Source organism: Marinomonas polaris DSM 16579 (assembly GCF_900129155.1).
Lineage (GTDB): Bacteria > Pseudomonadota > Gammaproteobacteria > Pseudomonadales > Marinomonadaceae > Marinomonas > Marinomonas polaris.
This window is the reverse complement of the sequence record NZ_FQVF01000012.1, coordinates 115,343-162,669: the sequence shown is the minus strand read 5'-3', so window position 1 is coordinate 162,669 and position 47,327 is coordinate 115,343. Positions and strand designations below refer to the sequence as shown.

Here is a 47,327-nt window from a genome sequence, read left to right as displayed (position 1 = left end):
CATCATCCCGAAGAACAACAAGCCAACATAAAGCGAATTGACGTGTTAGACGTTTCGCAAGACTTCAATTTTTTTGATCAACTACATCTCGGTAAAACCGGTCTGCGATGATCTTCTGAAGCCTCCAGCGAGCGCCCACACAAATTATCTGATTATCTATTTTAAAGAGCGTCTGATTCTGCGTTCAACTCCCTTACCTAAGTAAGTCGCAAACTCTTGTTTGCGTCGTTGTCCGTGTCAGTGGAGGCGTATAATACAGCCTAGAAGTTTTAGCGCAAGCTCTTTTTAAAATTTCTTTTAATTAATTTAAATTAAACTCAACAAGCCACAGATAAACAAAAAGACACCGGAGTGTCTTTTTGTTTATCTCAATTACTTAGGCATCGCCCATCAACAGCTACAACACAAACAAGTGATGCTTTTTCTTACCTAATTTAACGAGGAAGTACTTCCCGAAATAGCCATTTGCAGCAGTGAAGATATCAGCAGCTGTCATATTGTCACTCAACCCCTTAGCCACGCCATTTACAAAAACAGAATCTCGCTGAAGAGCATCCTTGACCTGCTTGCCACTAGCAGCCAATCCGGCATCCGCCATTAGACTAGTAAGGGGCGTTTCAACAAGATCAATACCCGCCAAAGAACTGCTCGGCAAACCATCAAGCTGAATTTGCTCAAGATCTTGCTCACTTAATTGATCAGCTTCACCACTAAACAAAGCATTAGTAATACGCTCCGCTGCTTGCAGACCTTCTTCACCATGAACAAGTTTAGTCGCTTCTCGTGCAAGAATAGCTTGCGCCTGAGGCTTGCCACCACTTTCTTTATCTGCATTTTCAATTGCATCAATCTCCGCAAGATCTAAGAAAGTAAAGAATTTCAAAAATTTATAAACATCGGCATCGGCAGTATTCATCCAAAATTGATAAAAAGCGTACTGACTTGTTTTGGAAGAATCCAACCAAACCGCACCAGATTCCGTTTTACCAAATTTGGTTCCATCAGATTTTGTAACCAAAGGAACAGTTAAACCAAATGTTTGAGATTGATTTTGACGACGAGATAGATCGATACCACCTACTATATTCCCCCACTGATCACTGCCACCTATTTGAAGGGTACAATCATAGGCTCTATTCAATTCAGCAAAATCCATTCCTTGCAACAATGCATAAGAAAATTCAGTAAAAGAAATACCAGCGCCTTCTCTGTTAAGGCGCTGCTGAACAGATTCTTTATTGATCATTGCATTAACAGAAAAGTGCTTACCGATATCCCTCAAGAAATCCAGCACACTCATTTCGCCAGCCCAATCGAGGTTATTAACAACTCGAGCAGGATTAGACACATCATCAAATTTTACAAATTGACTTACTTGGCCACGAATTTTTTCTGCCCAACTTGCAACCACATCGGATGTATTCAATTGACGTTCAGCCGCTTTAAAGCTTGGATCTCCTATAAGGCCTGTCGCACCACCAACCAAAGCAATTGGGTTATGCCCAGCATCTTGAAAACGTTTTAGCACAAGAAGAGGAACAAGATGCCCCAAATGCAGACTATCTGCGGTTGGATCAAAACCACAATAAAGAGTACGACTTCCACCATCAAGATGTTTTTTTAGCTCATCTTCTGCCGTCATTTGGGCGATAAGTCCACGAGCTTGCAAGTCATTCAAAAGGTCTTTACTGCTTACAGTCATTATTTTGATCCATATCCTAGTTAGTTTATCGTACTTAAGCATTCAATTATAAAAGTAATGTTGGTAGGATTATAAGGCTTTTATTAAAGATTTTTAGGTACGCATTTTGATCAAGCTATTACCAACAAAGCATTTACTCCTAATTTCAGGGATAAGCGCACTCCTCGCCATAGTACTTATAGCACTCCCTGACGAGGAAACCATCGATAACAATCTAATTTCCCTCGAAGCAAACTTTGAGGTGATAGATCAGTCTCAGCTTATGCTGCAGGACTTGCAAAAACTCACGCCCAAAAGCAGCACAATCCCTTTAACAACCTTTTCGCCCAACAATACAAACTCTACCTACGATATTCCTGCACCTGACGCCTTGGTAAAAAAGAGCAGCCCAGCAACATTTAAAGAACAATCTGTTGAAGTAAAATCTGGCGACTCCCTATCAAAACTATTAGCTAACGAAGGCATATCAGCACAAGACATTTACAAAGTATCTCTGGCTGACAAAAAACAAAAAACCTTGCTGCAAATGAGGCCAGGACAAACAATCAACTTCACAACTAATGAAGCATCTGGAGAACTCACTCAGTTAACACTTATCCTTAACCGCTTAGATAGTGTAACCTTTGAGCGAAATGATGATAAATTCAATAGAACAGAAGCCTCCAGAACACCAGAAGTTGTCCAAGCCTACAAAGAGGCAGAAATCAATAACTCATTATTTGTTGACGGACTAAGATCAGGAATCGATCAACCCTTATTAATTGAGTTAGCAAATATTTTTGGCTGGGATATAGACTTTGCCTTGGACATTCGAAAAGGTGACAGTTTAAGTATGTTATATGAAGAAAAGTATCTTGATGGTGAAAAAATCGGACATGGCAACATTATAGCTGCTCAGTTTATCAACAATGGCCGAACCTATCAGGCAATTCGCTACCAAACAGAAAAAGGAGCAAATTATTATACCCCTGATGGATTGGCAATGCGCAAAGCCTTTATACGAACACCTGTTGATTTCACAAGGATTTCATCAAAATTCAATCCAAACAGATTACACCCTATTTTCAAAACCAGTCGTCCACACAGAGGTGTTGATTATGCAGCCGCAAGCGGAACTCCAGTAAAAGCGGCTGGAGATGGCAAAATATCCTTTGCGGGAAAACAAAACGGTTATGGCAATGTTGTGATTATCGATCACGGTAAAGGTTACCAAACCCTTTACGCTCATTTGAAAGGCTTTTCAAAGGGGACAAAACGTGGCGCCAGAGTTCAGCAGGGCAATATAATTGCCTACGTAGGACAAACAGGCTGGGCGACAGGCCCACACCTTCACTATGAGTTCAGAATAAACGGAACCCATAAAAACCCAGTAACTGTTAAATTACCAAATGACGATCCAATGCCTAAAAACGATTTGAAAAACTATCTACCTTATGCAAAGCAGGTAGTCGCTACATTATCGAATTCACATTCACCATCGTTTGCGCAAAAACTCGCCTCTTTAAAAGAATAACACCACCACTTTATAATTTCACATAGAGCCAGCGTGACTTACACACTGGCTATTTAACCTACTACATTTATCACACACACGAAACCAGCCTCGAATTGCCACCTCCCCACTCTACAGCAGAAGAAGACACCTTACCTATCACCGATTATAAGACAAAGTAAGCACCCACAAAAAAGCCCATCTACAAACACTAGACAGGCTCTTCTACTACGATTAACTTTAACTAAGCGACACCTACACTATAAAGCCTTAGCTTTATATACAATACCTGGGTGGCACTGAACAATCTCAAAATAATCAGATAGACCACTCAATGCTTCAGATCCACCAAGAAATAAATAACCTCCAGGCTTTAAAGAGGCATGCATTCTTTTCAAAATATCCAATTTAAGATCAACGGTAAAATAAATCAGCACATTACGACAGAAGATCACATCAAATTTACCTAGCATCGAAAATGATTCAATAAGATTCAAGTACTTAAATTCAACACGCGCACTCAAGTGCGGCTTAATTTTCCAAGTCAAATCATTCACTTTATCAAAGTACCGACGCTGTAAATCCGCACCAAGTCCACGAGCAATAGCCAAGCTGTCATATTCACCCTGCTTAGCATGCTGCAAAATATTAGTACAAATATCTGTCGCTACTATTTTTTCACCCGCTTTCAAAACGCCAGGCCGAGACGCTTTAAACTCCTCTATAACCATACTTATAGAGTAAGGTTCTTGACCGGTAGAAGATGCAGCTGACCAGATTCTTAGAGGTGCCGCTGTCATTTCAGGCAGCACTTTGTCTTTTAAAATCGTAAACGGGTGCGTATCCCTAAACCAAAGAGTTTCATTTGTCGTCATTGCATTAATGACTTCTTCTTTTAGCTTAGATCCCCCCAACCTCTCCAAAGCATCTACTAACTGCTCAATTTTAGAAAAACCCTCTCTCTCTAAAATTTTTCCCAAGCGACTGGCGACCAAATATTGCTTATTATCACTCAGCGAGATCCCACACACTTTCTGCAAGTAATCTCTAAACCTGATATAACCATTAGGTGTAATTGCATTTGTACTACTGAGCATTAAAACTCCATAAGTGACAGGTTCAATAAATAAAGCCCCATATAAAGGGCCTAAACATTACTCTGATTGCACCTGCACTGTCTCTATAGCCAATCGAGCCAATTCATCTGGTTGGAACTTCGCCAAAAAGCCATCAGCTCCTACTTTTTTAACCATTGCTTCATTAAACACACCACTCAAAGAGGTATGAAGAAGAATAAATAGATCTTGCAACCGACTATCATTACGAATCGCAGTTGTTAATGTATAACCATCCATCTCAGGCATCTCTATGTCAGATATAACCATAGAAAACTCCTTAGTTACATCCTTACCTTCTGCAACCATATTTTGAAGATAAGTAAGCGCTTCACGACCATCACATAAAACTGTCGTAGCAAAACCAACCTGTTCCATACAACGTTTAATCTGCTTACGAGCAACAGAAGAATCATCCACGATAAGAATATGATGCTTTTGTGCATTCTCTGTCACACCAGCATTCACAATACCTTCTGAGATATCCTGACGAGTAGGAGCAACTTCAGAAAGAATCTGCTCAACATCAATAATCTCCACCATTTCTTTGTCAACCTGACAAACGGCTGTCAGGTAATTATCATTCGACAATCCTTTTGGTGGTGGCTGAATATCACTCCAATTCATGTTTACAATGCGCTCTACACCACGCACTAAAAAACCCTGAATTCGACGATTATATTCAGTAATAATCACAAAACATTGACTAATATTTTCGATTGGGCTCGCACCTGTAGCCAGTCCTAAATCTAAAATAGGAATAGTACCGCCACGAATATGAGCAACACCTCTAACCACAGGAGAACTATGAGGCATAGTGGTTAATTTAGGACACTGCAGCACTTCTTTCACTTTAAAAACGTTGATGCCATAAATTTGCTTACCATTTAAGCGAAACAACAGCAATTCAAGTCGATTTTCCCCTACGAGCTGTGTACGTTGGTTAACAGTATCCAGAACTCCAGCCATAAACGCCTCCAAAATGTGTAAACATTATACTGAGGTATCACCTCAAAATTGTTAAAATGTATCATCCAATGATAAAGTGAATTCAAATAATTTACTAACTATCTTATTTATAACGTAATAATAAACAAAGAGAACAAATCATGCGAATCATAAGGCTAAGCATAGCCTTCATTTGTTTCCAAACTGGTTTTACATTTGCCATAACGACTGAAGAACAAATTAACCACTACATAAATCAAGTAGAGATTCCTCGGTTATCAGAAATATACCCTGATGCAGCCATAAGCATCACATTAAACAATCTTGCCGCACTCAACTACTTGCCTGATTGTGAAAACGAATCAATTCAGATCAACAATCAAAGACCAGACGCTACCAAACGCACAAACTATGAAGTCAGCTGTGACTCACCAACTTGGAAGTCCTACGTACCAGTAACTCAGTCCATAATGATTCCAGCAATAAAAACCATCACCCCAATCAACCGAGGCCAAGCCATCAGCAAATCAAACACCGATGTGGGAGAAGTGGACATTTCCAGCCTAAGAGGACATGTTTACACTAAAAAAAACCCACCTTACGGCCTAATTGCTTCACGCAACTTGCGCATAAACACAGTCATCACTGACGATCTAACCAATCAGCCAACCTTAGTTAAAAAAGGCGACTCAGTACTAATAACAGCAAGCAGTGGTACCATTATAGTCCGAATGAACGGTGTTGCTTTAGAAAATGGTGTCAAAGGCCAACAAATTCGAGTCAAAAACACAAGTTCTGAACGAATTATATACGCCAAAGTTGTAACTGACAGTGAGGTTCTTGTAAACTATTGAGTACAGACTGATCGGCAATGAATAAATACTCTTTTCTGGGGCTTTTTATTAAAGTTCTTATAGACCCAGCCGACAACATAGACAGGCAAATCATTAAAGGGCGGAAAACCCAATGGCAATACATTTTACAGGTCTATCAAACCAGAGCACGATCAACAAAAGTGAACGATCGCAAAAAGATGATGCGACAAATAGCGCAACGGACAAACAAAGCTCAGTTCAAAGCGGTGGCACATTGGCAGAAGACACCGTGAAATTAAGTGGCACTGCACAAACTCTTCAAAGTCAGCAGTCTAAAATTAGCAGCTTACCTGATGTTGATATGGATAAAGTGGAACAAATTAAAAACGCTATTGCAGCAGGCGAGTACAAAATAGATACCCAGAAGCTAGCAAATAATATGGCTTCTATGGATTCGCTATTCTAGACTGTAACTCCTATACAGTTTGTAAACGGTTTGTCTTATGATTCCTATCGCACCTATATTTATCAGAAGCAAAGAGATATTAGAAAAACTCTCTTCGCTTCTTGATGAAGAGCGTTTAGCTTATGGGGAACTGAACAGCGAAGTAATCATTAGCCTATCCGAGCAAAAACAAACCCTTCTTGATGAAATGAATCAGCTTAATGAGAAAAGAGTCAACATTCTCATTAAATTTGATATTGTCGACCGAAAAAAACCTACTGAAGTAGAATTCAAAAACTGGTTAAGCCTACAAGACAGCTCAATGGACAACGTTCGCCTATTGATGCAAGAGTGCGAAACATTACTCAAAAAATGTAAAACACAAAACAACACTAACGCTCGAATCCTTAACACCTTACAAAAGCGTAACAAGCATCTTTTCGAATTACTCCAAGGCCATAGCAGCAAAAACAAAGTCTATACAGCCAGAGGCTCTACACGCCCAATAAGCAGTAAACATACATTAGGCCGAGCTTAAAAAACCATAAGAATCAACATCATACTTAGTTGTCATTTGTATTTCGGTCGTAATTAATGTATAAATCTCAACTTGCAGCACGTCCTCATAGGTAAACAGGATATACCGGCCGCCTCCTAAGCAGCTATTCCAGGTTCGAGTCCTGGTGGGGACACCAACACATTAAGCACTGCAAAAAACTAAAAAAAGAGCCTCTTAGCTCTTTTTTTAAATACTTTTATAAAGCAATACCTTATTCCGCCTCAATCACCTCAAAGCTATGAACAATTTTCACACCACCTCTCTCTAACATTAGAGAAGCAGAGCAATACTCTTCTGCAGACAATTTAACTGCTCGAGCAACAACACTTTCCTTCAAGTTACGACCAGTAACGACAAAGTGCACTCGAATTTCAGTAAACACCGCAGGGATAGTATCAGCTCGATCAGCATCAATTTGAGCAACACAAGAAACCACATCTTGACGAGATTTCTTTAAAATCCCAACCACATCATAAGAAGTACAACCACCCAAGCCTGCAAGCAAAAGCTCCATAGGTCTTGGGCCAGCCACTTGATTACCATCGATTTCCACTTTAAAACCAGAACCGGTTTCAGCGGTAAAATGCACATCTTCTTGCCAACTAACATTTGTCTTCATCATTCAACCTTACTTGATTCTGTCATGACTGAAACTATCATCATTACGACTGGAACAACTCAGCCAATTTTTCACCTGGGTCATCGGCGCGCATAAAAGCCTCGCCAACCAAAAACGCATGAATACCTTTTTGCCTCATCAAGGCCACATCATCACGAGTATGAATCCCGCTTTCTGTAACAATCAAGCGGTCGGAAGGCACACTGTCCATCAATTCAAACGTATGATCTAAACTAAGTTCAAAGGTATGAAGATTTCGGTTATTGATACCAAGCAATTCAGTCTGAGTATATTCCAAAGCCAATTCTAACTCTGGGCGATTATGCACTTCTACTAACACATCCATACCAAGGTCACGAGCCATTTGATCTAGCTCTCGCAATTTATCACCACTTAGGCACGCAGCAATCAATAAAATACAGTCTGCACCAATCGCCCTAGCTTCTAGCACCTGATACTCATCGACAATGAAATCCTTGCGAATAACAGGTAACTTACATGCTGCACGAGCCTCAACTAGATAATCTTCATGACCTTTAAAGAAATCACTGTCTGTTAGAACAGACAAACAAGCCGCACCTGATCTTTCGTAGGATCTAGCAATGTCAGTTGGGATAAAAGGCTCGCGCAATACACCTTTACTAGGGGAAGCTTGCTTAATTTCAGCAATAACACCAGATTTACCGATAGCTATTTGATGTCTTAATGCATGAGCAAAACCACGAGGGGCGTTATGAACATTAGCTACAGACGCTGCAACCTCTAAATTTCCATACGGTGTATGAGATTTACGTTCGGTAATTTCTTCATACTTTCGCGCTACAATCTTCTTTAAAATTGTCGGTGTTTCTATTTGCATTAGGTTACTGCTCCTATAATTACAGTGAGTCAGGACTCATAAAACAACGCGTGAAACTAGCTAATTCAGACATCTTGACTTTGGCTGTACCACCGCCAATCACATCTTCCGCAATATTCACACCTTCTGCTAAAGTATCAGCAATACCTGAAACATAAATCGCCGCGCCAGCATTTAAAGCAACAATATCCCTGGCAGGGTTTATTTCCCCCTTACCATCCAGTGCCATTTTTACTAAAGCAAGGCTTTCAGATGCATCAGCAGCTTGAATCGTATCAATAGATTGCAATGGAATGCCAAAATCTTCTGGTGAAATTTTATACTCTAAAATTTCACCATTTTTTAATTCCGCCACATAAGTTGGTGCAGCGATACTAATCTCATCCAAACCGTCTTCAGAGTGAACAACCATAACATGCTCACTACCCAGAGCTTTCAATACTTCAGCAATAGGACGAACCCACTTCTGATGAAAAACCCCCATGACCTGACATTTTGCATTAGCAGGGTTAGTCAATGGACCAAGCAAATTAAAAATGGTTCGAGTAGCCATTTCCTTACGAGGACCAACTGCATATTTCATAGCTGAATGATGATTAGGCGCAAACATAAAACCTAAACCTATCTCTTCAACACATCGACAAACCTGCACAGCATCAAGACCAAGGTAAATACCCGCTTGCTCCAGCACATCTGCACTACCGGATTTCGAAGACACGGAACGCCCGCCGTGTTTAGCAACCTTCCCCCCCGCTGAAGCAACAACAAACGCAGACGCTGTAGATACGTTAAACAAGTTGCCACCATCACCGCCAGTGCCGCATGTATCAACCACATGTTCAAGATCCAAATGTACCTTGCTCGATAACTCTCGCATCACCTGCGCCGCAGCGGTAATTTCTTCGACCGTCTCACCTTTCATTCTTAGGCCAATTAAAAATCCGCCTATCTGTGCTGGCGTGGCTTTTCCCGTCATGATGTCATGCATCACTATTTGCATCTCGTCGCCGCTCAAATCTTGGCGTTCAACAACAGCAGCAATCGCCTTTTGAATATCCACCAGCCTCTCCTATCGTATTAAAACTATCGTGTTAAGAAATTGGCCAATAAAGCATGACCTGCTTCAGTCAGAATCGACTCAGGATGAAATTGCACCCCTTCAACGGCAAGTGTTTTATGTCGAATTCCCATAATTTCCTCTCTATCACCCTCTGCATTTTGACTCCAAGCGGTTACTTCTAGGCAATCAGGCAATGAGTCTGCTGAAACGACCAAGGAATGGTAGCGTGTTGCAGTCTGCGGGTTTGGCAAGCCAGAAAACACAGAGGTATTTTGGTGATAAATTAACGAGGTTTTACCATGCATGACATTTTTAGCACGAATTACCTCTCCACCAAAGACCTGACCAATACTTTGATGGCCTAAGCAAATACCCAATATTGGAATTTTCCCTGCAAATGTCGTGATTGCAGCCAGAGAAATCCCCGCTTCGTTAGGTGTGCAAGGCCCCGGTGAAATCACTAAATGCGATGGAGCAAGGCGCTCAATATCTTTAATGCTAATCTCATCGTTACGATACACCTGTACATCCATCCCTAACTCACGAAAATATTGCACAAGGTTGTAAGTAAAAGAGTCGTAGTTATCAATCATCAATAACATAAAGAAGGGGCGCGCCTATAAAACAATATTGATCTACTAATGTTAGAATCCGCAGAAACTGACACAAAAAACGAAATGCATTGACGAATAATAAAAACATGCATTTTAAAGTGCGCTAAATTCTACACTGTCAGGAACACTCTGTCTCGCCAGACCTTACACTTCATAAGATCCTAACAGTTCAAATAGCATACACTAATCACTAATCTCCCCATCAAATGACACCATAATTTACCATTTTTATTTCAGCGTTTTGGAAGGTTTTAAATAATACCGTGTAAAAACAAAGCCTTGTTTGATATACAAGCAGTTATACCGCACACTAGAAAGCATGTTATCTTTACCGTCATTATTCAGTGTTTTAAGGATGCCCTGTGCATAGCCAAGTCGCCGCCCTCATCGAAACCCTCATACATGACGAGCACTCTCCAGAGTCCATTAACAAGGCCATTTCAGAGTTAACACCGGACGATGTGGCATTAGCGCTTGAATCCATTCCGCTTACCCAACGCCGGCAAGCATGGGCAAATATCAAACAGGCCAACCGACTTGATATTTTGGTTGAAATGCGTGGAGAGTCTCGACAGCTACTATTAAGAGAGCTAGATGACTCAGAAATAGAAGCTTTATTCACTGATGTCGATGCCGAAGACCTACTCGAAATAACGGACTCGCTACCAGACCGCCTTGTAGACATCGCCTTAAAGCAGATGGACAACAAACAACGCGAATATTACCAGCAAGGTATTGTTTACAACGATGATGTTGTTGGCCGTTGGATTGACCACGAATTATTAATCGCCTCTCAATCCATCCGCGCCTCTGAAGCTCTTAGACTGCTAAAAAAGAACACGCCAGATTACACAGATATGGTGTATTTGGTGAACAGAACTGGCCGTTGGGTTGGTTGCGTGAAGTTTGACCGTCTATTCAAGGCTCAAGGCCACGAACCAATTTCAAGTTTGATAGATGAGGATTGCTCCTTTATCCACGCCGATACAGAACTAACAAAAGCTGCAGAGCAACTCGAACGATCGTCGCTATCAGCACTACCTGTGGTGGATGACAATCAAATTCTATTAGGTCGTTTCCACGCAGGACTTGCCATGGAAACATGGCGCTTAGAGCACGAAGCTCAGCAAATGTCGACAGCAGGCCTAAATGAAGAATCTGATTTATTTGCACCAGTAAAACGCAGTGCAGCAACTCGTGGTATTTGGCTTGGCATAAATTTACTGACGGCATTTTTAGCCTCAGCGTTTATCGGGCTATTTGAAGCCACACTTCAACAGGTCGTTGCATTAGCAGTATTAATGCCAGTTGTTGCCTCCATGGGTGGTATCGCAGGCAGTCAAACATTGACGTTAATTGTCCGAGGCTTAGCCCTGGGACAAATAACTCGCAGCAACTTAAAATCTTTATTATCAAAAGAATTAAAAGTAGGCGGATTAAACGGCATATTATGGGCCATTGTAATTGGTGTAGTGACTTTATGGTGGTTCGAAAGCCCAATGCTTGGCATGGTGATCGGCTTAGCTATTATCGTCAACATTATAATGGCTGCCCTGTCTGGCGTTCTAATACCAGTATTACTAGATAAATTACGTATTGATCCAGCGCTCTCTGGATCAGTCATTTTAACCACTGTGACAGATATAGCTGGTTTTGTTGCCTTCTTGGGATTGGGCACTTTATTACTTATTTAAGTAACACAACTAGCATAACCTCTAATCAGAGCCATTCACGAACAAGACAAAGGTATAGAGAAGCATAATGAACTGGGAAACAATGCAAGTATATTTAGGCTTGGGCGACACTAAAATGCACTGGGTTGTCCGAGTATTTTTAGTTGTACTTGGTACACTAATTGTTAATTTTATTGCCACCCGCATTTTAATGCGTATAGACAAACAACTCGAAAAAACCAAAACACCTTGGGACAATGTCTTAATTCATGCAGCACAAAAACCTGTTGGGGTCTTTGTATGGTTGGCTGGTTTGAGCATTGCCGCTGAAATTTCCGGTACAGAAGTTGACCCTAATTTTTCATCACTTATCCATGCAATTCGTGAAGTCGGCGTTATCGTTATACTGACTTGGTTCGTATTGCGCTGTATATCTGAAAGCGAAAGAACGCTTACCAACTCAAGCAAAATAACCACTAACGTTGACTACACAACGGCCAGCGCAATCAGTAAATTATTACGTGCATCCGTTATCATCACCTCAGTTTTAGTTATCTTGCAAACACTAGGTTATAGCATTTCCGGCGTATTGGCATTTGGTGGTATAGGTGGTATTGCCGTAGGCTTCGCAGCTAAAGATTTACTCGCCAACTTCTTCGGTGGTTTGATGGTATATTTAGATCGACCATTTGCTATTGGCGACTGGATTCGCTCACCAGATCAAAACATTGAGGGGACAGTAGAGCATATTGGCTGGCGACAAACACGCATTCGCACTTTCGAAAAACGCCCCCTGTATGTTCCTAATTCCACCTTCTCATTGATTTCGGTTGAAAACCCATCCCGTATGACCCATCGACGTATTAATGAAACCATTGGAGTACGTTATCGCGACTTCAGTCTTCTACCAACCATTTTGGCGGACATAAAAGACATGGTTGCCAACCATGAAGACCTCGATACAAATGAAACTTACATGGTGAATTTCAATCAGTTCGGCCCATCGTCTCTAGATTTTTTTATTTATGCTTATACAAAAACCGTGGACTGGCGAACCTACCATAACGTCAAACAAGACGTGCTGTTCAAAGCTATGCAAATTATTGAATCACATGATGCAGAAGTTGCCTTCCCAACCCATACAGTTCACATGGCTGACGATAGCCAAATGACACTATTATCGGAACAGGTGAACTCATCGGAGCAACCTGTAAAAGAGCAGCTTCAGAAAGAGCAGCTTCAGAAAGAGCAGCTTCAGAAAGAGCCATCGCAGAAGGACAAGAGCTAAAGTAATATATTCAATTTTTAAAAACTTAATAACAAAAAAGGCCAAACTAGAAATAGCCTGGCCTTTTTACACCTCTCACGCCATAAATAAAATCAGACAAGCAACTCAGCTAAATCATCAATTATCGCATCAGCGCCCAGCCCTTTAAGATCAACACCTTGATTGTAACCATAAGTCACCAAGGCACATTTGAAACCAGCGTTATTTGCAGCTTTAAAATCAGTAATTGAATCACCGATCATCAGACAATTTTCAGGCAAGGCTTCAATTGACTCACTGCAATGCAACAAAGGCATAGCAGATGGCTTCTTCTCTTCTAACGTATCACCACCCAGCAACCAACCAAACTGCTCAGTCAGCTCAAAATGATCTAACATAGGTTTCACAAACACACTTGGCTTATTGGTAATCAACGCAACAGGAACACCGTTATGCTTAAAGGCTTTCAGTAAGGCTTTCACATTTGGATAAAGCATCGTGCCGTCGGTCAAATGCGCATGATAGTGCGTCAGAAAAATGCGATATGCTTCTTCCTGTTTAGCAGAATCAATATCTGCCCACGCAAGTGCCTGCTCGATCAATTTAGCCGAACCAAAGCCAACCCAACTACGAACACGCTCTTCACCGGCAAGCGGCGCCCCGAGCTCAGCTAAGAAAGCATCTACCGCTCCAGCAATATCAGGCACACTGTCAACTAAGGTTCCATCCAGATCCAAGCAAACCAGTTCTGGCCAACCATCAAACCACTTTGAAAAATAACTAGGCGTTTTCATTAACGTACACTCGCTAATTCTTTGCGCATCGTATCAATGACAGCTTTGTAGTTATCTTTGCCAAAAATAGCAGAACCAGCTACAAAAGTATCTGCGCCTGCGCGTGCGATTTCAGCAATATTTTTTTCACTCACACCGCCATCGACTTCAAGACGAATGTCATAACCGCTGGCATCAATCAATGCACGAGCTTCGCGTAATTTATCCAGAGTACCAGGTATAAAAGATTGCCCACCAAACCCAGGGTTAACTGACATCAACAACACCATGTCGATCTTATCCATCACATATTTTAAATGCTCGAGAGAGGTTGCTGGATTGAATACCAAACCAGCCTTACAACCGCCGTCTCGAATCATTTGCAAAGAACGATCAATGTGTTCACTGGCTTCTGGGTGAAAAGTAATAATAGAAGCACCCGCTTCAATAAAGTCTCCAATCATGCGATCAACAGGCTTCACCATCAGATGTACATCAATATCCGCTGTCACGCCATGTTTGCGCAATGCTTTACAGACCATAGGTCCAATCGTTAAATTAGGAACATAATGATTATCCATCACATCAAAGTGTATGATGTCGGCTCCGGCCTCCAAGACATTGTCGACCTCTTCACCTAATCGAGCAAAATCGGCAGAAAGGATCGAAGGGGCAATGATAAAATCATTCATATCTGACTCCAGCAGTGACACAATAAAGGTCTCATAGTGAAAATTTAGACCGTATTTTAACAAGGCCTTTAAAAGAAGTATTGAAAACAATGAAGAAATTTACTGCACTGCACCACGCTATCATTGCACTTCTTTCCTTGAGCACAAATACCGCTCTTTTCGCGGAAGAATCACAAGCAGCCCCCGGCAGTACAACTACTCCACAGCAAAATACACCGGCGCAAACAACACCAACACAAAACACTAAAGAATACATTATTCCCAAGCCACAGGTTTCTCGGATTGATGCACTGAAAACTTCGTTAACAATAAGACGTTTAGATCACCAAATTCAAACCTTAGAAGCGAATGCAGAGCCTTTCCTTGCCCTTTATAGACCATCTCTCACCAGCTCAACTCAAGGCTGTGTAATAATGCTGCATTCAGACAACGAACACCCTGATTGGCCAGATGCCATCGCACCATTACGCGATGCCATGCCGGAGCACAGCTGGTGTACTTTATCCCTTGAAGTCCCAGACATTATTAAACGTGCCGAGCCTGTTAAAATAACCGCAGCGACAGCAGAAAACACATCATCACCTAAAGAACTTCCTAACCAAACTCTGGTTTTCGCTCGCATACAGGCAACTATCGATTACGCCAAAGCACAAGGAGTAGAACAATTCACTTTTCTTGGCTACGGTACTGGCGCCAGCTACGCCTTAGCATTCCTAGCCGCCAACAAAGACGCAGGCAAAGCATTAACGCTTATCGATATAGAATCCCCTCCGAATCTATCAGACTACGAAGTGGCACAACAAATTCGTCAAATCGCGCAGCCTATCTTAGATTACTATGTCGACAAGACTGGGAACGACCAATTTTCGGTATGGCGCAAACAAGCAGCCAACCAAAGAACAGATAAAATTGGCGATTTGGTCCAAGTAAACGCCTTGCCAGATAGAGTTACAGGAAAGAACAGCAAACAATTATTGATTCAACGAGTTCGTGGCTTTTTAAAGCAAAACACCAGTCAAATAAACCAACTAAAATCATTACCTAGTGCAAAAAAAGGGCTTTTCTATGAAAGCCCTATAAACAATTAAATAGTCAAGTGAACACCTACTTACGAGCGTTCTTAACCATTTCATAAGCAGATTGAATTTCTTGCGTGCGCTCTTTTGCCAACTCAATCATTTCATCTGGCAACCCCTTTGAGCTCAATTTATCTGGATGATTTTTACTCATCAATCGACGATAGGCCTTCTTAATATCAGCATCGCTCATTTCTGGCGTCACACCTAACGCTTCATATGCTGCCTTTAATAAATCTTTTGATCCCACATTACTAGAAGAATAGTTAGAAGAAGACTGGTAGCCCTGTCTAAAGTGCGCTTGCTGCTTAACTTGGATATGCAAAGCCTCAAATTCAGCAACAGACACCCCTAGATACGCACAAACCTGAGACACAAATGACTTTTCTTCGACACTAAAATGGCCATCCGCATAAGCAGACACCAACAACACTTCCAATAAAGTGCGTGTCAAATCACCAGGACCAACGGTCTGCTTAAAAGTATTAAGGACAGCAGCAAGGTCAAAATTTTCAGATTTACCCTCGTTAAACAACTGCTTCGCTTGCTCTTGAGCAGCAGGTGATAAACGCAGGCGCTGCATAACAGATTGCGCCAATTGAATCTCTGCTTCAGATACCTGACCATCTGATTTGGCCAAACGCCCCATTAAAAGAAATAATGTGCGAAAAAAAGTTTCTTGTTGAAGGCGCATACCCGCACGACCACGAATTCCACTGAAAGCGCCGCCAGTCTGCGCTCTATCAACGACTCCGCCGACGATAAAGCCCAGTAAAGCGCCTAAAAAACCAGCCAAAATATAGCCTAAAATCGCGCAAACAACTTTCCACATAAAGATATTTCTCCAGAATCGGTAGCCCCTATGGGCCTGCTTAGATTATCATTTGTCTTATTACGTGGAACCGCTTATGGGCAGTATCCGATTTAGGACAATAATTATTGGTGGCAAGTATACCCTGCATGGTTAAGCATTTACGCACCTACGCCTTATTTTTTCAAAGTCTTTTCATATTGCCTCTTGCACAAGCGCAAGTTGATCAATGGGACTGGACTCCCAAAGAATCCCTGACGACTGAGCAGCGAGCGCAGCTAAGTCGATATTGTCAGGGTTCATACATTAGCAACTGGAAAGCGACAGATACGAAGGGAACAAATCTCGCTGCTGACCTCATCGTTCGTGACGAGAATGGTGTAATTCATCTTCAAGGAGAGGCGGAGATCATTCAGCCTCAATCTACCTTGTCTGCAGATGACATTGAAGGTATTCCAGACGATTATTATCTCGCTACAGGAAACGTCACATTACGCAGCGAAAATCAGCTAATCCGCAGTTCAACTGGTTACATAGCAAACAGCGGTGATGCACCAACGGTTTTCAAAGATGCAAAATTCCTTAGCCATCAATCAGGTGCTCGCGGCGAAGCCAAATCACTATCACGCAACCAAGATGGTGTGGTTTTTATCGAGGAAGGCTTTTTCACGACCTGCGAACCAAATGAAGAAAGCTGGAAATTATATGGTAGCTCAATAAAACTAGACCCCAAAAATGGATTTGGTACAGCAAAGCATGTACAGATTCGTATTGCAGGCCTAACTGTATTCTATTTTCCTTGGCTACGATTTCCAATAGACGACTCTCGTCAAACTGGCCTTTTATTCCCTAGTTTTAGCTACTCGGGATCAGATGGAGTCAGTTTTTCAGCACCATTTTACTGGAACATTGCGCCAAACTACGACGCAACAATTACACCGCAGTTTATCCAAAAGAAAGGTCAAGGGGTTGACTTAGAATTCCGACATTTAAGCCCTTATGGCGAAACAGTTTACGAACAATCTACTTTTTCTGATAATGATGAAGGCGAGCAGACGCTATTAAAATTAAAATCCACGCAGAAGTTTAATCAATACTTTAACGCTGGTTTTTTATTAGAAGACAACCCAACAAAAGATAAATATCCTGAAGCAAACAGCACGTCAATTGGTGAAAAAGACCACTACGAACGCAGCGCGTATTTTGCCTTTAACAATGGTAATTTTCTTAACAAGCTGACCTACTTAACCTATCAAACACCTAATGACAAAAATGATGAGCCATTTGAATGGCTACCTCGTATAGACAGCTCTTATCGTATAGCAACATCATTTTTAGATTATAAAATTGACGTTCAATATACAGATTTTTATGATCCAGCCGAAGACAATTTCGACGGTCAGCGAACAGTATTTAATCAAAACATAAAATTTGACCTAGGTAACGATTGGGGGAATTTCACCCCAGGATTTCTAACTCAATATAGAGATTATGACCTTCACAGCTATACAACAGACTCAGATAGCAGCACATCTGTAGGACATCTCACTAGCTATGTTGACTCATCACTACTATTTGAGCGAAATTTCTTGAATAATCAGACGGTATGGCGACAAACGATTGAACCCCGTTTAAATTATTTGTATTCACCATTCGAGTCTCAAAACCAGATTCCTGATTTTGATGCTAGCGAACCAACTATGACTTACTCTCAGGCCTTTAGTCATACACGCTTTAACGGTAATGATCGTATTGGTGACACGGAACAAGTAACTCTTGGTTTAGAAAGTCGTCTATATGATGAAAATAATAATGAAAAATGGGCCTTCAAAGCTGGCCAGATCTTCTATTTAGAGGACCGTTATGTTGGTATTGACGGAAGAACCGATAAGAACACAGCCATTGATAACTCAAAACGCAGTGACCTACTGACGTCCGCCAACTATAACGGTAACCGATATAGTCTAACGGGTAATTTGAATTACAACCTAGACGATAGCGAGGTAAACTTAGCTCAGCTTGTCGCTTCTTTAGAGCCTGTTGACGATATAAAAATAAACCTAAGCTATTTGTACTCGATCAATAACACAGATCCAGATGACGATGCTAAACAAGCTAGCATAGGAACTATTTTTCCGATCAATCAAAATTGGTCCATGTTCACACAATATACCTATGATTTCTTAAGAGAGGATGGCACTAAAGAAATTGCAGGGTTAGGCTATGAAAACTGCTGTATCAAGGTTTCGATGAGCTATCAACATTGGCTCAATGATGACAATGAGTTTGATAGAGGCGTCTTTTTACAATTTATTTTACGTAGTTTAAGCAGTGCTGGCCGCGCTAACAACAAAGCCAACAATATTGCTGACAGCTATTGGAACCAAGGAAAAGTTGGATATTAATCATGAAGTTATTTTCTTTTTTCTCTTTAATTCTATTTGCATTAGTACCTCTGCAAACACTGCACGCTGCACCTACAAAAATTGATGGAATTTCAGCGATCGTTGATTCTAGTCCTATTTTAGAAAGTGACATTGTAAGCCGCTTTCAAATCGTTAAGGACCGTGTTCCAGGCGGAGTCATGACTGACAACATTCATCGTCAAATTCAAAACCAAATGATAGATGAAGCATTACAAGTCAATTATGCCCGCAAAGTCGGCATGCGAGCGTCTAGTTCAGAAGTAGACAATGCTATTCTTGGCGTGGCGAAAAACATGAATCTAGACTTACAGGGTTTAAAAAATGTTCTCGCTAGCAAGGGCATTAATTATGAGCGTTATCGCGAGCAAATCGAGCAAGAAATTCTCATTAATAACATAAAGCGAGAAATCGTTAAAAAACGCATTGCCATTTCAGACCAAGAAATTGATGATTACCTCAGTTCAGACACCAGTATCACCAAAGAAAAAGATCAAGTACACCTGCGACATATAATAATTAGAGCAAGTAGCCCAGAAGAAGCTGCTGCAAAAATTAAAACCATTGCAGGAAAAATACACTCAGAGAATGACTTCGTGCAACAAGCGATCGAAAACTCAGACGGTCAATTTGCCATTGAAGGCGGGGACTTGGGCTGGCGTCCATTAAATCAACTACCGCCACTATTTGTACGGGCATTAGAAAGCGAAAAAGGCCCGCTTATAGGTCCATTACAAAGCAATGCCGGCTTCCATTTATTGTGGATGATTGAGAAACGCTCTCCAGATGTAACGCTACAACAGCAAACTAAAACTCGACACATCCTAGTTCGGGCCAATGAAATTCGAAATATGGAGCAAACTAAAGTTCTTGCGGATGAGCTTTATAAAAAACTAGAAAATGGTGCGGACTTCGCACAATTAGCTAAAGAGTACAGTGAAGACCAAGGCTCAACTTTACAAGGCGGCGATTTAGGCTGGGTCACACTAGGAGCCATGGTTCCTGAGTTTGAAGATGTGATGAAGAAAACTAACATTGGCGACATTAGTAAGCCGTTCCGTACACAATTTGGTTGGCACATTCTTCAAGTTGAAGGCCGTCGCGAAGCAGACATCAGCGATAAAGTGAAACGCAGCAATGCTGAACGCGCTTTAACCGCACAAAAGCAAGACATTGTCCTTGGCAACTGGCTCGACGAATTACGTGCTGACGCCTTCATTGATATTAAAAACTAAGGGAAAATAATGGCACATAATCAGGTAGAATCACTTCCCATTATTGCCATTACCTCTGGCGAACCCGCAGGTATCGGTCCAGATATTATCTTAAGCGCATTAAGCGAGCAGACATTTCCTGCTCGCTTAATTATCCTAGCTGATCCTGAGCTACTTCAAGACAGAGCGCAGACTCTAGGCCTAACAGTAAATATTCAAACACTAAATAGTGCACAAGATGTCACTGCACATCAGCAAGGTTCTATTAGTGTTTTGCCGATCCAACTAACGAAAAAGGCCGCTGCCGGCACTCTGGATATTGCGAATTCCCCTTACGTGTTAGAAACACTAAAACAAGCAGGTGAAGGCTGCATTCAAAAAGAGTTCGATGCCATCGTTACGCCACCAGTCCATAAAGGTATTTTATGTGAAACCGGCGCTCACTTTTCTGGACATACTGAGTTTTTTCAAGCTCAATGCCAGTCACCACATGTTGTCATGATGCTCGCGACAGAAGCGATGAAAGTCGCATTAGTAACCACTCACCTACCACTTAAAGATGTGCCTGCTGCAATCACTGAAAAAAATATCAGCCTTGTCGCTAAAGCACTTAATAAAGATCTACAAGAAAAATTTGGTATTGCGCAACCCAAAATCTTAGTCTGTGGATTAAATCCACATGCAGGAGAAGATGGCCATTTGGGCAAAGAAGAAATTGACGTTATTATCCCGACCCTCAATAAACTTCGCCAAGAAGGCTTAAATCTAATTGGCCCACTGCCAGCGGATACCCTGTTTACACCAAAATACCTAAATGATGCCGACTGCGCCTTGGCTATGTATCACGATCAAGGTTTACCTGTGTTAAAATATTCAGGTTTTGGTAATGCCGTAAATATTACATTAGGCTTGCCTATTATTCGGACATCCGTCGACCACGGCACAGCCATTGATTTGGCTGGCACAGGCAAAGCAAATAACGGCAGCCTTAAAGTGGCCATTCAACATGCTATTAACATGGCAAATAACGCGAAAAAGTTTTCTAAATGAGCAAACCACAACCCCATAAAGCCAGAAAAAGATTCGGCCAAAATTTCCTTCATGACCACGGCGTTATTCGACGCATTGTAGCGTGCATTGGTCCTAAAAAAGGACAACGTATAGTTGAAATTGGACCAGGTAAAGGCGCATTAACGGAAGGTATTATCAGTGTCACTGAGCGCATGGATGTTGTTGAGCTTGACCGTGACCTTATTCCTATATTAAAAGTGAATCTGTTCCGCTTCCCTGAGCTAACCGTTCATGAAGCTGATGCAATGAAATTTGATTTCACGTCATTAAGTACTCCAGAACAAGCCATTCGAGTTGTAGGTAACCTACCTTATAACATTTCGACACCGCTTATTTTTCACCTATTAAGCCAAGCCGATGCAATTGAAGACATGCACTTCATGCTGCAAAAAGAAGTCGTTGATCGTTTGGCTGCGCGTCCAGGTGACAGCCTATATGGACGATTAAGTGTTATGGCGCAGTATTACTGCTCTGTCGAATCACTGTTTATTGTTGGGCCTGAATCATTCGATCCAGCACCGAAAGTTGATTCCGCTATTGTTAGAATGACACCTCACAAAACGCTGCCTCATCCTGTCAATAACATCAAAATGTTAGAAGACATGGTAAGAATCGGCTTCCAGCAACGTCGAAAAACCCTACGTAATAACTACAAAGGCGTGTTAGACAATGATGATTTCACTGCTCTAAACATTGACCCAACACTACGCCCAGAAAGATTAGACGTAGAAGACTTTGTTCGAATTACCAACTACGTCCTCAAAAAGGAAGGGTAAATGCAAAAATATGACGTCGTGGTTTCCGTTCGTACAGAATACCTAGCAGGACAATCAACACCAACAGAGTCGCGCTACGTGTTTGCTTACCATATTTCTATTACCAACTGCGGAACTGAATCGGCCAAACTTCAAACCCGCCATTGGATAATTACTGATGGTAACGAACAAGTTCAAGAAGTAAAAGGCAGCGGCGTCATTGGTGAATACCCGTATTTGGGCCCAGGCGAATCATTCCATTACACCAGCGGAACAGTAATGGAAACGGTTGTTGGTAGTATGCAAGGCAGCTACCAGTTTCTGGCAGATGATGGAACTGAATTCAAAGCCCCTATCAGACCATTCACCTTGTCAGTTCCAAATCAGGTTCACTGAGGCTAATTATGGCAACCTATGTTATTGGTGATTTACAAGGCTGTCTCACGCCTCTCGTACAGCTTTTAGAGCAAATAAATTATCATCCAGAACAAGATAAGCTCTGGTTTGCAGGCGACCTAATCAACCGTGGAGAAGAGTCTCTAGAAACACTACGTTTCATCAAATCACTAGGTAGCAATGCGACTGTTGTTTTAGGTAATCATGATCTACATTTACTCGCAGTCTCTCATGGTTATGGCAAGTTAAAGCGTGGCGACACACTAACAGAAATACTCACGGCTGGTGACCGTGACGACCTAATGGATTGGTTACGCCATCAACCTCTATTTCACTATGATGAGCAACTCAATACCGTCATGACTCATGCAGGTATTCCACCTTGCTGGGACTTAAAACAAACACAAGCACTTGCTCAAGAAGTAGAAGGCAAACTGAAATCTGACAGTGTTGATGAATTTTTTGCCACCATGTATGGTAATAAGCCAGATCAATGGAGCGAGAAATTAACAGGCCTAGATCGACTTCGAGTTATTACTAACTATTTAACTCGAATGCGGTTTTGTGATGAGAACAGTAAGCTCGATCTAGAGTCTAAAGAAGGTATAAACACAGCAACCAAAGGTTACGCACCTTGGTTCAATTACCCAGCAAAAGTACCTGAAAATTGCCATATTGTTTTTGGACACTGGGCCGCTTTAGAAGGCAAAACCCAAAAAGAACGCATTCATGCGCTAGACACAGGTTGTGTCTGGGGCGGAAGCCTAACAGCTTTACGCCTCGAGGATAAACAACGCTTCAGTACACCTTGCACAATTAATCGGAAGAACTCATGACTTACACTTGTATCGATATATCAGACGCTCTCCCAATCATTGAAAATAATGCGGCTATTGTAGATATTCGCGATTTGGTTAGTTTTCAAAACAGCCACATGACAAACGCGATTAGCCTTACCAATGACAATGTACAAAATTTTATTGATAGCACAGAGAAAAGCCAGCCTGTCATTGTTTGCTGCTACCACGGCAACAGCAGCAAAGGTGCTGCTGAATACCTTGCATCACAAGGATTTAAAGAGGTTTACTCTTTGAATGGCGGCTTTAGTCAATGGAGCGCAATGTTCCCAGAACAATGCGAGACAGGTAACTAGGTAAATATGACAATCCCTTATCAAGTTTATCTAGTAGGCGGCGCCGTTAGAGATGCTTTACTTGAACTCCCAGTTATCGACCATGACTGGGTCGTCACAGGCGCTACACCTGAACAACTTGAACAAAAAGGGTTTCAACAAGTCGGTAAACAATTCCCTGTTTTCCTTCACCCCAAAAGCAAAGAAGAACACGCCCTTGCCCGCAAAGAAAAAAAGCAAGGTGAAGGCTACACTGGGTTTATCTGTGACTTTTCACCAGACATCACTTTAGAAGAAGACTTAGAACGCCGCGATCTAACCATAAACGCCATTGCACAAGATGAAAACGGTACTTTGATCGATCCATATAATGGTCAACAAGATTTGCTCGACCGAGTATTTCGTCATGTCTCTGATGCCTTTATAGAAGATCCGCTACGCGTATTGCGAGTTGCTCGTTTTGCCGCCCGCTTTCATCATTTTGGCTTTACTATCGCACCTGAAACCATGTCTTTGATGCAAGAGATTAGCGCATCAGGAGAACTATCCACACTGAGCGCAGAACGCATTTGGAAAGAGCTAGAAAAAGCCCTTAACACGTGCCATGCCAATGTTTTCTTTTCAGTATTAAAAGACGCTAACGCGCTAGACAAACTATTTCCAGAATTTATTTTGGAAGACAACCAAACGCTTACTGATATATTGAACCAAGTTGGGCTAACACCTGCTCAGCGCTGGGCCATTCTCTGCAAAAACACTCCGCTTGCAGAACTCACTCAACTTCATCAGCGTATTCGTAGCCCAAATCAGTTCAAGATTCTCGCCGAGCAAACTCGCTCATTCCTAGAGAACCAACACATTCCAATGGACTCCACTACGTGGGAAAACTGGTTGATTTCCGTCAATGCCATAAAAAAACCTCAACCATTTATCTTACTGATTGAGATTCTAAGTCGCTTAACCAATAGCAAAGTTGAGGACTGGCAGAAGCTACGGGATACTATTGCAGTGATCAATGCCGCATCTTTAATCAAACAAGGCTTTAGTGGTGCAGAATTGGGTCAAGCGCTTAAAAAAGTACGTGCTGAGGCTCTCGACAAAACACTTTCACCACTGATTAGCTAACTTGTAATAGCTATCAAACTATAACAAGCAAAACGCTGTCACTTATGTCTTAATAAATAACAGCACTTTCTCAATAAGTCACAGCAGATTTTCTGTGAATTTTCACGCCAACGGCTTGAGCAGACGGAACAGCGCCAGGCTTACGCAAAGTTAACGTGACAGCGTTCAGCTTAAATTTTCCGATCAATTCTCCCACCAAATGCTCCGCTAACGTTTCGATTAATTCAAACTGACGCTCGGTACAAAATGCCAAAATATAATTCGAGATAGCTTCGTAATCTAGCGTCTTAGCTAGATCGTCCGTCTCGGCTGGAACACGATTATCATGCTCCATTTCCAAATCAAACACTAAATCTTGCTGAATCTTTTTTTCCCACTCATATACACCAATCACAGCTTGAGTTTTTAGACCTTCAATAAATACTAAGTCTTTCATATTAAGATTCCTTCAAAGGTGGCAATTCAGACAAGGGCCAACGAGCACGTATCGACAAGCTTAATTCAGAAGATTGACCATTAACCAAACGCTGAGCACCAGCATAAGCAATCATGGCACCATTATCAGTACAAAATTCTGGTCGGGCATAAAACACGTTAGCTCTGATTTTTTTCAACTGACTTTCAAGCTGTTCACGTAAACGCTGATTAGCACTCACGCCGCCAGCGATAATAAGTTGTTTTAAGCCTTCAGCCTCCAAGGCACGACGACACTTAATAACTAAGGTATCCACTACTGCGGTTTCAAACGCCAATGCCGCGTCAGCTTTAAACTGCTCATCACAACGATCATGGTCTAGTGCATCATGGACTGCCGTCAAAAACGCTGTTTTCAGGCCACTAAAACTAAAATCTAACCCCGGGCGATCTGTCATAGGACGAGGGAATTTCAATCCAGACTTAGAATTACCTTGTTTTGCTAACGCAGCAATTTGCGGTCCACCAGGATAAGGTAAGCCAATCATCTTTGCAGCTTTATCAAATGCTTCACCGGCGGCGTCATCAAGGGATTGACCTAGAAGACGATATTCACCAATGCCATCTACACGAACCAACTGCGTGTGACCACCAGAAACCAGCAAAGCAATAAAAGGCATTTCTGGTTGAGATTCTTCTAGCATTGGTGCTAAAAGATGACCTTCCATATGATGTACGCCTAATGCAGGAATTCCCAAAGCATAAGCCAGAGAACGCCCAATTGTTGCGCCAGCCATTAAGGCACCAACCAAGCCTGGGCCACTTGTATAAGCAATCGCATCTAATTCCGACTTTTTCATGCCCGCTTCTTGCAACACTTCATCAATAAGCGGCAAGGTTTTACGAACATGATCACGAGAAGCCAATTCTGGAACTACACCGCCGTATTCGGCATGCTGCGCAATTTGAGAATAAATTTTGTGAGCCAAAAGACCATTTTCAGTATCGTAAATCGCGATACCCGTCTCATCACAAGAGGTTTCTAATCCCAATACTTTCATCAGAATAATCTCATCAATAATTTGAGCGCATTGTACCCTATCTATCTCCACCGTTGCAGAGGAAAGAGCCACTTCCTTGAAAGACAGCTCAAATGAAATTAGACATGGCAAGGCAAAAGCATTATAATGCGCGCGTTTTAAATGTTTAAATTAAAAGGCAGGTGATTTTTCTAGTTTGGCACATAGCTTCTGAAGTAAGCGCTTCTTATATCAGTTAAATGGCGATCCAAACACCCTCTTAAAGAATGAATACAGTTACAGACGCGACATATAGTCTGTTCAGGGTTGGGCTTTTTTAGCCTAGAAAAATCGATCCGTACTGGATCACACTCTGTTCAACAAAAGCGCGCTTTGAAAGCCCATTAAATACGGGTATGATTCACGCCGTTTTTGTGAATGCTTAAACTTTAGAAAAATATTATTAAAGGTAATTACATGCCAGCAGTAAAAGTAAAAGATAACGAACCATTTGACATCGCTCTACGTCGCTTCAAACGCTCTTGTGAAAAAGCAGGCGTTTTGGCTGAAGTTCGTCGTCGTGAATGCTACGAAAAACCAACTACTCTTCGCAAACGTGCCGCAGCAGCCGCTGTTAAACGTCACGCTAAGAAAGTTTCTCGTGAGCAGAAGAAATTCCAACGTTTGTACTAGGCCAATCTGCCGTTTGGCAATTTGCTAAAAAACAAATGTTTGCCTAGACGTTTCTAACATTTAGGCTTATAAAAAACGGCTAGTTAACCAACTAGCCGTTTTTTTTGCTTCCAAAGAGACCCCAGTACGACGTTACGGGTAACTGTCTCAATGAATTAAAGCTCCATGAATTAAAAGAGGATTCCATGTCAGAATTAAAAAAATTCATCTCCGAAACCCTAAAAACCGCGATGCGCGCTAAAGAAAAACAGCGTGTTACCGTCATTCGCACCATCCTATCCGAATGCAAAAAAATCGAAGTAGACGAACGAATTGAACTAGATGACGCTCGCGTATTGGCCGTTCTAGATAAAATGAACAAACAACGCAAAGATTCCAATCAACAATTCATCGATGGCGGCCGTGAAGATCTAGCAGCAATCGAACAAGAAGAGATGGTAATTATTAGCGAGTTTTTGCCAACACCATTGACTGACGATGAAGTCGGTGAGATTGTCAAAGCAGCAATTGCAGAAACTGGTGCAACTTCCATGCAGCAAATGGGCGCCGTCATGGCCATTGTAAAACCACAGGTACAAGGCCGTGCTGATATGGCACAAATCAGTAAACAAGTTAAAGCACAACTAGGCTAATATAATGGCGGGGCGCATTCCTGATCAATTTATTGACGAGCTATTGGCTCGAACCGACCTAACCGATGTGGTTGCGTCTCGCATTAGCCTAAAAAAAACCGGGCAAAATTACAGTGCTCTTTGCCCTTTTCATAATGAAAAAAGCCCCTCTTTTAGCTTAAATCCAAATAAGCAATTTTATTACTGCTTCGGTTGCGGTGCTGGCGGCAATGCCATTTCATTTGTTATGGAACATGACCATGTAGATTTTGTCGATGCGATTGAAACACTCGCCAAAGACGCAGGCATGGAAGTTCCCAGAGAACAAGGTGCACCAGATAGATACGAGCAAAATGCAGAGCTACTAAAACGTTTATCTGAAAGCTCGCAATTTTATCAGCAACAATTAACTCAACATCCTGACAAGAAAAAAGCCACAGACTATTTATCCAAAGATCGTGGATTATCCGGTCAAATCGCCAAAGTATTTGGTCTGGGCTACGCACCGTCAGGATGGGACAATCTTCTCAAAAAAATCGGTACCCGTGCAGAAAGCCAAGAACAGCTACTACTTGGCGGCATGTTAATTGAGAAAAAAGATCAGCCAGGCCACTATTACGACCGCTTTCGCGATCGCATTATTTTTCCTATACGTGATTCACGAGGTCGAGTTATTGCCTTTGGCGGACGTGCATTTGGGGACGAAAAACCCAAATATCTAAACTCTCCAGAAACACCTGTCTTTCAAAAAAGCCAAGAACTCTATGGCTTATTTGAAGCAAAGCAAAACACCCCAATACTCGATCAAATCATTGTGGTCGAAGGCTACATGGACGTCATAGTACTAGCGCAACATGGCATTACCAATGCAGTCGCTACACTGGGCACTTCAGTAAACAGCCAACATATACGCAAATTATTTAAACTGGTAAGCAAAGTTGTACTCTGCTTTGATGGCGACAAAGCTGGCCGCGCAGCCGCAATACGCGGCTTAGAAGCCTCCCTTCCCGTCATGCAAGACGAAAAACAGGTGCGTTTTTTATTCTTACCAGAAGGTGAAGACCCAGACTCTCTTGTCAGAAAAGAAGGCAAAGAAGCCTTTAACCATCGTTTAGAAGACGCGTCATCTTTGTCGCATGTCTTGTTTGATCACGCCCGAAATCAGGTAACTCTTGGTGATGAAGAAGGCGAGGCCCAATTTGCTCGCAACGCCATGGAGATGATTAAGCAAATACCCAAAGAGCTAACCTTTCGCTCGGTTTTGATTCGCCAACTAAGCGATCAGTCAGGCATCGATAGCGAGACATTAGGCAATACTGTTTTTAAAACTCGCCGCCAACATACGCCGACAGAAGGTCATGAGCCAACACCTCAAAGCCATACACAGCAAATCCAACATTATGATGGCGACACACCAGACCTAAGCCACTACGATTACGAGTCATCCCATGGCGATTATGATGATTTCCATCATAGTGATTACAGCGCTCCGTTGACTCAACCCAAAACACAAGGCTCGTTCAAAAAGCCTTTTAGCAAAAAACCTTTTTCTAAGGGTAAGTTTTACAACGACGAACCAGCTTTACCACCGGCAGCACCAAGCCTCAGCCGAATAAAGCAAGCATCACTGTGTCTTTTACTTCACCCGCACATAGCGAAAGAAATCGATTTACCCGATCCATTAGTGAATCAAGCGAATGACGAACTACAAATCTTCTGCAAAATATGGAGATATTTCGCAAAACACCCCCACAAAAACACCGGACACTTACTAGGTGAATTAACAGATAAAACCACAGTTTCGTCTATTTACGCACTATTAAACCACCAAGACGCCACAACCAAGCAAAAAATCACTAATGCACAGCAAGAAGTGCTCGATATGGTTTTAGCACTAGAAAAAAATCTTGGATTAAATAGCAGCATCGCACGGTTGAAAAGTAAGGGGAATGAATCCATAAAGGATAGTAGCAGCAAGCAAGAACTACGGAATTTAATGGATTTAATTAGACAGAAAAAAAATTAAACCCAGTTTAATTTTCATTCAAAAAAGATAGTATTCGGTGGATAAAAGTGATTGATTTTGTTATAATCCGCGGCTTGCTAAACTCCCAAATGAATTTCTAACGATAGGTTGTCGAATGCCAGACACTCAACAGTCACGTCTCAAAGAGCTGATCTCCAAGGGTAAAGAACAAGGTTACCTAACTTTTGCTGAAGTTAACGACCACCTCCCTGATGACCTTTCAGACCCGGAGCAAGTAGAAGAAATCATTGCCATGATCAACGACATGGGCATTACGGTTTCTGAAGTTGCTCCAGATAAAGATAGCCTTCTTATGGAAGAAGGCGATGCTACAGATGAAGCTGCAGCTGAAGAAGCTGCTGCTGCCTTAGCTGCGGTAGAAGGTGATATCACCAGAACAACCGATCCTGTGCGTATGTATATGCGCGAAATGGGTACGGTTGAGCTATTGACTCGTGCAGGCGAAATCGCCATTGCAAAGCGTATCGAAGAAGGTACCCGCGAAGTCATGGCGGCCATTTCATACTTCCCTGGTGCAGTAGACGTACTACTTGACGCTTACGCAAAAGTGCAGGAAGAAGAAGGTCGTTTAAGCGATATATTTAGCGGTTTCATCGACGGTGATGGCGAAGAACCTGTTTTTGAAGATGTAGTTACCGAAGAACCAATCATCGAAGAAGACACTGTAGACAGTGACGATGATGATGATGATTCAGACACAGCTGAAGAAGAAACAGATAACGGCCCAGATCCTGAAGAAACAGCGTTACGTTTCAATGATATTGCACGCATCTACAACGAACTAAAAGTCTTGCTAGAAAACAGCAACAGACAAGATCCAGCAGTTCAAAGCAAGCAAGAAGAGTTGAGCATTAGTTTCGCTCCTATCAAGCTTGTTCCTAAACTGTTTGATGATTTAGTTGACCGCGTCCGTTCACGTATGGAAAAAGTACGTGATCAAGAGCGTCTTATCATGCAAGTGTGCGTACGTAAATCAGGCATGCCAAGAACTGAGTTTCTAAAGCGCTTCCCAAGCAATGAAACTAACCCTGATTGGCTTAAAGAGCAGATTGCTTCTGGTGCTGATTACGCAGCAACGCTTGAAGAAAACGAAGCGGAATTTATGCGTAGCCAACGCAAACTTCGTGCGGTTTCAAAAGAGACTGGCCTGACCATTGCTGAACTAAAAGAAATCAACCGCCGCATTTCTATCGGGGAAACTCGAGCTCGCCGCGCGAAGAAAGAAATGGTTGAAGCTAACTTGCGTCTGGTTATTTCTATTGCGAAAAAATACACTAACCGTGGCTTACAATTCCTGGATCTTATCCAAGAAGGTAACATTGGCCTAATGAAAGCGGTTGATAAGTTTGAATATCGTCGTGGTTATAAGTTCTCTACTTACGCCACGTGGTGGATTCGTCAGGCGATCACTCGTTCGATTGCCGATCAGGCTCGCACCATCCGTATTCCAGTGCACATGATTGAAACGATTAACAAACTAAATCGTATCTCTCGTCAGATGCTCCAAGAAATGGGACGCGAAGCAACGCCAGAAGAATTGGCTGCTCGCATGGACATGCCTGAAGACAAGATTCGCAAAGTGTTGAAGATAGCAAAAGAACCTATCTCTATGGAAACGCCAATCGGTGATGATGAAGATTCCCACCTAGGTGACTTCATTGAAGACGATGGCGCTGAATCTCCTATTGATATAGCGACTATCGAAGGTTTACGTGAGTCAACAACTATGGTGCTTGCAGGCCTAACAGCTCGTGAAGCCAAAGTTCTACGCATGCGCTTTGGTATCGATATGAACACGGATCACACTCTTGAAGAGGTCGGTAAACAATTCGACGTTACTCGTGAGCGTATTCGTCAAATCGAAGCTAAAGCACTACGCAAACTACGTCATCCTAGCCGCTCAGAACATCTAAGAAGCTTCTTAGACGATTGAGACTAGTCTACACAAAAAAGACCGCTGCCATAAACAGCGGTTTTTTTATAACTAAAAAATGTTAAAAAATCCTATTAGAACAAGCATAAGCAACAAAACTGTCATACACTCTGATTAGAGTATGGATAAAGACAGTGAGGTTTAGCTTGCTACAAAACCATAACCAAAATAGCTCAATTTTCTACCCACCCTTGGCGAATTTAACATTCAGCCAGCCACTTCCTACAACATTATGCTCCACCCCCGCAAAAATATCAGCTCTCCACAAAGACACTAAGTACCATTTGTTTTGTTCGTTTATGCGCTCTTCAAAAGAAAACTTCATGTTCATTGCAGGAGTAATACTCTATGGAAAAAATCTACGTTCTTGATACCAATGTGCTACTGCACGATCCCTTGGCGATTTATGCGTTTGCCGAACATAAGGTCGTTATTCCTATGACCGTCCTCGAAGAATTGGATGTCATTAAAGACAGAAGAGATAAAGACGTTAGCCGTGAAGCGCGTGTGGCCATTAATACTATTGATAAAATAGTCGGTGATGCATCACCTCGTGAATTACAAGCAGGCGTGCCAATCCGAGTTGTCAGTAACGATGTGGACAAAGACCAAAACAAACGCAGCGAAGGCTCCTTAGCTATTTATCCAGATCAACAAATCACCCTCACTGATAATATTCCCTTTTTAAATGGCAACCACGACCATGCTAACGACAACCGCATCATTAATGTTGGCCTAAGCTTACAAGCTACCCACCCACGATCCTCAGTGTGTCTGGTAACCAAAGACATCAACATGCGCATCAAGGCAAAAGGCTCAGGGCTAGAGCGCGTAGAAGACTACAGAAAAGACAAGGTTCTTGATGATCTAGACTTAATGAGCAAAGGCTATATACAATTCAGCGGGAGCTTTTGGTCCACTATAGAAAGCGTAAAAACAGAAGCTCATGGCCGCCACACCGTTCACGTTATTAGCAAGAGCCATTTACCCAACATCTATTTCAATATGTTTGTGATTGATGATGAAGACTTCATTGGATTTGTTGTCAACCTCGATCAAGAACACGTTTATTTGCTCGATATAAACAAACAGCATCTGATGAACCAAAACTTCTGGGGCATATTGCCACGCAATCTAGAGCAAGCTATGGCGTTTTACCTATTACGCCATGATAACTCAGACTTAATGGTAATGACTGGCCCAGCAGGCTCAGGCAAGACACTATTAGCCTTAGCTTATGGATTACAAGTTACTATGGAGGAAAAGCGCTTTAATAAAATTATCGTAGCAAGATCAACACCACCAATGGCAGAAGACATTGGCTTCCTACCAGGTACGGAAGAAGAAAAAATGGCACCTTGGTTAGCTGCATTTGATGATAACCTAGAGATCTTGCACGGCGCCGACGAACACTCTTTTAGCAGCATCGAATACGTTAAACAAAAAGCCAACATTCAGTTCAAGTCTTTGAACTTCATGCGCGGCCGATCATTCAACAATGCTCTAATTATTATTGATGAGGCTCAAGGATTAACTCAGTTTCAACTCAAATCCATCGTGACGCGAGTAGGCAGTAATTCAAAAATTATCGTACTTGGTAACTTGGCACAAATCGATAACAAGTACATAACTCCACTAACATCAGGTTTAACCTACCTAGTCGAAAAAACTAAGTCCTTTAAATACGCCAGTATCATGCACGTCAATGGCATAGAACGAAGCCGACTCGCTGAATTTGCCGAAGAAAACCTATAACAATGGCCAATACTGAAAAACAAAAAAAGAGGAAGAGCACACGCTCTTCCTCTTTTTTAACTTTATAAATCTGTTATTTACTTCTTATTAGCGAGCGACAGATTTCGCCAACTCAGTAATTTCATCCCATTTACCAGCACGCACCAAATCCGTTGGAACAATCCAAGAACCGCCAACACAAAGCACGTTAGGCAGCGCTAAATACTCACGGAAGTTATCAGCACCAATACCACCAGTTGGACAGAATTTAATTTGAGGCAACGGACCACCAAATGCTTTCAGCGCTTTCACACCGCCATTCACTTCTGCTGGGAAGAATTTAAAACGGTCATAACCGTATTCCATCCCCAACAAAATATCAGAAATAGTCGCGACCGCAGGCAGATAAGGTACATCGTACTCTTTACCGACAGCTAATAAATCCGCCGTCATTCCTGGACTGATAATAAATTGTGAACCAGCTTCAATCGCTTGAATATATTGTGCACGCGAACACACAGTCCCCGCGCCAACAATAGCATCAGGAACCTCCTTGCGAAGCGCAGTAATCGCTTCCAAGGCAGCCGGAGTACGCAAAGTAACCTCTAAAACAGGTACTCCGCCAGCAACAAGTGCTTTACCAAGTGCAACCGCTTGAGCGACATCATCAACAACAATAACAGGAACAACAGGCGTTGCTGTCATCACTTGTTCGGCAGTATAAGAGATGGTCATTATTACTTTCCTTTTTGAAGACTTCTTTGTTTAAGGGCTAGTAGTCGTGCCAGTTACGGCCGTCTTTAATTGGCAACGCCATAGACGCTGCAGGACCCCATGAACCAGAAGCGTATTCTTTTGGACGCTCACTAGTTTGATTCCAAGCGGACATGATTCCATCCACCCATTTCCAAGCCGCTTCTACTTCATCGTAGCGCATAAACAAAGTTGCATCGTTGCGCATCACATCAAGCAATAATCGCTCATAAGCTTCCGGGCTACGCTTATCGTTAAACGCTTCTGTCAGACTCAAGTTCAAATCAACGGGCTGAAGAATCATGCCTTCGCTCACACCTGGAACCTTATTCATTACAGTTAAGGAGATTTTTTCTTCTGGCTGAAGACGAATAATCAACTGGTTACGCTGAAGCTGACGATTGCTTTCATCACTAAAAATACTATGTGGTACGGATTTATACTGAATAACGATTTCAGAATAACGCTGCCCCAAACGCTTACCTGTTCTTAGATAGAACGGCACGCCAGCCCAACGCCAGTTATCAATATCAGCTCGCAAAGCAACAAATGTTTCGGTTCTTGAATTCGGGTTACTACCCTCCTCATCAAAGTAACCTTGAACATCCTTACCCTTAATCATGCCTTTCGCATATTGACCACGAACGGTTTTAGTATAAGCATTTGCCCCAGCAATTGGGCGTAGCGCTTTTAATACTTTGATCTTTTCATCGCGAACAGAATCAGCATCCATTCGACCAGGAGGCTCCATCGCAACTAAGCATAAAAGCTGGATCAAATGGTTTTGTACCATGTCACGCATCGCACCGGCTTTATCGTAATAACCCCAACGACCTTCAACTCCAACCGTTTCTGACACAGTAATCTGTACGTTATCAATGTGCGCACTGTCCCATAAAGGTTCGAAAAGTGTGTTACCAAAACGAATCGCCAACAGGTTTTGTACTGTTTCTTTACCAAGATAGTGATCAATACGAAAAGCTTGCTGCTCGTTAAAGTTCTTCATCACCTCATCGTTAATAGCACGAGAAGAAACCAGATCTCGACCAAGCGGTTTTTCTAAAACAACACGCATACGAGGCGCATTTAAACCATGAGCGGCTAATGACGAACAGATAGATCCAAATAGGTCTGGAGAAGTTGCAAGATAAAATACAACATCACGATCATCGCCACCAACCTGGTGATCATTTAGTCGCGAGAAGTCTGACTCTTCCTGAGCATCAACAGAAACATAGCTCAGGCGCTCTTTGAAGCGCGGCCATGTTTTTTCATCGCCAATACTTGAAGGCACAAACTCATCAAGCGCTGCTCGAATTTTAGTTTGGTACTCTTCTGTACTTACCTCACGTCTCGAAGCACCGATAATGCGAGTCGTTGGAGCAAGCAAACCATCCATATCCAAATGGAACAAAGCTGGAAGCAACTTACGCATAGCAAGGTCGCCACCACCACCAAAAATTACAACATCACAGGCTTTTAAACTGGCCTTCATTCTTTATTCTCCAACTAATCTAGGCTTTCGACACAAGATGGGACGCGTAACATGCACAGCCCATCAGCCCTGGGTATTCAGACATCACAACAAAAGTCGGAATAGGGGAAACAAATTCTTTCATACGACCTTTGTCTTGCATCGCATCACGGAAACCACTTTTAAGAATATCTTTTAAATAACGAGGCACAATACCACCGGCAATATAAACACCGCCGCGAGACTCAACGGACAATACTAGATCGCCGATAACTCTACCTAAAAATACAAAGAACTGTTCCAACGTAGCGATTGCGATAGGATCATTACCAAGCTTTAACGCTTCGCCAATTTCAGGCGCGGTTAAACGCTTTTCAACACCTTCACGCAGAGCCAGTGCTTCGTATATATTTTCAAGGCCCATGCCAGATAAAACACGCTCTGCTGAAACTCGCTTATGGCGCGTACGAAGAAATTTTAAAATATCATCTTCAACATCATTACAGGCAGATAAATCAACATGCCCGCCCTCTCCTGGCAAAACAATATTAGGCCCATTATCTTGAGGAACAACGCAGGATATTCCCAAACCAGTGCCAGCTCCAACTACCCAACAAGCACCTTTTGGATCGACCGTAGAGCTTTCTCCAATGACAACCATATCTTCAGGTTTAAGGATTTCCAAGCAATGTCCAACGGCATCAAAATCATTTAATAAGGCAACGGCTTTATTATCACCAAAATAGGACTGCACTTCATCACGAGTAAACTTCCACGGATTATTAGAAAACTGTATTACTGGCTGATTAACAGGACCTGCAATCGCCAAAACAATAGCGTCTATTTTATCCATACCAATACTGCAGTTTTCGATATAATCCGCTGCAGCATCAAAAAAATTATCGTAATTTTCACAAGGAAGCACTCTAACTTCTAGAGGCTCGTATTGATGGATAGGAACCAAAGCAAAACGCGCATTAGTTCCACCAAGATCGGCGATTAAAGCATGGGACATAAACGAACCCTATTTAATTTTTTTGAAATTTTACAACAAAATTGAGGTGAAAAATACCGCGATCTTGAAAAAATAAGCACCATAATGTAATAAAATTACAAAACTATCTTAGTCTATTTAAAAATTTAAAGACCTTTGTTGGCACCAATCGTTTACGGTTATTTTTATAGTCATAGAGGCGCTCATCTGCCACTTTCAACAGATGCTTATAGTTACTAGGCGAATCAGACATGACACTGGCACCACCGTAACTAATAGTAATAGGTACAAGATTAGATTTATACCTTAATGGATTAGATTGTAGATATTCTTGGATAGATTCCGCCACCAAAATGGCTTGCTCATAACTTTTTCCAGGCATAACAAACACAAATTCATCACCTGCAAATCGAAATGCTAAACCTTGCTTGTGAACGTATTTTAGCAAACGCTTAGCGATATACTCCAATACCTCATCACCACAATTATGGCCTAACGTATCATTAATGGACTTAAAGGCATCACAATCAATGAATACAACAGTTAAATCACGCTCCTGCATTTTAGAGCGAGCAAACTCACGATCTAGCATCAACTCTAGCTGTCGACGGTTTAATAAGCCCGTTAATGGATCTCGTGTCGCCAAATACTCTAGCTTTTCCCTTGCCGTCACATTACTCAAACAAATAGAGATTTTAATCGCTAACTGATCAAGTAAAAAAGTATCTTTTGTCGTCGCATCATATCTAGAGCTGTCTGAATCGGCCTGACAAAACAATCCAACCAACTCACCATCAATAGTCAAAGGAGAAATGGCGACAGAAGAAATAATATCGCGATAAACAGAGGGAATGATTTCCCAGCATCGGCTTAAATTAGTATTTACTAAAACGGTTTTATTACTGGACTTGATGATATCGATCATAGAACGACGTCTTGTAAAAAGCACCCTATCTCGTAGATCAGGCATTTTCTCTAGACTTTCTATTAGATGAGACAAAGGTGCTTCATTAATTAGATTCACCCAAACATAAGGCACACTAAACTGCTTCTGCACTTCCTTGGTTAATGTTGAAACAAACTGATCACAACGTCCAATCGAAAGTATACAACGCTCTATCTCAAAGAATTTGCGTGCAATCTCTTCATTACGTCTAACATTGTCGATCAGTTCGTTAATATCATGCATGCACTATGCCCTACCGCACTGATGTTAAGCGGCTCACTTTTCTAAATAAAAGCAGAAGACCCTAAAAATATAATTGATCTATAATGCATTATAGTACGATGCTTAAACACTTTGGGCTATACATTGAACAAAAATTGATAGCCTTATATACAAAAAATCACAATTTAAAAATACTCACCTAACGATAAAAGTCAAAATAGCAACATTCCATCGCACCTATCACTGATGAAAAAGCATTTTTAATTAATTCCCTGTTTTCTTTAAGAAAAATCGCTCTGTGCCGATAGCTTTATCGTAGATGATTTAATAGGCACATAAATGAATTTAAGAGAAATTGTTGAAACACAGGTAACCCAAAGCAGCAAAGCGGGCAAACCGGTTTCTGGCAATGCTCATTTTGCCTTATTAATGAGTCTATTCAATCAACCCGGGCCGTCTGTTATCGATACCCAGGATGAATTAAACTTTCATCAGCCTCACGCAATTACACGGCCCATTCAATTTTCGCACAGCATTGGAGAAAACCCCATTGCAAACATCGCCCTACTAAAAGCATTAAGCTTCGAGCCTTTAGCAGAAGGCCCAGCGTATCAATATGATGCCGTTGAGAGTTTAGAGCAACAAATTAACACTCGTATCTAACTATTTTATGCTAAGACTTGCCACCAATAGATATTGAACACTTAGCAAACAAAGCACTCCACTGCTTAGCATGATATTGAGACACAAGCTGGTAACGCTGCCATTCACTAGTCGCTTCATTCAGAGAAAATTGATACGAAAAAGTTTGCATATCACGACTTAAAGGCTCACTTACCTCAAACAAACGATTCAAAAGTGGCAGTATCTGATAAGCTCCGCGAGTTATTCGCCCCATATAAGGCTGAACAACTTTTACATAATGCGTCTCAAACTGCTGTTTAAGATAAACCATTGGAGCTCCACAAATATTACCATCTAATGCTTTCACTTTATTCGCAACAAGATCTAAATAACTAGTGACACGTGCCAACGAATACAACAGTCGGCCAGCGTACTCACTGTCCATTAGTATTTTCAAATCTCCCTCAAAAACATTAGCATCAACAAGTGGTAAATCCTCAAGACTCTCACCAATGGCAAGCAATCGATTTAAAGAATTCAATAGCTCCTGTTGCTCTGCAGTAGAATAGTTGAGAGGTAAAAAACCATTAGATAAACTAAAAAACGCCTCGCTTTCTGCGCCATTAAAAAGAGCATTACCGAATGCCATAGGTAATTCAAGGCGCTTCTGTTGGGCTATTTGATACAATTCTTTAGACAAAGACTCATTCTTTATATCACACGACTCTATAGCGCGAATGATGTCTAGCTCGTATAAAAATCGCTGACTATCAGGCATAACCTTACCAAGAATGCTATTTTTTCTGCCCGCCACAATACCAACATCACACCGCTGCAAAGACAAGAAATCTAATAAACCAATATCGAAGTGAGTCAAACTTTGTTGACGATTACGTGATGACGGCAAGCTAGCTGGCATTACAATTGCTGGAGATGAAATAGACAAAAACTGAGAACGATTTAAATCCACAACATATTGAGATAAAACGTCTTCTGCTTTAAAACGCGTATCACAACCACTTACTCCAGCGAGTATAATGCCGCCTAACAGAATCATTGAAAGAAAAGGTTTTATTAACATGAACAAGCTACTCATCCAAAAACGAGAAGAAATATCAGAAACACGCGTTGCAAAGATGGTGTTTCCAGCAACAACAAACCATTACGATACCTTATTCGGTGGTATCGCCCTACAGTGGATGGACGAAGTTGCCTATATTGCTGCCACCCGTTTTGCCAGAAAAACCATGGTAACCATTTCAACAGAACAAGTGGACTTTAAACAACCGATACCTTCAGGCATTTTAGTTGAATTAATCGCTCGCGTGGTTCATGTTGGCAGAACCTCGCTAAAAGTAGAAGTATCAATTTTTTTAGAGCAATTGGATAGCGATAAACGCACAAAGGCAGTAACCGGACATTTCAATTTTGTGGCCGTAGACAGCAACAAAAAGCCCACTCCGATTTTTGATGAAGAAGCAAATCTTTAGAAAGGGAGCATGATGAGTAGCAGCACATAAAGTTGTGTACTACTCATCGCTGTATTTTACTGAGCGTGACGCTTGGCAATTTCTGCCGCCAACTCATCAAAACTTTTTTCAGATTCTAATTTTTGGTACAAAGCTTGTTCATTTTTCATAGAAGTACGCAAAATATCTTGTGCTACTTTTCCAGCTTGCTCAGGATCTAAACCAACCAAAACAACCAAACCACCACTAGGCGTAGGCATCTGACGTACAACTTTAGATCCAATTAATTGCTGCTCAGTAACTTGCTTAGTCACTACACTATTCACACGATCAACTGTTTCAGCATCACCAGCACCTGTTGTTTCAACATACTGCTTGACCATGTTTTGCAGATCAAGGCTAAGTACTTGCGCCAACTCAACACGTGCCGCTGTTGCAGCCATCTGTTTCATATAGTTAGGGCCAGCGGCAGATTTTTCGCTATAACCAACTGCAGACAAAGCCACACCCTCAACAGGAGCACCACACACCCAAGCAGGAGCAGCCTGATTAGAACCATCAGCAAACACACAATCAGAAATTGCCTCAACGGGCGTATTCAAGGCATCTTTACTACATGCTGCCAATACAAGACTAGCCGCTAATAAACCCACAATTTTAAACGTCATCATCTTTTCCTTTTATCTAAGAGACTGAACTACTAAGAGATAAATAGTGTCAAAAATATAACCCGAACATTAATTACAATGCTGCTATTTTAGTCTATTCAGTGCATTAAAAACAAAAAAAGGCGCTATAAATAGCGCCTTTTTACATCAATTTACACTAGAAATTACTCAGTGTAAGCTGCTTTTTCTTCTTCGGTCACATCTTTCATAGAAAGCTTGATACGACCACGAGCATCAACATCTAGTACTTTAACGATAACTTCTTGACCTTCAGAAAGGAAGTCGGTTACTGCACGAATACGCTCTTCAGCAATTTGAGAGATGTGAACCAAACCATCTTTACCAGGTAAGATGTTTACGAAAGCACCAAACTCAGCTAGGCGAACTACTTTACCTTTGTAAAGTTTATCTACTTCTGCTTCAGCAGTGATTTCATGAATCTTCAGCAATGCTGCATCAGAAGATGCTTTATCAGCAGCGTAAATACGAACAGTACCGTCGTCATCTAGATCGATAGAAGCGCCAGTTTGCTCAGTGATAGAACGAATTGTTGCACCACCTTTACCGATGACGTCACGAATTTTCTCTGGATCAATTTTGATCGTCGCCATAGAAGGCGCGTTAGGAGAAACTTCTGGACGAGCGTAACCAATTACTTTCGCCATCTCTCGAAGGATATGAGTACGAGCTTCAAGCGCTTGGCTCAAGGCGATATCCATAATCTCTTCGTTGATACCTTCGATTTTGATGTCCATTTGAAGCGCAGTAATACCTTCTGCAGTACCCGCTACTTTAAAGTCCATATCGCCAAGGTGATCTTCGTCACCTAAGATATCAGTCAATACAGCAAAACCATCGTCTTCTTTGATAAGACCCATTGCGATACCTGCAACAGGTGCCTTAAGAGGAACACCAGCGTCCATCATAGACAAAGACGCGCCGCACACAGATGCCATAGAGCTTGAACCGTTAGATTCAGTAATCTCAGATACGATACGGATTGTGTACGGGAATTCATCTTCAGAAGGCAATACAGCCTGAACACCACGACGAGCTAGACGACCGTGACCAATTTCACGACGACCAACACCACCCATACGACCACACTCACCTACAGAGTATGGAGGGAAGTTGTAATGAAGCATGAAGCTGTCTTTACTTTCGCCAGTCAAACCATCAGTCATTTGTGAATCGCGGCTCGTACCAAGCGTACAAGTTGCAATCGCCTGGGTTTCACCACGAGTGAACAAAGCAGAACCATGAGTTTTACTTAGTAGACCAACTTCAACGTTGATTGGACGAACTGTTTTATTATCACGACCATCAATACGAGGCTTGCCATCGATAACACGGCGACGAACAATGCGTTTTTCAAGTTTAGAGAAAGCGCCAGTAACGTCAGCTTCTGAGAACTCACCTTCTGCAGTAACAAGTGCAGCAACAGCCGCATCACGAACAACACCTAGTTGAGCGTAACGAGCCATTTTTTCGCTGATTCCGTACGCTTCTTCGATTTGAGCTGCGTAACCAGATTGAAGTGCATCAGTCAAAGAAACGTTTGCCGCATCTGCAACCCAATCCCAACGAGGCTTAGCACACTCAGCTGCGAATTCTGTAATGGCAGAAATCGCCGCTTGCATTTCTTTATGAGCGTAAAGTACAGCACCTAGCATTTCGTCTTCTGTAAGCTCTTGCGCTTCAGACTCAACCATCAATACTGCGTCTTTCGTACCTGCTACGACCATGTCTAGCAAAGAACCATCTAGATCAGAATAGCTTGGGTTAAGAACATAACCAGACTCGTCGTTAAAACCAACACGAGCCGCACCGATAGGACCATTGAACGGAATACCAGAAATAGTCAATGCTGCAGACGTTGCCAACATAGCCGCAATATCAGCGTCTAAGTTAGTGTTAGTAGACATAACAGTACAAACAACCTGAACTTCGTTCATAAACCCTTTAGGGAACAATGGACGGATTGGACGGTCGATCAAACGAGAAGTCAGTGTTTCTTTTTCAGAAGGACGGCCTTCACGTTTTAAGAAGCCACCTGGAATTTTACCAACTGCGTAAGCACGCTCTTGATAATGAACAGATAATGGAAAAAAGTCTTGGCCAGCCTTAGCTGATTTAGCGCCTACAACAGTAGCAAGTACTTGTGCATCACCAATTGTACAAAGAACAGCGCCTGTTGCTTGGCGAGCAATGCGGCCTGTTTCTAGCGTTACGGTATCATTACCGAACTGAAAAGTTTTTGTAGTAATACTCACACGTATTCCTTTTATTAAAAAAATTTCTTCTCCCAAAGACCTCTTTTTAAGCCAGTACTCATATGAACTCTTTCAGCTTCTTCATTCAGGAGAAGAAAAGTGCATATGAAGTACAGGCTGTCCCTTGGGAGACCAATAAAAAAAGGGCCATAATAACTTATGGCCCTTTCTCAGTCTTAGCGACGCAGACCTAGTTTTTTAATCAAACTAGTGTAACGAGCTGCATCTTTACGCTTAAGGTAATCCAACAACTTACGACGCTGGTTTACCATGCGGATTAGACCGCGACGAGAATGATGGTCGTGGATATGAGCTTTAAAGTGACCTTGAAGACCTTCGATGTTCTTAGTCAACAATGCTACTTGAACTTCAGGAGAACCAGTGTCGCCTTCCGCTACTTGAAACTCTTTTACCAACGCTGCTTTTGATTCTGCAGACAATGCCATAATCTTAATCTCCAAATTAATATGCTATTAAAAGTAAAGGATAGCCGAGCATATTTTCAGTCATCCTAAGCTAGCAAGTTTAACACTCTTTTTAGCAGAACTCACTGCTATTTATAAAGAGAACTCGCTGGTATTTACCAGTCGATAAGGACGAATAGACGTCTCTTTAATTTGCCCAAGGCCTAAGAAGCGCTGTGATCCATGATCGTACATTCTCACTACAGTTTCATGTTCTAATGAAACAGGACTAGGTATGGTTCGACCAAACATCATATCCAGTGTATCCGCCTCAGGTAAATCGACTCTAGTGAAATGTTCTACAGCGGTATCCATCGAAATTAGATGAGAATCTAATGCCTCATATCCTTGCTCCGCTATCACTTCAAACTGCTCTAACGTCATCATATTTTCAGGCAAATATCCCGCCGTCGAAATACGATGCAAAGAATGAAGATGCGCACCACAACCTAACGCTTCACCAATATCCTCGCCAATGGTTCGAATATAAGTACCTTTGGAACACTGAATATCAAGTGTCAGTGTATCTTCGGTTCTTGAAACAAGAGTTAGATTTGAAATAGTAACGCGACGACGTTTCCTTTCAATAACGATGCCTTGACGGGCATACTCATACAAAGGCCTACCTTCGTGCTTTAAAGCAGAATACATGGGAGGTATTTGCTCAATTTCACCACGAAATCCGTCTAGAATTTCTTCAAGAGATTCATCAGTAAGAGTAGGGATCAACTCCTCAGTTAATACCTCACCTTCACGATCACCGGTTGTGGTTCTTTTTCCCAACTGTATGCAGGTTAGATAACGCTTATTTGCATCCAATAAATATTGAGAAAATTTCGTCGCTTCTCCGAGACACAATGGCAACATTCCTGTTGCCAAAGGGTCAAGCGCCCCAGTATGTCCAGCTTTTGCTGCCTGATAAAGACGGCGGACACGCTGCAGCGCTTGGTTCGAACTTAAACCTATCGGCTTGTTCAGTAGAACGATACCGTCCACTGAACGCCATTTTGCTTTAACCATACGAACTTATTACTCGCCTTCGTTACCGTTTTTTGTCTCATCATCACGAATTGCTTCGTCAATAAGAGCAGACATGCGTGAACCATTAACAACACTCTGGTCGTAGTGGAAACGCAAATGCGGCATAACACGAAGTTTTACTTCTTGTGCTAAACGACGACGCAAGAACCCTTTCGCACTATCAAGTGCAGCTTGGTTCTCAGCCAATACTTCTGGCTGGTCATCTTTACCAAGTACGGTGTAATAAATATCCGCATAGCCTAAATCTTTTGCTACACGTACTTCGTTGACAGTAACTAATCCTAAGCGAGGATCTTTTACTTCAAACTGGATCAAGGACGCCAGCTCCTTTTGGAGCTGGTCACCAATCCGACTAGTACGACTAAATTCGCCTGCCATGATCTTGTCCTATTAAAGCGTACGCGCTACTTCGACGGTTTCAAAAACCTCGATCTTATCGCCTACTTTGACATCATTGTAGTTCTTCACGCCGATACCACATTCCATACCGCGGCTAACTTCGTTAACAGCATCTTTGAAACGACGAAGAGACTCAAGTTCACCTTCGTAAATAACAACGTCATCACGCAATACACGGATCTGCTTGTTACGGTAAACCGTACCTTCGATAACCATACAGCCGGCAACCAAGCCAAACTTAGGCGAACGGAACACATCACGCACTTCAGCAGTACCTTTGATGTCTTCACGAAGATCTGGCGACAACATACCAGACAAAGCAGACTTAACATCATCAATGATGTTGTAGATAACGCTGTAGTAACGAAGATCAATACTTTCACGTTCGATAAACTGCTTAGCAGAGTTATCAGCACGTACGTTGAAACCAAAGATAACGGCATCTGAAGCTAAAGCCAAAGTAGCATCCGTTTCGGTGATACCACCAACGCCACTAGATACGACATTCACTTTTACTTCGTCAGTGTTCATATCAGTCAATGATTTGATCAAAGCTTCTAGAGAACCACGAACGTCTGCTTTTAGAACCACATTCAAAGTACGAACTTCGTCTTTACCCATTTCAGAGAACAAGTTCTCCAATTTAGCAGAGTGTTGACGAGCAAAGCGTACTTCGCGGTATTTACCCTGACGGAAGTTAGCTACTTCACGCGCTTTACGCTCATCAGCAACAACGATGAACTCTTCACCAGCTTCTGGCGTTCCGTCAAGACCAAGAATCTCAACTGGAATAGATGGACCTGCAGAGTCAATAGCCTTACCAGTTTCATCCAACAAAGCACGAACACGACCCATTTGAAGACCGGCTAACACAATGTCGCCTTTCTTCAAAGTACCGTTTTGCACAAGCAAAGTTGCAACAGAACCACGACCACGATCAAGGCGAGCTTCAACAACAACCCCTTTAGCAGGTGCGCTAGGAACAGCCGTCAACTCTAATACTTCAGCCTGAAGAAGAACCGCTTCTAAAAGCGCTTCGATACCTTCACCAGATTTTGCAGATACGCCAACAAACTGGATGTCACCACCCCATTCTTCTGGCACAACTTCTTGCGCTACCAATTCATTTTTAACACGATCGATATCAGCGCCTTCTTTGTCGATCTTAGTCATGGCAACAACCATTGGTACACCAGCTGCACGTGCATGCTGGATCGCCTCGATTGTTTGCGGCATTACACCATCATCAGCAGCACAAACTAGAATAACAATGTCTGTCGCCTTAGCACCACGAGCACGCATAGAGGTAAACGCAGCGTGTCCAGGTGTATCCAAGAAGCTGATCATGCCATGTGGTGTTTCAACATGGTAAGCACCAATGTGCTGGGTAATACCGCCAGACTCACCCGCAGCAACACGAGTTGTACGAATGTAATCAAGCAATGATGTTTTACCATGGTCAACGTGACCCATTACGGTAACTACTGGTGCACGTTTAATTGCTTCACCTTGGTAGTCAATGGCTTCAATCATGTCGTTTTCGACAGCATTTTCATCGATAAACTTAACCGTATGGCCCATTTCTTCAACAACTAAAGTCGCTGTATCACGGTCAATTGTCTGGTTAATAGTCGCCATAGCGCCCATTTTAAACATGATCTTAATAACTTCAGCGCCTTTCACTGCCATTTTTTCAGCAAGATCAGCCACTGTAATACTTTCAGGCAATGCCACTTCATGGATCATTTTAGCCGTAGGCTTTTGGAAACCATGTTCTTGTTTAGATGGCTTCTTATTCTTACGACCCAATTTACCACGACGAGTAAATTCATCTTCATCATTCACATTAACGCGTGAAGTACGTTTGTTGTCTGGGTTTACGCGACCACGAGGTTTATCTTTATCTTTGTCGTTGTCATGTCTAACTGGACCCTTTTTGCCTTTAGGTGCAACAGTAGATTTTTTACTATCCATTGCTGGTTGAGACACTTTTTTCGCCGCTTTAGGCTGCTTCGGTGATTCCACGGGTTCTGCCGCTCCTATATCGGAAACATACTGCTCCGTTTCATTGACCGCGCCAGCATCCGCTACGACGTTTTTCACCGTTGCTTCTTGACGCGCTTTTTCTTCGGCTTCAGCCTTCGCTTTGGCCGCCTTCTCTTCTTCTTGCTTACGCTCTAACTCAAGACGAGCTTTCTCTTGTGCTAAACGTTCTTGCTCTTCTGCAAGACGCTTCGCTAACTCTTCTTTCTGTTGAGCTTCTTCATCTACATCATCACGCTTAACATAAGTGCGTTTTTTCTTCACAGCAACATTGACAGCTTTTCCGCCATCACCACGAGATAAGGTACTTGTCGTCTTACGCTGTAAAGTAATACGCTGGCTGTTATCGCCCTCTTCACCATGTTGACGCTTCAAATAATTCAATAGTGCTTGCTTTTCAACTTCAGAGACTTCTTGGCTTGCACTCGTTTGAGGCAGACCAGCGTCTTTCATCTGAGCTAGTAGCTTATCGACTGGCGTATTTACCAGCTCGGATAGTATCTTTACGGTTTGAACTGTCATTAAGTTCCCCCTTATGTACTCAGATTTTATTCAGATTCAGTAAACCAAGGTGCGCGAGCAGTCAAGATAAGACGACCTGCACCCTCTTCAGTCATACCTTCAACGTCAAGCAATTCATCAACTGATTGTTCAGCCAAATCTTCCATAGTAACAACACCCATAGAAGCAAGCACCAAAGCAAGGTGGTTATCCATTCCTTCCATCGCCAATAAGTCGGCAGCAGGTTTGGCATCGTCTAATTGCTCTTCAGCTTGAAGCGCTTGGTTCAGCAAAGCTTCTTTTGCACGTGAACGTAGCTCGTTTACTAAATCTTCATCAAATCCATCGATGTCTAACATTTCTTCCATT

General features: G+C 42.1%; 46 protein-coding genes and 1 tRNA gene (1 of these 47 cut by a window edge). 23 read left to right on the top strand and 24 right to left on the bottom strand.

Annotation, left to right across the window (positions count from 1 at the left end; all coding sequences use genetic code 11):
* Positions 1 to 397: 397 nt before the first annotated feature.
* Positions 398 to 1,702 (bottom strand): tyrosine--tRNA ligase, encoded by a 1,305-nt coding sequence (tyrS, locus tag BUA59_RS14120; RefSeq protein ID WP_072840337.1) that lies wholly within the window; start codon positions 1,700 to 1,702, stop codon positions 398 to 400.
* Between the two features lie 106 nt (positions 1,703 to 1,808).
* Between tyrS and BUA59_RS14115 the strand changes: the two genes are divergently transcribed.
* Positions 1,809 to 3,215: a peptidoglycan DD-metalloendopeptidase family protein gene (locus BUA59_RS14115; RefSeq protein WP_072840336.1), complete on the top strand. Its 1,407-nt coding sequence runs from the start codon at positions 1,809 to 1,811 to the stop codon at positions 3,213 to 3,215.
* Between the two features lie 239 nt (positions 3,216 to 3,454).
* On the opposite strand, the gene BUA59_RS14110 is transcribed toward BUA59_RS14115, so the two are convergent.
* Together BUA59_RS14110 and BUA59_RS14105 are read right to left on the bottom strand one after the other, a co-directional pair.
* Positions 3,455 to 4,291, bottom strand: coding sequence for a CheR family methyltransferase (locus BUA59_RS14110; protein WP_012068786.1), 837 nt, complete (start codon positions 4,289 to 4,291; stop codon positions 3,455 to 3,457).
* A 57-nt stretch (positions 4,292 to 4,348) separates the two neighbouring features.
* Complete coding sequence (locus tag BUA59_RS14105) at positions 4,349 to 5,278, bottom strand: chemotaxis protein CheV (protein ID WP_072840335.1); 930 nt, start codon at positions 5,276 to 5,278, stop codon at positions 4,349 to 4,351.
* Between the two features lie 140 nt (positions 5,279 to 5,418).
* Here BUA59_RS14105 and flgA point away from each other — a divergent pair, with 140 nt between their 5' ends.
* The 4 genes from flgA (at position 5,419) to BUA59_RS14085 (ending at position 7,212) form a co-directional block, all read left to right on the top strand.
* Positions 5,419 to 6,111 (top strand): flagellar basal body P-ring formation chaperone FlgA, encoded by a 693-nt coding sequence (gene flgA, locus BUA59_RS14100; RefSeq protein ID WP_072840334.1) that lies wholly within the window; start codon positions 5,419 to 5,421, stop codon positions 6,109 to 6,111.
* Between the two features lie 112 nt (positions 6,112 to 6,223).
* Positions 6,224 to 6,538 carry a flagellar biosynthesis anti-sigma factor FlgM gene (flgM, locus tag BUA59_RS14095; RefSeq protein WP_072840333.1) on the top strand — a complete coding sequence of 105 codons (315 nt, stop codon included), beginning with the start codon at positions 6,224 to 6,226 and terminating at the stop codon, positions 6,536 to 6,538.
* 37 nt (positions 6,539 to 6,575) lie between these two features.
* A complete protein-coding gene (locus tag BUA59_RS14090; protein ID WP_072840332.1) occupies positions 6,576 to 7,055 on the top strand; it encodes a flagella synthesis protein FlgN in 480 nt (159 codons plus the stop codon).
* Between the two features lie 81 nt (positions 7,056 to 7,136).
* Positions 7,137 to 7,212, top strand: a tRNA-Arg gene (locus BUA59_RS14085).
* 75 nt (positions 7,213 to 7,287) lie between these two features.
* Here BUA59_RS14085 and BUA59_RS14080 read toward each other — a convergent pair.
* Genes BUA59_RS14080 through BUA59_RS14065 form a run of 4 tightly spaced genes read right to left on the bottom strand, consistent with a single transcriptional unit; the run spans position 7,288 to position 10,216 of the window.
* Complete coding sequence (locus BUA59_RS14080) at positions 7,288 to 7,695, bottom strand: OsmC family protein (protein WP_072840331.1); 408 nt, start codon at positions 7,693 to 7,695, stop codon at positions 7,288 to 7,290.
* A 43-nt stretch (positions 7,696 to 7,738) separates the two neighbouring features.
* Positions 7,739 to 8,554, bottom strand: a complete 816-nt coding sequence (gene trpC / locus BUA59_RS14075) for an indole-3-glycerol phosphate synthase TrpC (RefSeq protein ID WP_072840330.1) — start codon at positions 8,552 to 8,554, stop codon at positions 7,739 to 7,741.
* A gap of 19 nt (positions 8,555 to 8,573) precedes the next feature.
* Positions 8,574 to 9,614, bottom strand: a complete 1,041-nt coding sequence (gene trpD / locus BUA59_RS14070) for an anthranilate phosphoribosyltransferase (RefSeq protein WP_072840329.1) — start codon at positions 9,612 to 9,614, stop codon at positions 8,574 to 8,576.
* Between the two features lie 23 nt (positions 9,615 to 9,637).
* The gene (locus BUA59_RS14065; RefSeq protein WP_072840328.1) at positions 9,638 to 10,216 is read right to left on the bottom strand and encodes an anthranilate synthase component II; all 579 of its coding nucleotides are present in this window, start codon (positions 10,214 to 10,216) and stop codon (positions 9,638 to 9,640) included.
* 374 nt (positions 10,217 to 10,590) lie between these two features.
* Between BUA59_RS14065 and BUA59_RS14060 the strand changes: the two genes are divergently transcribed.
* Positions 10,591 to 11,922, top strand: coding sequence for a magnesium transporter (locus BUA59_RS14060; RefSeq protein ID WP_072840327.1), 1,332 nt, complete (start codon positions 10,591 to 10,593; stop codon positions 11,920 to 11,922).
* A gap of 67 nt (positions 11,923 to 11,989) precedes the next feature.
* Positions 11,990 to 13,189, top strand: a complete 1,200-nt coding sequence (locus BUA59_RS14055; protein WP_245813154.1) for a mechanosensitive ion channel family protein — start codon at positions 11,990 to 11,992, stop codon at positions 13,187 to 13,189.
* Positions 13,190 to 13,281: 92 nt separating this feature from the next.
* On the opposite strand, the gene BUA59_RS14050 is transcribed toward BUA59_RS14055, so the two are convergent.
* Both BUA59_RS14050 and rpe read right to left on the bottom strand, forming a co-directional pair.
* On the bottom strand, positions 13,282 to 13,962 hold the full coding sequence (locus tag BUA59_RS14050; protein WP_072840326.1) for a phosphoglycolate phosphatase: 681 nt from the start codon (positions 13,960 to 13,962) through the stop codon (positions 13,282 to 13,284).
* Positions 13,962 to 14,633: a ribulose-phosphate 3-epimerase gene (rpe, locus tag BUA59_RS14045; RefSeq protein WP_072840325.1), complete on the bottom strand. Its 672-nt coding sequence runs from the start codon at positions 14,631 to 14,633 to the stop codon at positions 13,962 to 13,964. The genes BUA59_RS14050 and rpe overlap by 1 nt, the downstream gene beginning before the upstream one ends.
* 89 nt (positions 14,634 to 14,722) lie before the next feature.
* Between rpe and BUA59_RS14040 the strand changes: the two genes are divergently transcribed.
* Positions 14,723 to 15,721: a DUF3530 family protein gene (locus tag BUA59_RS14040; protein WP_072840324.1), complete on the top strand. Its 999-nt coding sequence runs from the start codon at positions 14,723 to 14,725 to the stop codon at positions 15,719 to 15,721.
* 16 nt (positions 15,722 to 15,737) lie between these two features.
* Here BUA59_RS14040 and djlA read toward each other — a convergent pair whose 3' ends face one another.
* Positions 15,738 to 16,541, bottom strand: coding sequence for a co-chaperone DjlA (gene djlA, locus BUA59_RS14035; RefSeq protein ID WP_072840323.1), 804 nt, complete (start codon positions 16,539 to 16,541; stop codon positions 15,738 to 15,740).
* 128 nt (positions 16,542 to 16,669) lie between these two features.
* Here djlA and BUA59_RS14030 point away from each other — a divergent pair, with 128 nt between their 5' ends.
* Genes BUA59_RS14030 through BUA59_RS13995 form a run of 8 tightly spaced genes read left to right on the top strand, consistent with a single transcriptional unit; the run spans position 16,670 to position 24,636 of the window.
* Positions 16,670 to 18,925: an LPS-assembly protein LptD gene (locus BUA59_RS14030; protein ID WP_072840322.1), complete on the top strand. Its 2,256-nt coding sequence runs from the start codon at positions 16,670 to 16,672 to the stop codon at positions 18,923 to 18,925.
* A 2-nt stretch (positions 18,926 to 18,927) separates the two neighbouring features.
* Positions 18,928 to 20,178, top strand: coding sequence for a peptidylprolyl isomerase (locus tag BUA59_RS14025; RefSeq protein ID WP_072840321.1), 1,251 nt, complete (start codon positions 18,928 to 18,930; stop codon positions 20,176 to 20,178).
* Between the two features lie 9 nt (positions 20,179 to 20,187).
* On the top strand, positions 20,188 to 21,207 hold the full coding sequence (gene pdxA / locus BUA59_RS14020) for a 4-hydroxythreonine-4-phosphate dehydrogenase PdxA (protein ID WP_072840320.1): 1,020 nt from the start codon (positions 20,188 to 20,190) through the stop codon (positions 21,205 to 21,207).
* Complete coding sequence (gene rsmA / locus BUA59_RS14015; protein WP_072840319.1) at positions 21,204 to 22,004, top strand: 16S rRNA (adenine(1518)-N(6)/adenine(1519)-N(6))-dimethyltransferase RsmA; 801 nt, start codon at positions 21,204 to 21,206, stop codon at positions 22,002 to 22,004. The genes pdxA and rsmA overlap by 4 nt, the downstream gene beginning before the upstream one ends.
* Positions 22,005 to 22,379: a Co2+/Mg2+ efflux protein ApaG gene (gene apaG / locus BUA59_RS14010; protein WP_072840318.1), complete on the top strand. Its 375-nt coding sequence runs from the start codon at positions 22,005 to 22,007 to the stop codon at positions 22,377 to 22,379.
* An 8-nt stretch (positions 22,380 to 22,387) separates the two neighbouring features.
* Complete coding sequence (locus BUA59_RS14005) at positions 22,388 to 23,215, top strand: symmetrical bis(5'-nucleosyl)-tetraphosphatase (RefSeq protein WP_072840317.1); 828 nt, start codon at positions 22,388 to 22,390, stop codon at positions 23,213 to 23,215.
* Positions 23,212 to 23,532: a thiosulfate sulfurtransferase GlpE gene (glpE, locus tag BUA59_RS14000; RefSeq protein WP_072840316.1), complete on the top strand. Its 321-nt coding sequence runs from the start codon at positions 23,212 to 23,214 to the stop codon at positions 23,530 to 23,532. The genes BUA59_RS14005 and glpE overlap by 4 nt, the downstream gene beginning before the upstream one ends.
* Positions 23,533 to 23,538: 6 nt before the next feature.
* Entirely contained in the window at positions 23,539 to 24,636 is a 1,098-nt protein-coding gene (locus BUA59_RS13995) for a tRNA nucleotidyltransferase/poly(A) polymerase-related protein (RefSeq protein ID WP_072840315.1), read from the top strand.
* Positions 24,637 to 24,706: 70 nt separating this feature from the next.
* Here BUA59_RS13995 and folB read toward each other — a convergent pair whose 3' ends face one another.
* Entirely contained in the window at positions 24,707 to 25,072 is a 366-nt protein-coding gene (gene folB, locus BUA59_RS13990; RefSeq protein ID WP_072840314.1) for a dihydroneopterin aldolase, read from the bottom strand.
* A 1-nt stretch (position 25,073) separates the two neighbouring features.
* A complete protein-coding gene (gene tsaD, locus BUA59_RS13985) occupies positions 25,074 to 26,111 on the bottom strand; it encodes a tRNA (adenosine(37)-N6)-threonylcarbamoyltransferase complex transferase subunit TsaD (RefSeq protein ID WP_072840313.1) in 1,038 nt (345 codons plus the stop codon).
* A 435-nt stretch (positions 26,112 to 26,546) separates the two neighbouring features.
* Between tsaD and rpsU the strand changes: the two genes are divergently transcribed.
* The 5 genes from rpsU to BUA59_RS13960 all read left to right on the top strand — a co-directional run bounded on the left by rpsU (position 26,547) and on the right by BUA59_RS13960 (position 33,108).
* Positions 26,547 to 26,762: a 30S ribosomal protein S21 gene (gene rpsU / locus BUA59_RS13980; protein ID WP_009835737.1), complete on the top strand. Its 216-nt coding sequence runs from the start codon at positions 26,547 to 26,549 to the stop codon at positions 26,760 to 26,762.
* 185 nt (positions 26,763 to 26,947) lie between these two features.
* On the top strand, positions 26,948 to 27,394 hold the full coding sequence (locus BUA59_RS13975; RefSeq protein WP_072840312.1) for a GatB/YqeY domain-containing protein: 447 nt from the start codon (positions 26,948 to 26,950) through the stop codon (positions 27,392 to 27,394).
* Between the two features lie 4 nt (positions 27,395 to 27,398).
* Complete coding sequence (gene dnaG / locus BUA59_RS13970) at positions 27,399 to 29,399, top strand: DNA primase (protein WP_072840311.1); 2,001 nt, start codon at positions 27,399 to 27,401, stop codon at positions 29,397 to 29,399.
* A 115-nt stretch (positions 29,400 to 29,514) separates the two neighbouring features.
* On the top strand, positions 29,515 to 31,353 hold the full coding sequence (gene rpoD, locus BUA59_RS13965; RefSeq protein ID WP_072840310.1) for an RNA polymerase sigma factor RpoD: 1,839 nt from the start codon (positions 29,515 to 29,517) through the stop codon (positions 31,351 to 31,353).
* A 348-nt stretch (positions 31,354 to 31,701) separates the two neighbouring features.
* The gene (locus BUA59_RS13960; protein ID WP_072840309.1) at positions 31,702 to 33,108 is read left to right on the top strand and encodes a PhoH family protein; all 1,407 of its coding nucleotides are present in this window, start codon (positions 31,702 to 31,704) and stop codon (positions 33,106 to 33,108) included.
* Positions 33,109 to 33,195: 87 nt separating this feature from the next.
* Here BUA59_RS13960 and BUA59_RS13955 read toward each other — a convergent pair whose 3' ends face one another.
* The 4 genes from BUA59_RS13955 to BUA59_RS13940 form a co-directional block, all read right to left on the bottom strand.
* Positions 33,196 to 33,822, bottom strand: coding sequence for a bifunctional 4-hydroxy-2-oxoglutarate aldolase/2-dehydro-3-deoxy-phosphogluconate aldolase (locus tag BUA59_RS13955; RefSeq protein ID WP_072840308.1), 627 nt, complete (start codon positions 33,820 to 33,822; stop codon positions 33,196 to 33,198).
* A gap of 37 nt (positions 33,823 to 33,859) precedes the next feature.
* A complete protein-coding gene (gene zwf / locus BUA59_RS13950; protein ID WP_072840307.1) occupies positions 33,860 to 35,335 on the bottom strand; it encodes a glucose-6-phosphate dehydrogenase in 1,476 nt (491 codons plus the stop codon).
* Between the two features lie 19 nt (positions 35,336 to 35,354).
* Positions 35,355 to 36,329 carry a glucokinase gene (gene glk / locus BUA59_RS13945; protein WP_072840306.1) on the bottom strand — a complete coding sequence of 325 codons (975 nt, stop codon included), beginning with the start codon at positions 36,327 to 36,329 and terminating at the stop codon, positions 35,355 to 35,357.
* 103 nt (positions 36,330 to 36,432) lie between these two features.
* Positions 36,433 to 37,497 (bottom strand): GGDEF domain-containing protein, encoded by a 1,065-nt coding sequence (locus BUA59_RS13940; protein WP_072840305.1) that lies wholly within the window; start codon positions 37,495 to 37,497, stop codon positions 36,433 to 36,435.
* Between the two features lie 318 nt (positions 37,498 to 37,815).
* Here BUA59_RS13940 and BUA59_RS13935 point away from each other — a divergent pair, with 318 nt between their 5' ends.
* A complete protein-coding gene (locus BUA59_RS13935; RefSeq protein ID WP_072840304.1) occupies positions 37,816 to 38,139 on the top strand; it encodes a hypothetical protein in 324 nt (107 codons plus the stop codon).
* Positions 38,140 to 38,149: 10 nt separating this feature from the next.
* Here BUA59_RS13935 and BUA59_RS13930 read toward each other — a convergent pair whose 3' ends face one another.
* The gene (locus BUA59_RS13930; RefSeq protein ID WP_245813153.1) at positions 38,150 to 39,181 is read right to left on the bottom strand and encodes a DUF3080 family protein; all 1,032 of its coding nucleotides are present in this window, start codon (positions 39,179 to 39,181) and stop codon (positions 38,150 to 38,152) included.
* Here BUA59_RS13930 and BUA59_RS13925 point away from each other — a divergent pair.
* A complete protein-coding gene (locus BUA59_RS13925; RefSeq protein ID WP_072840303.1) occupies positions 39,180 to 39,590 on the top strand; it encodes an acyl-CoA thioesterase in 411 nt (136 codons plus the stop codon). The genes BUA59_RS13930 and BUA59_RS13925 overlap by 2 nt on opposite strands.
* 56 nt (positions 39,591 to 39,646) lie before the next feature.
* On the opposite strand, the gene BUA59_RS13920 is transcribed toward BUA59_RS13925, so the two are convergent.
* The 7 genes from BUA59_RS13920 to nusA all read right to left on the bottom strand — a co-directional run.
* Entirely contained in the window at positions 39,647 to 40,237 is a 591-nt protein-coding gene (locus tag BUA59_RS13920) for an LPP20 family lipoprotein (protein WP_072840302.1), read from the bottom strand.
* A 164-nt stretch (positions 40,238 to 40,401) separates the two neighbouring features.
* Positions 40,402 to 42,510, bottom strand: coding sequence for a polyribonucleotide nucleotidyltransferase (pnp, locus tag BUA59_RS13915; protein WP_072840341.1), 2,109 nt, complete (start codon positions 42,508 to 42,510; stop codon positions 40,402 to 40,404).
* A gap of 176 nt (positions 42,511 to 42,686) precedes the next feature.
* The gene (gene rpsO, locus BUA59_RS13910; RefSeq protein WP_012068748.1) at positions 42,687 to 42,956 is read right to left on the bottom strand and encodes a 30S ribosomal protein S15; all 270 of its coding nucleotides are present in this window, start codon (positions 42,954 to 42,956) and stop codon (positions 42,687 to 42,689) included.
* A gap of 111 nt (positions 42,957 to 43,067) precedes the next feature.
* Positions 43,068 to 43,994, bottom strand: coding sequence for a tRNA pseudouridine(55) synthase TruB (gene truB, locus BUA59_RS13905; RefSeq protein ID WP_072840301.1), 927 nt, complete (start codon positions 43,992 to 43,994; stop codon positions 43,068 to 43,070).
* A gap of 9 nt (positions 43,995 to 44,003) precedes the next feature.
* Complete coding sequence (gene rbfA, locus BUA59_RS13900; RefSeq protein ID WP_067013360.1) at positions 44,004 to 44,393, bottom strand: 30S ribosome-binding factor RbfA; 390 nt, start codon at positions 44,391 to 44,393, stop codon at positions 44,004 to 44,006.
* A gap of 12 nt (positions 44,394 to 44,405) precedes the next feature.
* Positions 44,406 to 46,979 (bottom strand): translation initiation factor IF-2, encoded by a 2,574-nt coding sequence (infB, locus tag BUA59_RS13895; protein WP_072840300.1) that lies wholly within the window; start codon positions 46,977 to 46,979, stop codon positions 44,406 to 44,408.
* A 26-nt stretch (positions 46,980 to 47,005) separates the two neighbouring features.
* A protein-coding gene (gene nusA, locus BUA59_RS13890; protein ID WP_072840299.1) for a transcription termination factor NusA crosses the window boundary here: on the bottom strand, positions 47,006 to 47,327 show its 3' portion. Its footprint extends 1,169 nt past the window's final position; the window shows 322 of its 1,491 coding nt (coding positions 1,170–1,491); the start codon falls outside the window, past its right edge; it ends in the stop codon at positions 47,006 to 47,008.

Coding starts and splice junctions, on each gene's coding strand:
- tyrS (WP_072840337.1), bottom strand. CDS start 1,702: ATGACTGTAAGCAGTAAAGACCTTTTGAATGACTTGCAAGCTCGTGGA.
- BUA59_RS14110 (WP_012068786.1), bottom strand. CDS start 4,291: ATGCTCAGTAGTACAAATGCAATTACACCTAATGGTTATATCAGGTTT.
- BUA59_RS14105 (WP_072840335.1), bottom strand. CDS start 5,278: ATGGCTGGAGTTCTGGATACTGTTAACCAACGTACACAGCTCGTAGGG.
- flgA (WP_072840334.1), top strand. CDS start 5,419: ATGCGAATCATAAGGCTAAGCATAGCCTTCATTTGTTTCCAAACTGGT.
- flgM (WP_072840333.1), top strand. CDS start 6,224: ATGGCAATACATTTTACAGGTCTATCAAACCAGAGCACGATCAACAAA.
- BUA59_RS14090 (WP_072840332.1), top strand. CDS start 6,576: ATGATTCCTATCGCACCTATATTTATCAGAAGCAAAGAGATATTAGAA.
- BUA59_RS14080 (WP_072840331.1), bottom strand. CDS start 7,695: ATGAAGACAAATGTTAGTTGGCAAGAAGATGTGCATTTTACCGCTGAA.
- trpC (WP_072840330.1), bottom strand. CDS start 8,554: ATGCAAATAGAAACACCGACAATTTTAAAGAAGATTGTAGCGCGAAAG.
- BUA59_RS14065 (WP_072840328.1), bottom strand. CDS start 10,216: ATGTTATTGATGATTGATAACTACGACTCTTTTACTTACAACCTTGTG.
- BUA59_RS14055 (WP_245813154.1), top strand. CDS start 11,990: ATGAACTGGGAAACAATGCAAGTATATTTAGGCTTGGGCGACACTAAA.
- BUA59_RS14050 (WP_072840326.1), bottom strand. CDS start 13,962: ATGAAAACGCCTAGTTATTTTTCAAAGTGGTTTGATGGTTGGCCAGAA.
- rpe (WP_072840325.1), bottom strand. CDS start 14,633: ATGAATGATTTTATCATTGCCCCTTCGATCCTTTCTGCCGATTTTGCT.
- BUA59_RS14040 (WP_072840324.1), top strand. CDS start 14,723: ATGAAGAAATTTACTGCACTGCACCACGCTATCATTGCACTTCTTTCC.
- djlA (WP_072840323.1), bottom strand. CDS start 16,541: ATGTGGAAAGTTGTTTGCGCGATTTTAGGCTATATTTTGGCTGGTTTT.
- BUA59_RS14030 (WP_072840322.1), top strand. CDS start 16,670: ATGGTTAAGCATTTACGCACCTACGCCTTATTTTTTCAAAGTCTTTTC.
- BUA59_RS14025 (WP_072840321.1), top strand. CDS start 18,928: ATGAAGTTATTTTCTTTTTTCTCTTTAATTCTATTTGCATTAGTACCT.
- pdxA (WP_072840320.1), top strand. CDS start 20,188: ATGGCACATAATCAGGTAGAATCACTTCCCATTATTGCCATTACCTCT.
- rsmA (WP_072840319.1), top strand. CDS start 21,204: ATGAGCAAACCACAACCCCATAAAGCCAGAAAAAGATTCGGCCAAAAT.
- apaG (WP_072840318.1), top strand. CDS start 22,005: ATGCAAAAATATGACGTCGTGGTTTCCGTTCGTACAGAATACCTAGCA.
- BUA59_RS14005 (WP_072840317.1), top strand. CDS start 22,388: ATGGCAACCTATGTTATTGGTGATTTACAAGGCTGTCTCACGCCTCTC.
- glpE (WP_072840316.1), top strand. CDS start 23,212: ATGACTTACACTTGTATCGATATATCAGACGCTCTCCCAATCATTGAA.
- BUA59_RS13995 (WP_072840315.1), top strand. CDS start 23,539: ATGACAATCCCTTATCAAGTTTATCTAGTAGGCGGCGCCGTTAGAGAT.
- folB (WP_072840314.1), bottom strand. CDS start 25,072: ATGAAAGACTTAGTATTTATTGAAGGTCTAAAAACTCAAGCTGTGATT.
- tsaD (WP_072840313.1), bottom strand. CDS start 26,111: ATGAAAGTATTGGGATTAGAAACCTCTTGTGATGAGACGGGTATCGCG.
- rpsU (WP_009835737.1), top strand. CDS start 26,547: ATGCCAGCAGTAAAAGTAAAAGATAACGAACCATTTGACATCGCTCTA.
- BUA59_RS13975 (WP_072840312.1), top strand. CDS start 26,948: ATGTCAGAATTAAAAAAATTCATCTCCGAAACCCTAAAAACCGCGATG.
- dnaG (WP_072840311.1), top strand. CDS start 27,399: ATGGCGGGGCGCATTCCTGATCAATTTATTGACGAGCTATTGGCTCGA.
- rpoD (WP_072840310.1), top strand. CDS start 29,515: ATGCCAGACACTCAACAGTCACGTCTCAAAGAGCTGATCTCCAAGGGT.
- BUA59_RS13960 (WP_072840309.1), top strand. CDS start 31,702: ATGGAAAAAATCTACGTTCTTGATACCAATGTGCTACTGCACGATCCC.
- BUA59_RS13955 (WP_072840308.1), bottom strand. CDS start 33,822: ATGACCATCTCTTATACTGCCGAACAAGTGATGACAGCAACGCCTGTT.
- zwf (WP_072840307.1), bottom strand. CDS start 35,335: ATGAAGGCCAGTTTAAAAGCCTGTGATGTTGTAATTTTTGGTGGTGGT.
- glk (WP_072840306.1), bottom strand. CDS start 36,329: ATGTCCCATGCTTTAATCGCCGATCTTGGTGGAACTAATGCGCGTTTT.
- BUA59_RS13940 (WP_072840305.1), bottom strand. CDS start 37,497: ATGCATGATATTAACGAACTGATCGACAATGTTAGACGTAATGAAGAG.
- BUA59_RS13935 (WP_072840304.1), top strand. CDS start 37,816: ATGAATTTAAGAGAAATTGTTGAAACACAGGTAACCCAAAGCAGCAAA.
- BUA59_RS13925 (WP_072840303.1), top strand. CDS start 39,180: ATGAACAAGCTACTCATCCAAAAACGAGAAGAAATATCAGAAACACGC.
- BUA59_RS13930 (WP_245813153.1), bottom strand. CDS start 39,181: ATGTTAATAAAACCTTTTCTTTCAATGATTCTGTTAGGCGGCATTATA.
- BUA59_RS13920 (WP_072840302.1), bottom strand. CDS start 40,237: ATGACGTTTAAAATTGTGGGTTTATTAGCGGCTAGTCTTGTATTGGCA.
- rpsO (WP_012068748.1), bottom strand. CDS start 42,956: ATGGCATTGTCTGCAGAATCAAAAGCAGCGTTGGTAAAAGAGTTTCAA.
- truB (WP_072840301.1), bottom strand. CDS start 43,994: ATGGTTAAAGCAAAATGGCGTTCAGTGGACGGTATCGTTCTACTGAAC.
- rbfA (WP_067013360.1), bottom strand. CDS start 44,393: ATGGCAGGCGAATTTAGTCGTACTAGTCGGATTGGTGACCAGCTCCAA.
- infB (WP_072840300.1), bottom strand. CDS start 46,979: ATGACAGTTCAAACCGTAAAGATACTATCCGAGCTGGTAAATACGCCA.